This window comes from Aeromonas sp. AE23HZ002T15, assembly GCF_054165525.2.
Map to the genome: position 1 here is coordinate 2,680,001 of NZ_CM201342.1, position 55,978 is coordinate 2,735,978.

The following is a 55,978-nucleotide window of genomic DNA, read 5'->3' on the forward strand; positions in this document are numbered from 1 at the left end:
ATAGGGTGTGACACCTGCCCGGTGCCGGAAGGTTAATTGATGGGGTTAGCGCAAGCGAAGCTCTTGATCGAAGCCCCGGTAAACGGCGGCCGTAACTATAACGGTCCTAAGGTAGCGAAATTCCTTGTCGGGTAAGTTCCGACCTGCACGAATGGTGTAACCATGGCCATGCTGTCTCCACCCGAGACTCAGTGAAATCGAATTCGCCGTGAAGATGCGGTGTACCCGCGGCTAGACGGAAAGACCCCGTGAACCTTTACTACAGCTTGGCACTGAACATTGAACCTACATGTGTAGGATAGGTGGGAGGCTTTGAAGCGATGACGCCAGTTGTCGTGGAGCCGTCCTTGAAATACCACCCTTGTATGTTTGATGTTCTAACGCAGGGCCCTGAATCGGGCTCGCGGACAGTGCCTGGTGGGTAGTTTGACTGGGGCGGTCTCCTCCCAAAGAGTAACGGAGGAGCACGAAGGTTGGCTAATCCTGGTCGGACATCAGGAGGTTAGTGCAATGGCATAAGCCAGCTTAACTGCGAGACGGACAGGTCGAGCAGGTACGAAAGTAGGTCATAGTGATCCGGTGGTTCTGAATGGAAGGGCCATCGCTCAACGGATAAAAGGTACTCCGGGGATAACAGGCTGATACCGCCCAAGAGTTCATATCGACGGCGGTGTTTGGCACCTCGATGTCGGCTCATCACATCCTGGGGCTGAAGTCGGTCCCAAGGGTATGGCTGTTCGCCATTTAAAGTGGTACGCGAGCTGGGTTCAGAACGTCGTGAGACAGTTCGGTCCCTATCTGCCGTGGGCGTTGGATGATTGAAGGGAGTTGCTCCTAGTACGAGAGGACCGGAGTGAACGAACCTCTGGTGTTCGGGTTGTCACGCCAGTGGCACTGCCCGGTAGCTAAGTTCGGAATCGATAACCGCTGAAAGCATCTAAGCGGGAAGCGAGCCCTGAGATGAGTCATCCCTGACCCCTTGAGGGTCCTAAAGGGCCGTTGGAGACCACAACGTTGATAGGTGGGGTGTGTAAGCGCGGCGACGTGTTGAGCTAACCCATACTAATTACCCGTGAGGCTTAACCATACAACACCCAAGAAGTGTTCTGAGACTTGTAACAAACCCCAAGAACTACTCAAAAATTCAGTGATAACGACAAGCCACGAGCAACATCGTTATTCACGTCAGCTTTCTGGATTAAGAATTTGCCTGGCGGCCATAGCGCCGTGGAACCACCTGATCCCATGCCGAACTCAGAAGTGAAACGCGGTAGCGCCGATGGTAGTGTGGCATTCGCCATGCGAGAGTAGGACACTGCCAGGCACCCAACACGAAGAACCCCGCTCACTCGAGCGGGGTTTTTTATTGGCTGATTTTCATCATTTTTACGCTATAAACCCCTGCCTTCTCGCCATTTCACCGATCATGCCGACTCTGCTCCCCGCAGGGCAGCAGCATATTCACTACCCCGTCTTCCAGCTGGATATCGATCTGGAAGCCCAGCCGCTTGGCCAGGTTGATCATGCCGCGATTGCTCGGCATGGTCATGCCGGAGAGCTGGCCTATGCCGCGCTCGCGGGCGTAACGGGCGATCTTCTCCATCATCAACTTGCCGAGTCCCATTCCCTTCAGGTCGGATCGCACCAGGATGGCAAATTCCGCATCGGCGAGATCCGGCGTGGAGATGGCCCGCACCACCCCCAGGATCTGCTGATTGAAGGCACCATCCTGGCCCACGGCGACGAAGGCCATCTCCCGGTCGTAGTCGATCTGGGTCATGCGGGCCAGCTCTTCATGGCCCAGCTCCCCCACATCGGCGAAGAAGCGCTTGTATCTGTCTTCATCGGAGACCTGGAGCACAAATGCCTTGTGGGCAGGCTCGTCTTCCGGCCGGATCGGGCGCAGCAGGACATGGCTCTGATCCTTGAGCCAGGCGCCCTCTTCCAGTTCGGTGGGATAGGGGCGGATGGCGAGCGGCAGTGCTTGCTGGCCCTTCTCCATCAGCACCAGCCTGGCATCCAGGATCACCATCTCCTCGCCGCTGGCCTGCAGCGGATGCAGATCCAGCTCCTGCATTTCGGGGAAAGCGAGCAACAGCTCAGACAGCTGGCACAACACCTGACCGAGAGCATCCATGTCGAGTCGCACCGGACTGGCTTGCTCGCGGATCTTGCCGCTCTTGAGGGCGCCGATGATCTGGTAGCGAGCCAGCGCCTGGTTCAGCGGCGGTAGGGCCGCGACCATCTGGTGCGGCTCGGCGCCGGACTCTCCGAGCAGGATGACGGGGCCGAACACAGGATCCTGCTGCAGACGAATGCGCAGCTCCAGGCCGCCGCTGCGGCGCGCCATGCGCTGCACCAGCAGGCCTTCGATGCGCGCGCCCGGATCGTGCTGACGCACTCTGTCCAGGATGGCATCCGCCGCCTGAGCCACCTCGGCGGAGGTGCGTAAGTTCAACATGACGCCGTGCACCTCCGACTTGTGGGCAATATCGGGCGAGCGCAGTTTCACCGCCACCGGGTAGCCTATCTGATCTGCGGTCAGGGCTGCCTCGATGGCATCCGAGACGATCCAGGTCGGCAGGGTGGCGAGGCCGGCGGCCTGCATGATGGGCTGGGCCAGGTGGGTATCGAGTACCCGCTGCTTGCGCTCCTGTGCCTGGCGGATCAGCTGCTGGCAACGTTCGACTTCGAGCCTTCCCCCCTGCAGGGAGGCCGGCGTCTCCATCAGCTGTTTCTGGTTGCGGCGATATTCCACCATGTGCATGAAGGCGGCGACGGCACTCTCCGGGGTGCGATAAGTCGGGATCCCCGCCTCGTTGAACAGGCGGCGTCCCTCCTGGGCCGAGTACTCCCCCGCCCAGTTGGTGAGGATGTTGAAGCGCCTGGCCCTGGGATGCTGCTTGATGAAGGCGATCAGGTTGTCGGCCAGGGTAGCGCCGCGGGCGGTGAGCGAGGGGGCGTGGATCAGCAATATGGCATCGGCCTTGTCCCCTTGCAGCAGCTCGTCCAGGGCGCCGCGATATGCCTCTATGTCGGCGTCACTGCCGATGTCGAGCGGTGCCATGGCCAGCTTGCCACCGCGCTCCAGCAGCACGTCGGCGGCCATGTTGGCGAGGCCGCGACCGTTGGAGAGGATGGCGAGCCGCTCCCCCTTGAGGGTCAGGGAGTGGCTCAGGGTCTCGACGGTGGCGAACAGTTCGTGGGTGTCCCGCACCCGCAGCATGCCGGCCCGGCGGATGGCCGCGTCGTAGACGTTGTCGAGGCCGTTGGCCGGATCGTGGCGACCGCTCTTGAGCACCAGGATCGGCTTGTTGCGGGAGGCGGCGCGCGCCGCCGAGAGGAAGTGGCGGGCATCGTGCAGCTTGTCCATGTAGATCAGGATGGCGCGGGTGGTGCCGTCGCGAGAGAGCTGATCCAGCAGCTGGCCAAAGTCGATGTCGCAGTGATCACCGAGGGACACGAAGGCCGAGAAGCCGAGATCACGCTGCTTGGCCCAGTCGAGAATGGTGGTGCTGACCGCCGCGGATTGGGACAAAAAGGCCACCTGCCCAGGGGTGGCGGCGATGGGAGAGAAGCTGGCGTTGATGCCCTGGCCGGGCAGCAACATGCCCATGCTGTTGGGGCCGAGCAGCCGGATGCCGTATTGCCGACAGAGGGCCTTGAGCCGCAGGCGATCTTCGGCCGAGAACTGGGCTGCCAAGATGATGGCGGCGCCGGTGCCCTTCTTGCCGAGCGCCTCTATGATGGGCAACACCCGCTCGCGTTTGGTGCAGACGATGGCGAGATCCGGGGCCAGCGGCAGGCTCGGGATGTCGGGATAGGCGAGCACACCGGCAACGGCCCGGCTGTGGGGGCTGACCGGCAGTATGGGGCCCTTGAACTGGCCCGCGAGCAGGTGTCTTATCACCACCTGACCCGCCTTCTGCGGGTCGCTCGAGGCACCGATGACAGCAATTGATTGGGGTTTGAAGAGCCGATCAAGGCCGCTTGGTTTCATGGGCACTCCTCATGGCGACCCCCGGAGGTGAGGGTGACGGATGGTGCCAGTCTAATACGCTTTGTGGGTTTGTTCTGTGACCCATTGCGGATCAGCGGCCGGCCAGGGCATTGGCGCGCAGGTAGAATCTGAGCTCGCCCTGAATACGGCGCACCGCCGCCAGATGATGTTCCTGCAGATAGATCTCCTGCTCCTGATCCAGCCTGCAGCGGCGTACCCCCAGGCTGTGGAGGTACTCTTCAAACAGGTGGGAACCCTTGATCTCGACTAGATGTTGCATGGCGCGCTCCTTCTTCGCAGGCTGGTCTCGCAGTCTCTCCCCTTCTCTCCTGCTTTCCTACTGACACATTTGACACTGGCGCTGGCCGTCGATGAGGTCTTCCTGAATGGAGTTTGACGCGTGGTCAGCGCACTCCCTGGCCACGGGCCGTGTCCCAGAAGGCGCGGATCAGCGGCTCCTCCAGCCGCTTCTTGAGCACGGCGATGCCCACGTCGAACGGCTTGAGCGCCGGTTTGGGCTCGACGATGCGTACCTTGTCCCCCATGGGGCTGTGATCGATCACCGCCGCCGGCACCAGGCCCACCCCGAAGCCGAGCGCCACCATGGCGACGATACCCTCGTTGCCGGCGACCTCGGCGTAGATGTTGGGGGCGATTCCCTTGTTGCGCAGCCACTGATCGCAGCGCTTTCGCGCCAGTCCCTGCTCGGAGAGGATGAGGGGCATCCGCTCCCAGTCCGGCGCGCCATTGTGGTACCAGTGGGCGGGAGGCGTGCTCCTGGGGGCGATAAACACCAGGGGCACCTGCTGCAGGCTGGCGAATTCCAGCTTGGCGGAGAGCGCATCGGGGCGCGCGGCGATGGCTAGATCCGCCTCGTCCGCCAGGATCTTGTCCACCGCCAGGGCAGGATCGCCGGTCTCGAGTTTTATTTCGAGCTGGGGATAGCGGCGACGAAAGCGCTCCAGCACTTCCGGCAGCAGAAAGTAGCTGGCGGTGACCGAGCAGAACACCCGCAGCCGCCCCTGCAGCGGCTCGTCGCTGCGTCTGAGCTCCTGCTTGAGTCGTCGCCACTCCTGCAACAGGCTGCCGCCGAACTCCCGCAGCTTCTCGCCGGCGGGGGTGAGCCGCACGCTGCGGTTGTCCCGCTCGAACAGCACGCAGCCGGTCTCCTGCTCCAGCCGCTGGATGGCGCGGCTCAGGGTGGAGGGGCTGACCGCCATGGCATCGGCGCTCTTGCCGAAGTGGAGGGAGTCGGCGAGGTGGAGAAACAGCTCGAGATTGCGAAGATCCATCTTTCAATTCCTGCGGTAGTGGCTGCCGACGTGGAGGGAAAAATCGGTGGGATTGCACAGAATAATCTTTCAATTCTTGCAACATACTGTTTCGAATATATCAGTTCAGGCAATAAGTGTCCCGCGCTATAGTGGTTTCGACAACGCCGTCATCCGGCATGGAATCAATCGAACGGAGCAATCACCATGGCTAATTATTTCAACACCCTGAACCTGCGTCAGCAGTTGGCCCAGCTGGGCAAGTGTCGTTTCATGCAGCGCGAAGAGTTCGCTGACGGTTGTGCGGCGCTCAAGGGCAAGAAGGTGGTGATTGTGGGTTGTGGCGCCCAGGGTCTGAACCAGGGTCTGAACATGCGCGACTCCGGGCTGGATATCTCCTACGCCCTGCGCAAGGCCGCCATCACCGAGAAGCGCGCCTCCTGGCAGAAGGCCACCGACAACGGCTTCGTGGTCGGCACCTATGAGGAGCTGATCCCCGCCGCCGATCTGGTGCTGAACCTGACCCCGGACAAGCAGCACTCCGACGTCGTCAAGACCGTCATGCCGCTGATGAAGCAGGGCGCGGCCCTGGGCTACTCCCACGGCTTCAACGTGGTCGAGGAAGGTCAGCAGATCCGCTCCGACATCACAGTCGTCATGGTGGCGCCCAAGTGCCCGGGTACCGAGGTGCGTGAAGAGTACAAGCGTGGCTTTGGCGTACCGACCCTGATCGCGGTGCACCCGGAGAACGATCCCCAGGGCGAGGGCATGGCCATAGCCAAGGCCTGGGCCTCCGCCACCGGTGGCGACCGTGCCGGGGTGCTGGAGTCCTCCTTCGTGGCGGAAGTGAAATCCGACCTGATGGGCGAGCAAACCATCCTGTGCGGCATGCTGCAGGCCGGTTCCCTGCTGTGCTACGACAAGCTGGTCGCCGAGGGTACAGACCCGGCCTACGCCGGCAAGCTGATCCAGTTCGGCTGGGAGACCATTACCGAAGCCCTGAAACAGGGTGGCATCAGCCTGATGATGGACCGCCTCTCCAACCCGGCTAAGCTGCGCGCCTTCGAGCTGTCCGAGCAACTGCGTACCCTGATGCGCCCGCTGTTCGAGAAGCACATGGACGACATCATCGCCGGCGAGTTCTCCCGCGGCATGATGGCCGACTGGGCCGAAGACGACGCCAAGCTGTTCGGCTGGCGCGAAGAGACCGGCAAGTCTGCCTTCGAGAATGCCCCGGTCTACGCTGGCAAGATTGCCGAGCAGGAGTATTTCGACAATGGCGTGGTCATGGTGGCCATGGTCAAGGCGGGTGTGGAGCTGGCGTTCGAGACCATGGTGGCCTCCGGCATCTATGAGGAGTCCGCCTACTACGAATCCCTGCACGAGCTGCCGCTCATCGCCAATACCGTCGCCCGCAAGCGCCTGTACGAGATGAACGTGGTGATCTCCGACACTGCCGAATACGGTAACTACCTGTTCGCCAACGCCGCCGTACCGCTCTTGCGCGAGCACTTTATGCCGACCCTGCAGGCTGGCGATCTGGGCAGTGCCCGTGCCGAGCCGAAGGCGGTGGACAACCTGGCCCTGCTGGCCGCCAACGAGGCGACCCGTAGCCACCCGATCGAAGCGATCGGCCATACCCTGCGCGGCTACATGAAGGACATGAAACGTATCGCCGTCGGTGGTTAAGCCTTGATGGACAGCATGAGGAGGGGCGGGGATGACGATCCCCGTTGCCGGCTGGCTTAGACACCTGGCCGGATGTCCGAATCGTGCAAGCCGTCAGATTGACCGAAGGCATCGTGACCGGCAATAAAAAGCCCCGCTCAATGAGCGGGGCTTTTGCATTCAGGAAGGTTGGAAAACTCAGGCTTTCCAGGCCTTCCAGGTGTTGATGAGGCCATTGGTGGAGCCGTCGTGGCTGGTGACGGCCGCGTCTGTGGTCAGCTCCGGCAGTATCTTGTTGGCCAGCTGTTTGCCCAGCTCCACGCCCCACTGATCGAAGCTGAAGATGTTCAGGATGGCGCCCTGCACGAAGATCTTGTGCTCGTACATGGCGATCAGGGCACCCAGCGTCTTGGGGGTCAGGCTCTTGAACAAGATGCTGTTTGTCGGGCGGTTGCCTTCGAACACCTTGAACGGCACCAGATCTTTAACCTGCTCCAGCGTCTTGCCGGCGGCCAGGAACTCGGCCTCGACCTGCTCCTTGCTCTTGCCGAAGGCCAGGGCCTCGGTCTGGGCGAAGAAGTTCGCCAGCAGTTTCGGATGATGGTCGCCGATGGGGTTGTGGCTGATGGCCGGCGCCAGGAAGTCGCAGGGGATCAGCTTGGTGCCCTGGTGGATCAGCTGGTAGAAGGCGTGCTGGCCGTTGGTGCCCGGCTCACCCCAGATGATGGGGCCGGTCTGGTAGTCGACCTTGTTGCCGTTGCGATCGGTGAACTTGCCGTTGGACTCCATGTTGCCCTGCTGGAAGTAGGCAGGGAAGCGGTGCATGTACTGGTCGTACGGCAGGATGGCTTCGGACTCGGCACCGTGGAAGTTGTTGTACCAGAGGCCAATGAGTGCCAGCAGCACAGGCACGTTCTGCTCGAAGGCGGCAGTGGCGAAGTGCATGTCCATCTCGAAGGCGCCTTGCAGCAGGGCCTCGAAGTGCTCGAAGCCGAGGGACAGCGCGATGGGCATGCCGATGGCGGACCAGGAGGAGTAGCGACCACCGACCCAGTCCCAGAACTCGAACATGTTCGCGGTGTCGATGCCGAACTCGGCCACGGCCTTGCCGTTGGTGGAGAGCGCCGCGAAGTGCTTGGCGACGTGGGCCTTGTCACCGGCGATCTGGATGAACCAGTCGCGGGCGGTCAGGGCGTTGGTCATGGTCTCCTGGGTGGTGAAGGTCTTGGAGGCCACCAGGAACAATGTGGTTTCCGGATCAATCTTCTTGAGCGTCTCGGCGATGTGGGTGCCGTCGACGTTGGAGACGAAGTGCATCTCCAAGTGATTCTTGTAGGGGCGCAGTGCCTCGGTGATCATCACGGGGCCGAGATCCGAGCCGCCGATGCCGATGTTGACAATGTGCTGGATCGGTTTGCCGGTGTAGCCCTTCCACTCGCCACCGATCACCTTCTCGCAGAAGCCCTTCATCTTGGTCAGCACGGCGTTCACGTCCGGCATCACGTCCTTGCCATCCACCAGGACAGGGCGATCGGAGCGGTTGCGCAGGGCGGTGTGCAGTACGGCACGCCCTTCGGTCATGTTGATCTTGTCGCCGTTGAACATGGCGTCGATGGCGCCGCGCAGATCGGTCTCCTTGGCCAGATCGATCAGCAGACCGAGTGTCTCTTCGGTGATCAGGTTCTTGGAGTAGTCGACCAGGATGTCGCCACCGAAGGTGAGGGAGAACTTGTCGAAGCGCTGGGGATCCTGTGCGAACAGATCCTTGAGACGCGTCTCTTTGTGCGCCGCGAAGTGGGTTTCCAGCGCCTGCCAGGCCTGGGTCTGGGTTGGATTGATGTTTTTCATAGGATTATCGATCTTCCACGTTGTGTTTTAACCCTGCAGGCAAGGCTCCCGCCAAACCTTATTATTCGAGCACTATACCGGGTCCATTATACCGAGCCCGTTGTGCGGCTCGTGTAACAGAGCATTACCAATTGTCTGTCATCGAGGGAGTTTACAACCAAAACGCGGTGATTATGAGTCAGCAAAGCCGCCGGGATCTTGCGTTTGCGCATGCTTCACCCGTCTTGGAGGTGGCGAAAAGGCTTTCAGTTCTGGGCTGGGGAAGGTTGGCTCCCGTCACCCTAAAGCACTCCCGGCAAGACATCTTTTCGCCTGTTTTATGCGCAAACGCAAACTTGCTCCGTCCGGAGCCGGTTACTATTCGCCCGGATGGACGATTCTCCCAGGGATGGCCACTGTTGTTGGAACGAGGAGATCGACATGAAACGCGTATTGTCCCTGTTTGCCCTGAGCCTGATCGCCACCGGCCTCATCGGCCTGCTGACCCTGGCATTGACTACGGCTGCCCCGACCCTGGAGATGCGGGTGCTGGCGGTGATGGGGGCCGTGTTGGGGGGTTATGTGCTGGTGCAGCCGCTGCTCAACCGGGTGGCGCGCCGGCTGGCCTGAATGCGGCCCGGCCGCTGGCTGATCCGAGCTGAATCCGATGCCGGCCGAGTGGCCGGTTTTGTGGCCGAACGCCAGAAACGACAATGCCAGCCCGAAGGCTGGCATTGTCGTCATCAGATCTGCTATCAAGCCTGGGGCTTTTGCATGTGCATGACCATCTGGGGGAAGGGGATCTCGACGCCTTCGGCATCGAACGCCAACTTCACCTTCTCGTGGAAGTCGAACCAGACGCCCCAGTAATCGGCGGTCTTGACCCAGGGACGCACGACTATATTGACCGAGGAGTCCGCCAGGGCGGCGACGGCGATGGTGACGGCCGGATCCTTCAGGATGCGGGCCTCTTCATTCACCAAGCGTTCCAGGATCTGTTTGGCCTTGCGCAGATCCGAGCCATAGCCGATGCCGAAGGTCATGTCGACGCGACGGGTGTCCATGCGGGAATAGTTGACTATGGTGCCGTTGAGGATGGCGGAGTTCGGTACCACCACCATCTTGTTGTCGGCGGAGGTGAGGGTGGTGGTGAACAGCTGCACGGCCTGCACCACACCGTTGGTCCCGGCCACCTCGATGAATTCACCGGCCTTGATGGGACGGAAGATGATCAGCAGGAAACCGGCGGCGAAGTTGGAGAGGGACCCCTGCAGCGCCAGACCGATGGCCAGACCGGCGGCACCTATGATGGCGACGAAGGAGGCGGTCTGCACCCCGACCCGGCCCAGGGCCGCGATCACCACGAACACCAGGATGGTGTACTTGAGGATGCTGCCGACGAAGTGGGTGACAGTGGTGTCCAGCTTACGGGTGTGCATCACCTTGGTGACACCACCGCTGATGATATTGGCGGCGATGTAACCGACCAGCAGGGTGAGCAGGGCGGCGGCGATGTTGACCGCGTACTCAATGATCAGTCCCTGGTTGTTGACCAGCCAGGTCTGCGCTTCTGTGATGATCTCGGGTTCCATAGGATTTCCTGTTGGTGTAAAGGTTTATGGCGCGTGAATCTAACACTGGAACGCGACAGCTTGGGTCGCATCTGGTGCTCACCCGTTCTTTTTTGCCACAAAAAACAAGGGAGGCCAAGGCCTCCCGCTTCGCACCCACCAGTATGGCTCAGCCTGGCAGCAAGTAGCTGCCATCGACGGCCACCGATCCTCAAACCTCGTGATGGGACTGAACGGTTGCCGTGGTCGCTCCGCCCCTCTGACTCAGCTTTGCAGCAGCTGGCTGCGCATAAACTGCCACTGATCCTCGAAGCCGGCGGTGGGCTTGAGCTTGAACTCGGAGCGGACGAACTGGCTGATGCGGCCTTCGGCGTAGGCCAGCAACAGGTTGGCCAGCATGGTTTCGTCGAGCTGGAAGCCCTGACCCTCCCGCAACCGCTTCTCCCGCAGCGCCTGCTTGAGCTGGGTCTCCAGCTTGTCGAACAGGGCGCTGATGCGATCCCGCAGCCGGTCGTGTTCACCCAGCAGAGCGTCGCCGTTGAGGATGCGAGTGATGCCGGGATTGCGCTCGGCAAACACCAGCAGCAGCTGCAGGATGTGGTGGCAGCGGGCCATGGTGTCCTTCTCTTCGGCCATGATCAGGTTGACCCGTGACAGCAGGGAATCCTCGATAAAGTCGATCAGCCCCTCAAACATCCGCGCCTTGCTGGGAAAGTGCCGATAGAGCGCCGCCTCGGAGACGCCCACCTCGGCCGCGAGGCGGGCGGTGGTGATGCGCTGGCCCGGGCTGGTTTCCAGCATGTGGGCGAGTGCCTGCAGGATCTGATCGCGTCGACTCTGTTTCTGGTTACTGCTTGCCATGGATTCCCCTAAAAAAAACAATGGCTTGATTCCGTTATTAGGCACCGGCCACTAGGGCAGGTGTGGTCTTGTTATTGGCGACCAGAAGAACCAAACCCGCCTTCACCCCGTTCACTCTGATTGAACTCGTCGACCAGCTGGAAGCTGGCCTGTACCACCGGCAGGATCACCAGCTGGGCGATGCGCTCGCCGGGCTGCATGGTGAAGCTGTCGTTGCCGCGGTTCCATACCGAGACCATCAGCTGCCCCTGGTAGTCGGAGTCGATGAGACCCACCAGATTGCCGAGCACGATGCCGTGCTTATGACCCAGACCGGAGCGGGGCAGTATGGTGGCGCACAGGCCGGGATCCTGGATGTGGATGGCCAGGCCGGTCGGTACCAAGGTGGTGTCACCCGGTGCCAGGGTCAGGGGGGCATCCAGCAGGGCGCGCAGATCCATGCCGGCGGATCCCGGGGTGGCGTAGGCTGGCAGCGGGAAGTCGGTGCCGATGCGGGCATCCAGGATTTTCAGTTCAATTTGTGTATTCATGAATCGCTTTTCAATGAGATCGCACTGTGGCGATCGAATGGAACAGTGAATTTTGCTGCGAGAGCTGGTGCAGGCTGCGCCAGCTCTCGCTTAATCGGTTTGTCGGGATCGCGAAGGGCGATCGGATCGCTTGGCGCCGCTGCTCAGGAGCGATAGTGGCGCGCGATCAAGGCGATGAGATGACGGGCCAGCGTCAGCTTATCGGCAAGGGGCAGCGGGGCTTGACCCTCTTGCCAGAACACTGTCAGGGCGTTGTCATCGGCATTGAAGCCCTGGCCCGCGCGGGACACGTCGTTGGCGGCGATCATGTCCAGCCGTTTGCGTCGAAGTTTGTCGAGGGCGTATTGTTCCACATCCACGGTTTCGGCGGCAAATCCGACGGTGAAGGGCTTGTCTGCCAGCGCCCCGACGGCGGCGATGATGTCCGGGTTCTTGACCAGGGTCAGCGTCATCCGGTCGTTGTCACCCGTCTTCTTGATCTTCTGCTCGGCTACCCGTTCGGGGCGGTAATCCGCCACAGCGGCGCAGCCGATGAAGAGATCGCACTCAGCCACCCGGCTCATGACCGCCTGATGCATCTGCTCGGCGCTCTCCACATCGACTCGCTCCACCCCGCTCGGCGTGGCCAGAGCGACTGGGCCACTCACCAGGGTCACCTCGGCGCCTGCCTCACGGGCGGCGCGGGCGATGGCGTAGCCCATCTTGCCGGAGCTGTGGTTGCTGATGTAGCGCACCGGATCCAGCGCCTCGCGGGTCGGGCCGGCGGTGAGCAGCAGACGGACGCCGGCCAGCAGGGGCTCGGCGGCGAGCTGCTGGCAGCAGCGCTCCACCAGCTCGAGGGGATCCAGCATCCTGCCCGGACCCACGTCGCCGCAGGCCTGGCTGCCGGAATCCGGCCCCCACAGCAGGATGCCGCGGCCGGCCAAGGTTTCCAGATTGACCTGGGTGGCGGCGTTGCGATACATCTGCTGGTTCATGGCGGGGGCCAGCGCCACGGTTGCCGGGGTGGCCAGACAGAGGGTGGTCAGCAGCTCGTCCGCCATGCCGGCGGCCATGCGGGCCATCAGGTTGGCGCTGGCGGGGGCGATCAGCACCAGATCGGCCCATTTGGCCAGCTCGATATGGCCCATGCCCGCCTCGGCGGCCGGATCCAGCAGGCTGTCGGCGACCGGATGACCGGAGACGGCCTGCAGGGTCAGCGGGGTGATGAACTCCTTGGCGGAGCGGGTCATGACCACCCGCACCTCGGCCCCCTGATCCTTCAGGCGGCGTACCAGCTCGGCACTCTTGTAGGCGGCGATGCCACCACTGACACCCAACAGGATGCGTTTATCGGCCAATCTCATCTGCACCATCTCTTGCGGTTCAACTGGTCGGCTAAGATACCACAGGCTGGGGATGACGACAGAGGCTGACATGGGGGAGTTGTGCTCGGGCTTCCGCGTTTTTTTGCTATGTTTTTCCTCAACAGCCTGTCGGGAGAGACAAATGAGCATCAAGGAGTGGCCCGAGGACGAGCGCCCCAGAGAGAAGCTGCTGCGGCGGGGAGCCGGGATGTTGTCCGATGCGGAGTTGCTGGCGATCTTCCTGCGCACCGGGGTCAACGGCCTGAGTGCGGTGGATCTCTCCCGCCAGTTGCTGCAGCAGTTCGGCTCGCTGCGGGCGCTGCTCGGCGCCGAGCAGCGGGTCTTCTGCGAGGCATATGGGCTGGGGCCTGCCAAGTATGCCCAGCTGCAGGCGGTGCTGGAGATGGGCAAACGCCATCTGGCGGAGCAGTTGCAACGGGGGGAGGCCCTCACCTCGCCCCGGCTGACCCGGGACTATCTGCAAGCCCAGCTGCGGGATCGGCCGCGGGAGGTCTTTGCCCTGCTGCTGCTGGATAACCAGCACAGAGTCATTCAATTCGTCGAACTTTTTTACGGTACCCTGGACGCGGCGAGCGTCTGGCCCAGAGAAATCGTGCAGATCGCGCTCAAACATAATGCAGCCGCCGTGATTCTGGCGCATAATCACCCGTCCGGCGTGGCCGAGCCCAGCCGGGCCGACCGCCAGATCACGGATCGTATCCTGGCCGCACTGGCCCTGGTCGATATCAGAGTGCTGGATCACTTGGTGATCGGTGACGGCATCACGGTTTCTTTTGCAGAGCGTGGTTGGCTATAAACTGGGCTCTGGCACTGTATTAGTTGATCTTTGATCACGGATGCTGTATAAAATGCCGCCTTCTGTTTGCCCCGCAATCGAAGGCCAGCGGGGCAGATATTTGCTCGAGCAATGAAGTAAGATTTGGAGAGACTGACATGTCTAGAGTATGCCAAGTAACCGGCAAGCGCCCGGCAGTTGGTAACAACCGTTCGCACGCTAACAACGCTACCAAGCGTCGTTTCCTGCCGAACCTGCACACTCACCGTTTCTGGGTTGAGAGTGAAAAACGCTTCGTGAGCCTGCGCGTATCCGCAAAAGGCATGCGTATCATCGACAAGCGCGGCGTTGAAGTGGTTCTGGCTGAACTGCGTGCCAGCGGCGTTAAGGTATAAGGAATTAGATCATGGCTAAAGGTATTCGCGATAAGATTCGCCTGAACTCCAGCGCCGGTACTGGTCACTTCTATACCACTACCAAGAACAAGCGCACCATGCCCGAAAAAATGGAGATCAAGAAATTTGATCCCGTTATTCGTCAGCATGTGATCTACAAAGAAGGCAAAATCAAGTAATTACTTGAATTTGCTTAAAAACCCGGCCTTGTGCCGGGTTTTTTTATGGCCGCAATTCAGTACACTGCCGCTTCAAAGGGAGAGTTGCCATGTTCAAATTGAGCCGCAAAGGCTGGAATAACGTGATCATAGTGGCGGTGCTGATCGTGATTACCCTGCTGCATCGGCTGGATCAGGCCCAGCAGGAGAACAGCGCCAAGCGGTCACGCCCCCTGCTGCCGGAGGCCGCCGTGGTGTTGACCTGGCAGGGGCCGAGCTGGCAGATAGAGCGCATCGGTCAGGGCTGGCGCAGCGGGCCGGATCTCGGGCTTGGCAGCGATCAGCTGGCCGCCCATATCGAGGCCTGGCAGGGCTGGTTGCTGCCTCCCGGCCAGCCGGTGCGCGGCAACCCCGTCAGCCTCAAGATCTGGGTCGCCGGTCAGAGCGATCCCATCGAGGTGGGGCTCTATCAGGACGACGGCAAGTTTGCCGCCCTGCTGCCCCCCTCGACCTGGCTCGAACTGAGCCCGGAGCAGTACCGCAACCTGCTGCGGCCCACCCCCTGATCCACTGTTAGCGCGAGAGTCACTTATGCCTGAATTACCGGAAGTCGAAGTCAGCCGCCAGGGCATCTCTCCCTGGCTCACCGGCATCAAGGTCACCCGGGTGGTGGTGCGGGACGGTCGCCTGCGCTGGCCGGTGCCCGGGGAGATCCAGGAGCTGGTGGATCTCACCATCCACAGGGTCAGCCGCCGCGCCAAGTACCTGCTGCTGGAGACCGATTTTGGCACCGCCATCCTGCACCTGGGCATGTCCGGCAGCCTGCGGGTGCTGGACATCGGCACCCCGGCCGAGAAGCACGACCACGTGGATATCGAGCTGGCCAACGGCAAGCTGTTGCGGCTCAACGACCCGCGCCGCTTCGGTGCCCTGCTGTGGACCCGCGAGTCGGCGGAGGCGCACGCCCTGCTGGCCAAGCTCGGCCCCGAACCCCTCACCGATGCGTTCAGCGCCGACTATCTGCGGGAACGGGCCAAGGGGCGCAGCACTCCCATCAAGACCTTCCTGATGGACAACCATGTGGTGGTAGGGGTCGGCAACATCTACGCCAACGAGGCGCTCTATGCCGCCGGCATCCACCCCAAGCGGGCGGCGGGCAACATCAGTGCGGAGCGGCTGGGGACCCTGGTGGCCGAGATCAAGCGGGTGCTGGCGGCCGCCATCGTGCAAGGGGGGACCACTCTTAAGGATTTCACCAGCGCCGACGGCAAGCCGGGTTACTTTGTGCAGCAGTTGCAGGTCTATGGCCGTGGTGGCCAGCCTTGCTTCCACTGCCACACCCTGCTGAGCGAAATCCGTCTTGGACAGCGAACGACCGTATTTTGTTCACATTGCCAGCGGTGATGGGCACTATTTTTCGCTAAAACGGCGATGTTGTAAGAGAGTATTGCCAGTCTGTTGAGAATTTGACCGCTCATTTCTAGTATCTCGTCCGTTCAGGCAAGACGAGATAAAAAATGACAACAAAATCAATAGACTGGGATCATTTGTCCCGGCAGGGGCACTTTTGTGCCCAAAAAATGGCCCGCTACCTCTACCCCGAGGAGAGCGCCCGCAAGACCTTCAATCGCGCCAAGTTCGTGCTGCGCAGCCTGCTCTATCGCACCCAGCTGAGCCGGGTGTACGAGCTGTTCCTGACCGAGCCGCTGAGGGCGCTGCCCGCTCACTACCCCGAGCTGCTCGACAAGCCGATGCGCCCCTATCGCTTCGCCTGTTCCACCGTCAATCAGCGCACCGAGATGGTGGAGACCCACTATCGCCTGCTGCTGGCTCGCTACCCGGCGCTCATCGAGCAACTCTATCTGGGGGCGGGGATCGAGCTGGGGCGCTTCCCCCAGCACGACTACCGCATAGTGCTGCGCCATGACGGCACCTTTCGCCGGGAGGCCGAGCTGGCCCTCTCCATCGTCAACGAACGGGGTGAGCGGCTCTATAGCTGCGCCTTTTCCCTGGCCGGCAGCGATGCCGAGCTGGCTGTGGTGATTGGCTCGGTGCAGGGGCCCGAGCCCTGTGTCCATCAGCCCCAGGAGCAGGTGCGGGCGCTGACCAAGGCCGGCCATGGCCTGAGGCCCAAGTCGCTGGTGGTGATCATGGTGCTGGCGCTGGGGCAGGCCATGGGGGCGAGCCGGGTCACGGCGGTGCGGATGAAGGCGCACATCTATCAGGCCAGGCGCTACAGCAAGCGCAAGAAGGCCTGCCTGCAGGCCGACTATGACGAGTTGTGGCAGGAGTTTGGCGCCGTCGATCAGGACGAGAACTTCGTGCGGCTGCAACCGGCGGGGCGCACGCCGCTGGAAGAGGTGGCCACCAAGAAGCGAGCCATGTACCGGCGTCGCTACCAGTGGCTGGATGAGCTGGCGCTGGCTTGCCAGCAGGCCCTTGCCCGCGACTGAGTGGAGAAGATCAAACAGGGAGGCGAGCCTCCCTGTTTCATTTGCCGAGTTTGGCGCCTATGGCCTTGGCCACCAGGGGGGCGACAAACTGGTGGATGTCGCCGCCGTGCAGGGCGACCTCCTTCACCAGGGTGGAGGAGATGAAGGAGTTCTCCGCCGACGGGGTGAGGAAGACGCTCTCCAGCTCCGGCATCAGGTGGCGGTTCATGTTGGCGAGCTGGAATTCGTACTCGAAGTCCGAGACGGCGCGCAGCCCCCGGATCAGCACGTTGGCCTGGTGAGTCCTGGCGAAATCCACCAGCAGGCCGGAGAAGCCCACCACCTTGACATTGGGCAGGTGTGCCGTCACCTGCTGGGCAAGCAGGACGCGCTCCGCCAGATCGAACAGGGGGCGCTTGCTCGGGCTGTTGGCGACCCCGACCACGACCTCGTCAAACAGCCTGGCGGCCCGCTCGATCAGATCGGTGTGGCCGTTGGTTATGGGATCGAAGGTGCCTGGATAAATTACCTTGTTGGTCATGGCGCTGATTCCTGCAGCCGGGAAATTTGGTCGCATTATAGGGGCAGTTGCGGGGTCGCCGCGACTGGGATGGCCGGAGTTTTGTGCGGGATCTGCCGTGTGATGGCCCCTTTGGCCGCCCAAATTGGCCTCAGAGAGCCGCATCGCTTGAGAATAGCCCGCCATCAGGCAAGAATACCGGCACCGCGCAGCAAGCCATCCTGCATTGGTGACAGGAGGCAAAGGGATTTTTTATGAAACGCATTCTGGTAGTACGCAATGACAAGATTGGTGACTTCATGCTGGCCTGGCCGAGTTTCGCCATGCTCAAGGGCTCCATGGATTGTCATGTGACTGCCCTGGTGCCCGCCTACACGGCGCCCCTTGCCCGCCTCTGCCCCTGGATTGACGAGGTGATCCTGGATCCGGGTGCCCGGGCCGACAAGGAGCAACAGCGTGCCCTGTTGGCCCGCATCAAGGCGGCCGCCTTCGATGCCGCCATCTGCCTCTTCTCCAACACCCGCAACGCCAAACTGGTGTGGAAGGCGCACATCCCCTACCGGCTGGCACCCGCCACCAAGCTGGCCCAGGTGCTCTACAACCAGCGCCTGGTCCAGCGCCGCTCCCGCTCCCAGAAGCCGGAGTACGAATACAACCTGGATCTCATCCGCCGCTTCCTCGCCGACCAGCAGCTGAGCGCGGTGGAGCCCAGCGCCCCCTACCTCAGCTTCGATGCCGCCTGCCTGCAGCAGGTGCGCGAGCAGGTCGCCACCCGGTTGAAGCTGGATGCCAGCCGTCCCTGGCTGATGGTGCACGCGGGCAGCGGCGGTTCGGCCAACAACCTCTCCATCCCGCAATACGCCCGCCTCATCATCAAGCTCAACCAGGCCTGTCCCGAGCTGCAGTGCGTGCTGACGGCGGGGCCGGGGGAGGAGGGCAAGGCCGAGCAGCTGGCGGCGGAGCTGCTGGCCCACGGCGGCAACGGCTGGATCTACCGCTCCGACGAGGGGCTGCCGAAGTTCTGCCAGGTGATGGCCAATGCGGCCCTGTTCGTGGCGGGCAGTACCGGGCCGCTGCACATCGCCGCGGCCCTGGATGTGCCGACCATCGGCTTCTTCCCGGGTCACCGCTCCGCCACTCCGCTGCGCTGGCGCCCTCTCAATAGCGAGGGCCGCCACCTGGCGTTCAGCCCGCCGGAGGACAGCGATCACCCGGAGGACATGAGCCAGCTCGATCCCAAGACCATGGCGGCGGCGATCGCCCGCTGGGCTCCCCCCTTCTGGCAGACAAAAAACGGATGAATGCAAACAGGGCCCGTCATGGGCCCTGTTTTTTTTAGGTTTGGCAGCGTGGCGTGCGGTTGCTTGCCCGTCGCGCCGCCTGTGTAGCGGCTTACTTGTCCGCCTGCTTCGGTGCCTGGGGTTGCTGGCGGATCCAGAGGTCTGCGTACTTCACGAAGGTGGAGTGGGCGGAGAGGATGGCCAGCAGCAGCCCCTGCTTGCCGTCGAGGAAGCCCGCTTTGAGCAGGTACATCTTGAGGAAGCAGCCGAGCGCGTGCACCAGCCCCTGGCCGAGAGAGCCCTCCTTGCCGCGGGCGGTGCGCTGATCGGCCCAGGCCCTGGCATAGCCGGCAGACTTCACCAGGTAGTGCTCCAGATCCCGGTAGGTGAAGTGCAGCAGGTCGCCGTGCAGGTTGACGATCTTCATGTTGGCGCGTACCTCCACCTTCTCGTGTACCAGGGCCTCGTTGTAGCTGGTGAGCGCCTTGGGATAGAGCCGCAGCACCCGGTCCGGATACCAGCCGCTGTGGCGGATGAAGCGACCGAACACCCAGGAGAGGCGCGGGATGGAGTAGATGGTCTCCTCGGCCGGGTTGGCCATGACGGCGGTGATGGCGGCCTTGAGCTCGGGGCTGAGGCGCTCGTCCGCATCCAGCCACAGCACCCAGTCGGATTGCACGTGAGACTGGGCGAGGCGGCGCTGGCGACCGAAACCCGGCCAGTTGGCGTTGACGAAGAAGCGGGCGCCGTATTCGGCGGCGATGGTGGGGGTCTCATCCTGGCTGCCGGAGTCGAGGATGACGATCTCATCCACCAGATCCCCGAGGGAGGCGAGGCAGGCGCGCAGGTTGTCGGCTTCATTCTTGACGATCAGGACGGCCGCCAGGGTCGGTTTGTTCACGGGTATGGGCTCTCGTTGGCGCCCGGCTGGCGGGCCACGGTCAAATTGGGGCCCATTCTAGCCTAAAACCGCGGCCGGGGCAGCGGGAGAGGGCTGTGCAATTCGCTCCTGGGGGGCCTTGTTTGCGAGGGGGAGAGGGATCTTCTGTTATTTCTCCGGCCATTCTTGGGGCATAATCTCGACCAGTAACGATTAACCGCCGGGCCTGACCCGAGAGATGTGTGAGATGAAGATATTGGTGATCGGCCCCTCCTGGGTCGGCGACATGGTGATGTCCCAGAGCCTCTACAAGGCCCTCAAGAGCAACCACCCGGACTGCGAGCTGCATGTGATGGCGCCGGCCTGGTGCGTGGCCCTGCTGGAGCGGATGCCCGAGGTGGACAAGGCCATCCCCATGCCCCTTGGCCACGGTGACTTCAAGCTGGGGGCCCGTCGTCGGCTCGGCAAGCAGCTGGCGGCCGAGGGCTACGATCAGGCCATCATCCAGCCCAACTCCATGAAGTCGGCGCTGATCCCCTGGTTCGCCAATATCCCGGTGCGCACCGGCTGGAAGGGGGAGCACCGCTTTGGCCTGCTCAACGATCTGCGCAGCAACAAGAAGGCCTTCCCGCTGATGGTGGAGGGCTACCTGGCCCTGGCCTACCCCAAGGCGCAGATGAAGAGCCGGGCCGACATCCCGAGCATCCCCCATCCCTCACTGCACGTGGATCTCATCAATCAGGACAAGGCGCTGGAGCGGCTCGGGCTGGATCGCGCCCGCCCCGTGCTGGTGCTCTGCCCGGGGGCCGAGTTCGGCCCGGCCAAGCGCTGGCCAGAGGGGCATTACGCCGTGGTGGCCCAGAAGCACCTGGACGAGGGCTGGCAGGTGTGGATCTTCGGCTCCGGCAAGGACGTGGAGGTGGCCAACACCATCCGCGATCGCATCAATCCCCTGTCGCGCCCCAGCTGCCACGTGCTGGCGGGCAAAACCAGCCTGCACGAGGCGATCGACCTGATGGCGCTGGCCGGTCGGGTCATCGCCAATGACTCCGGCCTGATGCACGTCGCCGCCGCCCTCAATCGGCCGCTGATCGGCGTCTACGGCTCCACCTCGCCCCTCTACACCCCGCCCCTGGCGGACAGGGTGGAAATCGTGCACACCGACATAGAGTGCCGCCCCTGCTTCAAGCGCACCTGCAAGTTCGGCCATCTCAAGTGCCTGATCGAGCTGATGCCGGAGCAGGTCATCGCGGCGGGCAAGCGGCTGGAGCAGGGGGGAGCTGCGGATCTGACCATTGCACTGCAGCCGGTGGATGGGCCTGCCACCAAGCCCGGAGCGACCTAACATGGTCTATCGGCTGCTCTACAACCTGCTGATCCACCTGGGCCTGCCCCTGGCGCTGCTGGCCCTCTATCGGCCGAAGAAGGGCAAACCGGGCTTCGGTGCGCGCTGGGCCGAGCACCTTGGCCGCTTCCCGGCCAGCGCCCGCCTGACTGAGCAGCAGGCCGCGCCGCTCTGGATCCATGCGGTGAGCGTGGGGGAAACCCTCGCCATCACCCCCTTCATCCGCGCCCTCAAGGCGGAGCGACCGGATCTCCCCATACTGCTCACCACCACCACCCGCACCGGGGCCGAGCAGGCCGAGAAGCTCGGGGATCTGGTGGTGCATCGCTACGCCCCCCTCGACTACCCCTGGGCGGTGGCGGGCTTTCTCAACACCTTCAAACCCCGCGCCCTCTGGGTGGTGGAAACCGAGCTGTGGCCAAACTGGCTGGCGGCCTGTGAGGCGCGCCACCTGCCGGTGACCATACTCAACGCGCGTCTCTCGGAGCGCTCCTGCCAGCGCTACGCCCGCTTCCAGGGGGCCTTCGACGCCCTGAGCCGGCCCCTGAGCCACCTGCTCTGCCAGCATCAGGACGACGGGGACCGCTTCTATCGTCTCGGCATCGGCCGCGAGCGGCTGGTGGTGACCGGCTCCATCAAGTTCGACATCCAGCTGGGTGACGAGGTGAGTGCCCGGGGTCGCGTCCTGCGTCAGCAGCTCGGGCAGGAGCGGCCGGTCTGGATCGCCGCCAGCACTCATCAGGGGGAGGATGAGCAGGTACTGGCGGCCTTCGCGCGGGTGCAGCGGGATCATCCACAGGCCTTGCTCATCCTGGTACCACGTCACCCGGAGCGGTTCGATCGGGTAGCCGAGCTGTGCGCCCCCTATGGCTGCGTGCGGCGCACCCGCCAGCAGGGAGAGTCGCTCAAGCCGACCGATGGCGTCTACCTCGGCGACACCATGGGGGAGCTGCCGCTGATGCTGGCGGCGGCGGACTTGGCGTTTGTCGGTGGCAGCCTGGTGCCCATCGGCGGCCACAACCTGCTGGAGCCGGCGGCGCTCGGCAAGCCCTGCCTGACCGGCCCTGCCTACTTCAACTTCAGTGACATCACCCGCCAGCTGGTGGATCAGGGGGGCGCCGCCCTGGTGGCGGATGGCGCCGAGCTCGGTGACCGGGTCAGCACCCTGCTGGCGGACGAGGGTGCCAGGCGCGAGATGGGGGAACAGGCCCGCGCCGTGGTGCTGCGCAATCAGGGGGCCCTGGCCCGCACCCTGTCTCACTGCCTCGCCAGCCTGGAAAACGACTGACATGCAGGGTCGGCCGCTTGGCCGGCCCCGAACACCCTCCCGCCATTCCCTCGTTCCTCACCGCATTTCCCGGTCTGCCGGCATCTCGATGTCTATCGTGGCCCCCTGATTCGAGTCGCCCATATGCCGTCGCTCCGTGGATGGCCGTCGCCTATTCGGACCGAAGAGGGGTCTAACCTAGTAGGTGGGATCCTGATATCAAACCTTGGGAGGCGAGCCATGAAAGCCAGGAAACGAGTGTTGGCGGTTGCCCTCTGTCTCATGAGCGGGCTGGCACTGGCGGCGGGGGGCGGCGGTAGCAGCGGTGGTGGAAGTGGAGGAGGCAGCAGTGGTGGCGGATCGAGCAGCGGCGGGGGTGGCAGCGTCTCCATGGCCCAGCAGAAACTGCAGCGGGTCGAGCAGCTGGTGAAGGCGCAGCAGTGGCAGCAGGCCGAGGCACTGCTGCGGGATCTGCGCCAGGATGCAGCGAACTCGGCCGACGTCTGGAACTGGTCCGGCTATGTGGCCCGCAAGTCGGGTCGGCTGGCGCAGGCCTTCCCCTATTACGACAAGGCGCTGGCAATAGACCCGAAACACCGTGGGGCCCACGAATACCTGGGAGAGGCTTATCTGCAAAACGGCGAGCGCGAGAAGGCCCGGCAGCAGCTGCAGATCCTGCAGGGGCTGTGCGGCCAGTGCGAGGAGGCGCAGGATCTGGCTGCGGCGCTGAAGGCCGCACCTCAACCCGCGAAAGAGAAGTCCGGCTTCCTGCTCGGCGGCTGAGCTCATATCGCGGCCGACAAGCCGCCCGTTCAAGACAGACAAAAAAGCCCTTGTTAACAAGGGCTTTTTCAATGGCTCAGCAGCAGATTTCGATCACTCTATGTTCTGGATCTGCTCGCGCATCTGCTCGATGAGGACCTTCAGCTCGACGGCGGACTGGGTCACCTCGGCGTTGATGGACTTGGAGCCGAGCGTGTTCGATTCGCGGTTGAACTCCTGCATCATGAAGTCGAGACGGCGGCCGCAGGCGCCCCCCTTCTTCATGATCTTGATGGTCTCACCGATGTGCATCTCCAGGCGATCCAGCTCTTCGGCCACGTCGATCTTCTGGGCCAGCAGCACGATCTCCTGCTCGATGCGGGCGGGATCCAGCTCCACCTTGGCCTCGGCCAGGCGGTCGGTGAGCTTCTGGCGCTGCCACTCGATGATCTGGGGGAGGTGCACGCGTACCTTCTTCACTTCCACCTGGATACCGTCGAGGCGCTGCTCGATCAGGGCCTTGAGGTTGGCCCCTTCGCTGGCGCGGGAGGCGAGGAAGTCGTCGAGGGTCAGGTCGAAGCCGCTCATCAGCTCGGTGGCGACCAGGTCCATGTCCTGCTCGGCGGCGGCCATGACGCCGGGCCAGCGCAGCACGTCCACCGGGTTGAGTTGACCCTGACCGGCCTCTTTCATCACCCAGCTAGCGCTGTCGATGATGAGCTTGGCCAGCTCTTCATTGATGTGCAGCTGGCTGGCGGCGGCCTGGGCGGCCTCGAAACGCAGGTTGCACTCCACCTTGCCGCGCTGCAGCTTGGCACGGAAACGCTCACGCAGGACCGGCTCCAGGCTGCGCAGCTGCTCCGGCAGCCGGATGTAGGTCTCCAGATAGCGCTGGTTGACCGAACGAATTTCCCAAACGGCTGTGCCCCAATCGCCCTTGAGTTCCTTGCGGGCGTAGGCGGTCATGCTGTGAATCATTGATTGTTCCGGGCTTGATGAAGTGTGGGGCCAGTATACCCAGCCGGGCTCCCCCCGTCAGCCGCAGCCTCGGTTTTAGCGGCTGATATTTGGGCTGGGATCACTTATACTCCTGCGCCAATTCAGCCAGCCCAGAGGTCCATTCCATGCCACGTCCCAGCGATCGCAGTGCCGCGCAAGTGCGCCCGGTTACCATCACCCGCCACTTCACCAAGCATGCCGAAGGCTCAGTACTGGTGGAATTCGGCAACACCCGGGTGCTGTGCACCGCCAGCGTCGACACCAGCGTGCCGCGTTTCCTGAAGGGCAAGGGTCAGGGCTGGGTCACCGCCGAGTACGGCATGCTGCCGCGCTCCACCCATTCGCGCATGAACCGCGAGGCGGCCGCCGGCAAGCAGAGTGGCCGCACCCTGGAGATCTCCCGCCTGATCGCCCGCTCCCTGCGCGCCGCCGTGGACCTGACCGCTCTGGGTGAGCACTCCATCACAGTGGATTGCGACGTGCTGCAGGCCGACGGTGGCACCCGCACCGCCGCCATCACCGGCGCCTGCGTGGCCCTGGTGGATGCGCTGAACTGGATGGTGGAGAAGGGCTTGCTCAAGCAGAGCCCGCTCAAGCAGATGATCGCCGCCGTCTCCGTCGGCATGTTCGAAGGGGAAGCCATCTGCGATCTGGAGTACATCGAAGACTCTGCCGCCGAGACCGACATGAACGTGGTGATGACCGAGGACGGTCGCATCATCGAGGTGCAGGGCACCGCCGAGGCCGAGCCCTTCACCCACGAGGAGCTGCTGGCCATGCTGGCCCTCGCCAAGGATGGTATCGCCGACATCATAGCGCTGCAGAAGCAGTCGCTCTCCTGATTTTGAAAACGCGGCATTGACCGCGTTTTTTTATATCCCCACACAAGTGAAAGACAAGCCAAGCAAGGAGCCAGAATGAAAGCCTACCAGCGTCAATTTATCGAGTTCGCCCTGGAGAAACAGGTCCTCAAATTCGGTGAGTTCACCCTGAAATCCGGCCGCAAGAGCCCCTACTTCTTCAACGCCGGCCTGTTCAACAGCGGTCGCGATCTGGCCCGCCTCGGCCGCTTCTATGCCGCCGCCCTGATGGATGCCGGCATAGCATTCGACGTGCTGTTTGGCCCGGCCTACAAGGGGATCCCCATCGCCTCCGCCACCGCGGTGCAGCTGGTGGAGCAGCACGACGTGGACGTGCCCTGGTGCTTCAACCGCAAGGAGGCCAAGGATCATGGCGAGGGCGGCAACCTGGTTGGCAGCCCTCTCAAGGGACGCATCATGCTGGTGGACGACGTCATCACCGCCGGCACCGCCATCCGCGAGTCCATGGATCTGATCCAGGCCAACGGCGCCTCCCTGGCCGGGGTGCTGATCGCCCTGGATCGCCAGGAGAAGGGCAAGGGGGAGCTCTCCGCCATTCAGGAGGTGGAGCGCGACTACGGTGCCCATATCATCGCCATCATCCAGATGAGCGACCTGATCCAGTATCTGGAAGAGAAGCAGGCCGAGCAGCCGGATCTGGCGGCGCAACTGGCCGCCATGAAAGCCTATCGCGCCCAGTACGGTATCTGATGCCCAGCTTTCTGCCTGGTTCAGCGAAGATCGGCATGGGCAGACAGGAACGAAAATACGGCGCCAACAGGCGCCGTATTTTATTTGCACAAAAAAGTTCGGACAGGCGCTTTAGCTTACCCTTACGGTAAAGGTTAATGTTTGATGGTCAGATTTGAGGAGCATCGTTATGACCATGCACATTCAACTTCCCATCAGCGGCATGAGCTGTGCCAACTGCGCCAGCCGGATCACCACCGCTCTCAATAAACTCGACGGGGTCGACGCCACCGTCAACTTCGCGCTGGAGCAGGCGGCCATCGAGCTGAGCCAGGCTGCCCAGCTGCCGGCGGTGCTGGAGAGCATCAAGTCCCAGGGTTACGACTACGGTGAAGAGACCCTGTTGTTTCAAATTACCGGCATGACCTGCGCCGGTTGTTCGGCTCGGCTCAGCAAGATGCTGAGCGCGCTGCCAGGGGTCATCACGGCGGACGTGAACTTCTCCCTCGAGCAGGCTCGCATCACGCTCGTGCCCGGCGCCCAGACCCCGGCCTCGTTGCGCGAGCAGATTGAGGCGCTGGGCTTCGGCGCCCAGCTGGCACAGGGGAGCGCCAGCGCGCGCCGTCAGCAACTGCTCGCCCGGGAGGAGCAGGAATCCGCCATCGCCCACAAGGCGCTGATCCAGGTCAGCATCTCGGCCCTGCTGACCCTGCCGCTGCTGGTGGGGATGCTGGCCATGGCGGGGCTGCTGCCCTGGCATCTGCCGGCCTGGCTGGAGCTGGTGCTCGCCACCCCGGTGCAGTTCTGGATCGGGGCTCGCTTCTATCGTGGCGCCTGGCTCGCCATCAAGAACCGTTCCGCCAATATGGACGTGCTGGTGGCCACCGGTACCAGCGCCGCCTACTTCTACAGCCTCTATCTGTTGGCTACCCTGGGGATGGCTGCCAGCGGCAAGCTCTACTTCGAGGCGAGCGCCATCATCATCACCCTGATCTCGCTCGGTAAATTGCTGGAGGCTCGCGCGAGACGCAGCACCCAGTCCGCCATTCGCGAGCTGATGGCCCTGCGCCCCGAGAGCGCCACCGTCTGGCGCGGGGGAGAGTGGCAGAGCCTCTCCGTCGACGAGGTGCTGCGCGGCGACAGGCTGCGGGTGCTGGTGGGTGAGCGGGTGCCGGTGGATGGCAAGATAGTGAGCGGGGAGAGCGAACTGGATGAATCCATCCTCACCGGTGAGAGCCTGCCGGTGCTGCGCACCCCGGGTGACAACGTGCTGGGGGGCGCCATCAACCGCTCCGGCGTGCTGGAGATCGAAGCCACGACAGTGGGGGAAGATTCCAGCCTCAGCAAGATCATCGCCCTGGTGGAAAACGCCCAGATGGGCAAGGCCCCGCTGCAACAGCTGGTGGACAAGGTCTCCGCTGTGTTCGTGCCTGTGGTGATGGTCATAGCCCTGTTTACCCTGCTGGTGTGGTACGCCATCACCAACGACTTCGGTCAGGCCCTGCTGGCGGCGGTGGCCGTGCTGGTCATCGCCTGCCCCTGTGCCCTCGGACTGGCCACGCCGGCCGCCATCGTCACCGGTACCGGGGTGGCGGCCCGTCACGGCATCCTGATCAAGGATGTGGATACCCTGCAGAAGGCCCACGGCATCAAGGCGCTGATCTTCGACAAGACAGGCACTCTCACCCAGGGTCGGCCGGTGCTGGCGAGCTGGAGCGGCAACGATGAGCAGTTGCGCCTGGCCGCCGCCCTGCAGCAGGCGAGCGAACACCCGCTGGCGCTGGCCATGCGGGAGGCGGTGACTGGGACAGAGTTGCCCCAACCGGAAGCCGTGGAGGTGCGCGTCGGCGCCGGCATCCTCGGCAAGGTGGCGGGTCACGAGGTGGCCATCGGCAACCCTTCCTTGCTGGCCGGGCTCGGCATCCCCATGCCGACACAGGAAGAACCGGCCGCCGACGGCGCGACCCGGGTCTGGGTGGCCATCGACGGGATGGCGGTCGGTATCGCCGCCCTGGCGGATACCCTGAGGCCGGAGAGCCCGGCGGCCATCGCTACCCTGCGCCAGCGTGGCATCGCCAGCTGGCTGGTGAGCGGCGATGCGCCGGCGCCCGTGGCCCACATCGCCGCCAAACTGGGACTGGACGGTGCCTTCGACTCCGTGCTGCCCGCCGGCAAGGTGGAGAAGGTCGAGGCGCTGCGCAACCAGGTCGACGGCCTGGTGGCCATGGTGGGGGACGGGGTAAACGATGCGCCGGCCCTGGCGGCGGCCGACGTGGGGATCGCCATGGGCTCGGGCTCGGATGTGGCGATGGAGACGGCCTCCATCACGCTCATGCGATCCGACCCGCGGCTGGTGGCGGATGCCATCGACATCTCGGCGGCGACCTGGCGTACCATACAGCAGAACCTGTTCTGGGCCTTCGTGTTCAACATCATCGGCATTCCACTGGCGGCGCTGGGTTACCTCAGCCCGGAGCTGGCCGGTGCGGCCATGGCCCTGAGCAGCATCACTGTACTCAGCAACTCTTTGTTATTGAAACGCTGGCAGCCCAAGGCGGGTTCCCATGTCAGCACTCATTCGCACGTTTAAGGAGGCACGCATGAACATCAGCAAGGTTGCCAAGGCGACGGGACTGACCGCCAAGACCATCCGCTACTACGAGAGCATCGGCCTCATCTCGGCACCGGTGCGCAGCGACAACGGCTACCGCAGCTACAGCGACGGGGCCCTGCGGGAGCTGCGCTTCGTCAAGCGGGCGCGGGAAACCGGCTTCAATCTGGAGGAGTGCCAGGAGCTGCTGGCGCTCTATCGGGATGAGCACAGGACCAGCGCCCAGGTCAAAAAGCTGGCTCAGGAGAAGATCGTCGATCTGCGAGCTCGCATCGCCGGCCTGCAGGCCATGCTGGCCTCCCTCGAGGAAGTGGTGGGCTGCTGTCACGGGGATGCGAGCCCTGAGTGCCCTATCCTGGACGAATTGGAGCGGGGCTGAGAGGAGGGCGCTGGCAGGCGGATCCATATCCGATGTGCCCGGCATGGCTGCCGGGCTGAGTCGCAGCTTAATAGCGGGCGATTGATTGTTGGCATTGAAGGTGCAGTGGTAGACTGGTCGGCTAGTGTACAGGGAGCAAGCCGTTGACCCAGAGCGTCACACGTCAGGTGCAGCAGGCCATCATGGGCCAGCTCTATGCCAATGCCTCATTCAGCCAGCCTTGCCTGGCGCTGCTGGCGGTTGGCTGGAGCCTGCTGTTCCACGACTACCTGCCGGCCGGGGAGGCGCTGGGCTGGCTGGGGTTGGTCAGCCTGCTGTTGCTGGTGCGCTGGTGGCACCTGCGCTGGCGACGCACCCGCCTGATGCAACTACCCCTGCCGATGCTGGAGCGGGAGCTCTTCATCGGGGCCACTATCACCTCTATCGTCTGGGCGCTCGGGGTGCTGCTCTACATGGACAAGCTCCCCGACACCTACCGTGCCGCCATGCTGATGCTCTCCAGCCTGATCCTCACCGGCAGCGCCATCATGCTGTTTGGCAGTCGCCGCACCCTCTATGGGGCCGTGCTGCCACTGGGGTTCGCCATGCTGTTCGAGCTGAGTGGTGGCAACGAGCAGGAGCGCATCGTCTCCTGCATGCTGGCGGGCTACCTGTTTGTCTTCCTGCCGACCCTGTTGCGCCGTCTGCGGCGGGATCAGATCGCTACCCTCTATCACAGGTTCTCCAATGCGGATCTGGTGGCCGAACTCAAGGCGGTCTCCGAACACCTCAGACTCACCTCCCGCCTCGACGGGCTGACCGGCATCGCGAACCGGGCTCACCTGGACGACAGCCTGGCCCGGGCCTGGCGCCGCTGTCATCGGGCGCGGGCGCCCCTCTCCCTGGTGCTGGTGGACGTGGATTACTTCAAGCAGTTCAACGATCACTACGGCCATCAGCTGGGGGATGAGTGCCTGCAGCAGGTGGGCTGCCTGCTGGCGGAGGTGCTGAGGCGGGAGGACGATCTCGCGGCCCGCTACGGCGGTGAGGAGTTTGCCCTGCTGCTGCCCTGTACCAGCCAGCAGGGAGCGGTCCAGATCGCCGAGCAGGTGCGCGCCGCCCTGCGCGCCCTGAACATCCCCCACCACAAGTCGCTGGTCTCCGGTCGGGTCAGTTGCAGCTTCGGGGTGGCGACCCTGGTGCCGGATCAGAGCCTCTCCATGGCCGAGCTTGTCCAAAAAGCGGATGCGGCGCTGTATCAGGCCAAGCATAATGGGCGGGATCGTATCGAAGTAGCCTTGATGGGTAAGGTTGCCTGAGTTTCACAAGACAGATTTAAAGAGGTCGTCTATGCAATGTCATCGTATCGAAGAGCTGCTGGAGCTGCTGCAACCCGCCTGGATCAAGGAGCAGGATCTGAGCCTGGTGCAGTTCATCGCCAAGTTGGCGGCGGAGGCCGGTTATGACGGAGCCCTGTCCGATCTGACCGACGACATGCTGATCTACCACCTAAAGATGCGCGAGTCCGACAAGCAGGCGATGATCCCCGGGCTTGCCAAGGATCATGTGCCCGACTTCAAGGAAGCCCTGCTCAAGGCCCGCGGCATCAAGTAAAGCCTGCTCCAGCTGGAGGCTTTTAGGTTTTCAAAGGAATCTCTAAAAAAGGCCCATAGTCAACTGACGATTGGCCTTTTTTGTTATCTGAAATTGCGACGGGACTCGAACTATAGATACATTTAACCCACACAATTAGCAGGTTGTTTAAGATATAATCGGCTTCATAACAATATGAGTGGAGCGATGTGTTGTAATGGCCGACAAGATCGATATCAAGGATGTCACCGGCGATGTCACCGGGACCTTCAATCCCCACACGTTCAAGGCCGGTGATGACAGGTTCAACCCCGGCAACCGCATCTATGTGAGGTCCCAGACCGGCTACTGGCAGCGCGTGCGCAAGGTCATGGGCTGGTTCTTCGTCGCCCTCTTCGTCGCCCTGCCCTGGCTGCGCTACGATGGCCGTCAGGCGGTGCTGTTCGATCTCGAACACCAGCAGTTCCACATCTTCGGCGCCACCATCTGGCCGCAGGATCTGACCCTGCTGGCCTGGGTCTTCATGATCGCCGCCTTCGCCCTCTTCTTCGTGACCACCTTCCTCGGCCGGGTCTGGTGCGGCTATCTCTGCCCGCAGACGGTGTGGACCTTCATGTTCATCTGGTTCGAGGAGAAGCTGGAAGGGTCGGCCAACAAGCGCCGCAAGCTGGATGCCGCCCCCTGGAGTGGGGAGAAGCTGGCCCGCAAGGGCACCAAGCACCTGGCCTGGATCCTGTTGTCCCTCGGCACCGGCCTCACCTTCGTCGCCTACTTCCAGGATGTGTATCGGCTGGTGCCCGAGTTCTTCACCCTGGCCGCGGGTGGCTGGGTCATCTTCTGGGTGCTCTTCTTCGCCGCCTGCACCTACGGCAACGCCGGCTGGATGCGCGCCATCATGTGTATCCACATGTGCCCCTATGCCCGCTTCCAGTCCGCCATGTTCGACAAGGACACCTATATCGTCGGCTATGACACCCAGCGTGGCGAAACCCGGGGAGCCCGCTCCCGCAAGGCGGATCCCAAGGCGCTGGGGCTGGGGGACTGTATCGACTGCGATCTCTGCGTCCAGGTCTGCCCGACCGGTATCGACATCCGCGACGGCCTGCAGTATGAGTGCATCAACTGCGGCGCCTGTGTCGACGCCTGTGACCAGACCATGGACAGGATGGGTTACCCCAAGGGGCTCATCAGTTACACCACTGAGCACAAGCTGGCCCACCACAACACCAAGGTGGCGCGGCCCAAGCTGCTCGGCTACGGCCTGGTGATGGTGATCATGCTGGGGGTCTTCGTCTACAACGCCATGTCCATCATGCCCATGGGGCTCGATATCCTGCGGGATCGCAACCAGCTGTTCCGGGAGAACAGCGAGGGGCTCATCGAGAACACCTACACCCTCAAGATCCTCAACAAGACCCTGCAGTCCCAGCGTTATCAACTGGATGTGGAAGGCTTGCCTGAGTATCAGTGGTTCGGCCCGCGGGAGGTGACCCTGAAACCGGGTGAGATCTACACCCTGCCGGTGAGCCTGGCGGTGGATCCCTTCAACCTGAAGCGGCCCACTCTGGACATCCAGTTCGTGCTGAAGCGAGAGGGGACCGCAGAGGACGACAGCAAGGGTTCCTTGCGCCAGGCCAGCAAGTTTATCAGCCGGTTATGATGCACAACCCGCTATGGGGGGAGTGGTGATAGTATGGGGCGCAACAGCGCCCCTTTCTCATGGTGGATGACATGCGTTTCAACTATTCCGACCTCAATCCCGACCTCATCATGGATGCCATCGATCTCAGCGGCCTGCGCATCGACTCCGGCCTCATCGAGCTCAACAGCTACGAGAACCGGGTCTACCAATTTCAGGACGAGGATCGTCGCCGCTACGTGGTGAAATTCTATCGCCCAGGCCGCTGGGATCGGGCCCAGATCCTGGAGGAGCACGCGTTCGCCGCCCGCCTCAACGATGAGGAGATACCGGTGGCGGCGCCACTCGCCTTCGCCGGCGAGACCCTGCTGGAGCATCAGGGCTACCCCTTCGCCATCTGGCAGAGCGTCGGCGGTCGCCAGTTCGAGGTGGACAACCTGGATCAGCTGGAGTGGGTGGGGCGTTACCTCGGCCGCATCCACAGGGTCGGGGCCAGCCACCCGTTCCATCATCGCGTCCGGCTGGACGTGGAGACCATGCTGCACGAGCCGCGCCAGCTGCTGGCATCCGGTGAGTGGGTGCCGAGCGGACTGGCCAAGCAGTTTTACGGGGTGCTGGACGAGTTGATCCGCCACGTGTGCGACGCCATGACCCTGGACGTGGCCCAGATCTCCCTGCACGGGGATTGCCACCCGGGCAACATACTGTGGCGCGACGGCCCCATGTTCGTGGATCTGGACGACTGTCGCACCGGTCCCGCCGTTCAGGATCTCTGGATGCTGCTGTCCGGGGATCGCAACGAGCAGCAGATCCAGCTCGACACCCTGCTGGCGGGTTACGAGGAGTTCATGGAGTTTGACCCGAGGGAGTTGGCCTTGATCGAGCCGCTGCGGGCCATGCGCATCGTCCACTACATGGCCTGGCTGGCCCGGCGCTGGGAGGATCCGGCCTTCCCCCGTCACTTCCCCTGGTTCAACAGCGATCACTACTGGCGCCAGCAGATAGCGACCCTGCACGATCAGCTGGAGGCCCTCAAGGCGCCGCCGCTCAGCCTGATGCCGAATTGGTGAGGTTTTTTGCCCTGCCAACGGATGGGGAGGGGCGGCCCGCCGGCGTGCCTTTGCCATTGACGTTGGCGGGGGGACGCAATAGGCTTGGACTGCTTCGGTTCGCCGGGCGTGCCTCACTGTGATCCCTTAACAGGAAACGTCATGAAAAAAGTACTATTTTTCCTCGCTGCCATGCTGATGATCCCCATGGTTCACGCCGCCCCGCAATTCAAGGAAGGCGTCAACTATGACGTGGTTACCCAGACCGGCAGCGCCCAGCCGGAAGTGCTGGAGTTCTTCTCCTACTTCTGCCCGCACTGCGCCAAGTTCGAACCGATCGCCGAAGATCTGAAGAAGAACCTGCCGGAAGGCGTGCCCATGAAGAAGAACCCGGTGGCCTTCCTCGGCCGCGAGATGGGTCCCGAGATGCAGCGCGCCTATGCGGTCGCCAACCTGCTGAATGTGGAAGGCAAGCTGACCCCGGCCATCTTCGACAAGATCCATACCCAGCGCCAGATCCCGCAGAGCCGTGCCGACGTGAAGCAGATCTTCGTGGATAACGGCGTGCCGGCCGAAGAGTTCGACGGCGCCGTCGACAGCTTCGCCGTCTCCGGCATGGTCTCCCAGTTCGATCGCAACACCGAGACCTACAACGTGCGCGGTGTGCCGGCCTTCCTGGTCAACGGTAAGTACATGGTGAAGATTGAATCCATCACTTCCCAGGAGCAGTTCAACCAGCTGGTGAAATTCCTGCTGGCCAAGAAAGACTGATCCAGACTGAGCCCATGAAAAAAGCCCGCCGGTGCAAACCGGCGGGCTTTTTGTTTATCGGGGATCAGACGCCGACGTGGAAGGCCTGCTTGAGGTTGCGGATGAAGTCCGCGTCCCGGCACAGGGTCTTGCCCGGGCTGTCGGAGATCTTGGCGACCGGGCCGCCATTGCACTCCATCAGCTTGAACACGATGTTCATGGGGCTGACTCCCGGCAGATCGCAGGTGAGCTTGGTGCCGATGCCGAAGCTGGTGTTGATGCGACCGCGGAAGTGACGGAACAGCTCCACCGCCTTGTCCAGATTGAGACCATCGGAGAACACCAGCGTCTTCTCGGTGGGGTCGATGCCGAGGCGCTGGTAGTGGCTGATGGCCTTCTCCCCCCATACTACGGGATCGCCGGAGTCGTGGCGCAGCCCCTGATAGCGGCTGGCCAGCTCGAAGTCGAAGTCCCGCAGGAAGGCATCCATGGTGATGCAGTCGGTCAGGGCGATGCCGAGATGGTTGGTGAACTCGTCCAGCCAGCTGATGAGGGCGGCGCGCTGGCTGTGCTCCAGCGGGAAGCCGAGCTGCTGGTGGGCCTGGAACCACTCGTGGGCCTGGGTGCCCACCGCCGGCAGCCCGTACTTCTGGGCCAGCTGGTAGTTGCTGGTGCCGCGAAACGCCGGCAGCCGCTCCTTGAGGCGGCCCACCACGGCATCCTGCACCGCGTGGGAGAAGCGACGACGGGTGCCGAAGTCGATGAGATTGAACTCCTTCATCTCCGCCGGGCTCAGGGTCCGCTCCAGCTTGTCTATCTTCTGATCCAGCCGGGTCAGGGCCTGGCTCACCCCGAACTGGGGATAGCGGAAGCGGTTGCGCATCTCGCTGATGATGGCGAGCACCGGGATCTCCCACAGGATAACGTCCTGCCAGGGGCCTTCGACCCGCACATTGATGCGGCCATCTTGCTCGAATACCCGCAGCAATGAGGCATCCAGCGGCTTTCTACGCAGGTGATCCAGGTAGTCGGCGGTAAAGAAGGGGCGCTCGGCCAGGAAGTTGAGTTCGGGCCGGGTGAGCCGCAATGAGCCGGCGAGGCGCAGCTGCTCCTCGATCTCCCCCATCATGGGCAGCAGATCTTCCTCGTTGCGGCTGTGGAACTCTGCCACTACCTCGGCATCGGGGTAGCGATGGAACACCGCCTGCTGCATGTGCAGCTTGTAGGCATCGGTGTCGAGCAGGCTGTTGAGAATGGGAGGCATATCAGACTCCTCGCAGGCGGGAGCGAACGGCATCGCTCTGCTGCATGGGTAGCTCGCGGGCGCCGGTATCGGATGGGCAGTGGCGAATGGAAGGCATATCAGACGTCCAGCAGCTGTTGTACATGGGTCAGGGTCTGGGCCAGCTCGGCCCCGGCCTCGATCATCTGGGTGCGGGCCTGGGCGACCGTCTCGGGGGCTATGCCACGGCAGGCGTCGAGGTGGACGATGACCCTGAAGCCGGCGCGGCGCAGCTGCAGCACGCTGGTCTTGACGCAGTAGTCGGTGGCCAGGCCGCCAACCAGAACTGTATCGACGCCGCGAGCCTGCAGGAACTCGATGAGTCCTGTGCTGCGTCGCTCCGCCAGATCGTGGAAGCAGGCGCCGTAGGGATGCAGATCCGGCTCGACCCCCTTCCAGACGAAGAAGTCGTAGTCGATGGGGGCGGGCAGGCCGTCCAGCAGCTCGAAGCCCGGGGTGCCCGGTACGCAGTGGGCCGGCCAGGTGAGGTCGGCGTTCGGCAAGTCCAGGGGCAGCAGCATGCCGGCGGGATCGGTCACGACCCAGGCGGCGTTGCGGGGGTGGGCATCCTTGCTGCCGGCTCGCAGGCTGGCGAGGGCCGCCTGGGCGTTGAGCGCAGCCGCTATCTCATCCCCGCCCGCGACGGGCAGTTCGTTCGGGCAGAGGGGGGTGAATCCCTTCTGCGCATCAATATCCAGGCTGGCGACGATTCCCATGGGTGGCTCCTGCACATAATATTCTTGTGATATTATCTACCAAACATTATTAGAAGGCGAGCAGGTCGACCGAGATGCCGAGAATGAGTCTGGATATGGTGGTGCTGCGGCTGAACGAGGAGCGGCTCGAGCTGCTCCTCGAGACCCGCGATCGCCCCCCCTTTGCCCAATGCTGGCAACTGCCGGCCCTGCGCATCGACGAGACCCGCGACCGGGATCTGGACGCAGCCCGCCATCGCCTGCTGACGGAGTGGGGGCTGGGGGACTGCTACAGCGAGCAGGTCTGCACCCTCGGCAATCTGGAGCGGGATCCCCGCGGCTGGTCCACCACTCTGGTCTATCTCTGTCTGGTGGAGCCCGAGGTGGAGGCGGTGCGCGGCTGCTGGCACCCGCTTTCGGCCCTGCCGGGGCTGGGCCTCGCCTTCGACCATGTCCATCTCATCGCCAAGGGGCTGGAGCGGCTGCGCATCAAGAGCCGCTACAGCACGCTGCCGCTGCAACTGCTGGGGAGCGAGTTCACCCTCTCCGAGGTGCAGCGCGCCTTCGAAATCATTCTGCAGACTCCCATGAACACGGCGGCCTTTCGCAAACGCATCCACCGTGCCGACGTCCTGGTGGATACCGGCCGCAAGCGCACCGGCAAGCAGCGCCCCGCCATCCTCTATCGGCTGGAGAACCCAAGCTGCGTGATGTTCGATCAGGTGATGAACGGGGCTGAGGCATGAAGGTGTACCGACTACAGTGGTCGAATGTCTATCCGCCAGACCCGGCTGCATGGCGTTATGGTGATCGGGTAAGTGGCTATCCCATCTGCTAACAGGGAGTTGAGGCATGAGTGAGGCAGGTGTACAGAGGGTATTGGTGAGCGCCTGTTTGCTGGGGCAGCCGGTGCGTTACGATGGCCAGAGCAAGGGCATCGTCAGCGACTGGCTGGCGGCTCTGGGGGCCGAGGGGCGAGTGCTCTCATTCTGCCCCGAGGTGGCGGGCGGCCTGCCAACCCCGCGCCCCCCTGCCGAGCGCCAGGGTGAGCGGGTGCTGACAGAGAGCGGGCTGGATGTGACGGCCGAGTTCGATCGCGGCGCCGAACTGGCGCTGCAACTCTGTCAGGCTCAGGGCATTCGCTTCGCCCTGCTCAAAGAAGGGAGCCCCTCCTGTGGCAGCGGCCGCATCTACAACGGCCGCTTCGAGGGGATCTCGGTGGCGGGGGCGGGCAAGACCACGGCCCTGCTGCGCCGCCACGGGATCCGCGTCTTCTCGGAGGATCAGCTGCCCGAGTTGGCCTCGGCGCTCTCGTCCGCCACCGCCTTGGGAGCGGGGGCAGGCTCGGCCTGAGTGGCCTCTGCTCCCTGCCACTGGCTCAGCACCCGATCTTTTTCCTGCCAGCGCTGGTTCAGCCACTGCTGGAAACCGCGCTTGAACTGCTTGTCGTTGAAGTAATCCCCCACCAGCTGCTCGTCCACCGGCAGCTCCTCGATGCGTACCCGAATGCGCTTCATCCGCCCCATCAGAAAGTCCTTGAACGGCGTCGCCATGTTGTCCGGATAGCTGATGGTGACGTTGATCAGGCTGTCGAACTGATCCCCCATGGCCGCCAGTGTGAAGGCGAGCCCCGCCGCCTTGGGGGGCATCAGGTGACGATAGGGGGAGCGCACCGTATCCCGCTTGGGCTCGGTAAACCGGGTGCCTTCCACGAAGTTGATGACAGTGGTCGGGATGTGGCGGAATTTCTCACAGGCGCTGCGAGTCGTTTCGATGTCTTTACCTCTCAGGTGAGGGTTTTTCAGCAGGAACGATCGTGAATAGCGGCGCATGAAGGGCATGTCCAGCCCCCAGCAGGCGAGCCCTAGCAGGGGGATGTAGATGAGCTCGTGCTTCATGAAGAACTTGGGCACCGGCAGCCTGTCCCGGAACAGGTGACCCAGCACCACTATGTCGGTCCAGCTCATGTGGTTGCTGACGATCAGGTACCAGCCATCCTTGCGCAGCCGGGTGTCGTCCTCCACCTGCCACTGGATGCGGGTAGTGAGGCGGATCACCAGGGCGTTGCAGGCCAACCACAGGCGCATGAAGCGGTTGTTGAGGCGGCTGAAGGCGCGGCCGAAGGCCGGGATCGGCAGCAGCAGTTTCGCCAGGGAGACCAGCAGGATCAGGCTGGCGCACAGGGCGGTGAACAAAATGGTCAGGCCGGCGCTGATGAGCAGCACCAGGGGGCCGGGGAGCAGGCTTAGCATGGCGTCCTTTAGGGCGTCTCGTTCGCCAGCAGCTGGTTCAGGGTCAGGTCCTTCTCGTGCCAGATCCCGTTCAACCACTGCTGAAACTCTTGTTGGAATTCGGGGTCATTGAAGTAATCCCCCACCAGATTGCGTTCGATCGGCAAGAAGCGGACCCGAACCTTGATCTCCCTGACTCGACCGCACATGAAGTCCCAGTAACTGGGGATGCCGCCCGGATAGGCGATGGTGACATCCACCAGCTTGTGCAGTTGATCCCCCATGGCAGCCAGGGTGAAGGCGACCCCGCCGGCCCTCGGATGCAGCAGGTGACGGTAGGGGGCGGCCTGTTTGTCATGCTTGCGGGCGGTGAAGCGGGTGCCCTCCACGAAGTTCATCACACTCACCGGAATATGGCGGAACTTGGCACAGGCCTTGCGGGTAGTTTCTATGTCTTTTCCCTTCAGATGGGGGTGTTTTTCCAGAAATTTACGGGAATAACGCCGCATGAAGGGGAAATCCAGCGCCCACCAGGCCAGGCCGAGAAAAGGTACCCAAATCAGTTCTTTCTTGAGGAAAAACTTCAGGAAGGGGATTTTCTGATTAAAAATCCGCTGCAATACCAGTATGTCGACCCAGGATTGATGGTTGGCGATGACCATATACCACTCATTCCGGCTCCCTTTGTCCACTCCGACCACCTCAAAAGGGGTTCTGATGATGACTTTCTGGATCAGATTGTTGAAACCTATCCAGCAGCCGGCGCTGCCGTCCAGCAGCGCGTTGCACAGGGTGCGCCACCCCCTGAGGGGCAGCAGCAGCTTGAGCAGGCCCAGCAGCAGTATGGGGACAAACCAGAACAGGGTGTTGAGGAAATAGAGCAGGGTCGAGAGGCTGCCGCGCAGTCCCTCTATCAGCTTGTTGGCCATGAGTCGGGTCCGTTTCTTGTCTATGGATGACCAGCAAGTGGTCAGATCTGTGCCCATATTATCAGCCGCTGGCCCGTTAAACCATGCAGAGCCCATCTCGAACGAGGCCCTTGCCGTCATGACATCCTCTCGCTCAGCCGCTGCGCAGCCGGGAGAGCAGCCTGTCCATGGCGCGGTAACCGAGTGCCTCGATCAGGTGTTCCTTGCCAATATCGGGCCGCCCCGCCAGATCGGCTATGGTGCGGGATACTCGCAGGATGCGGTGCCAGGCCCGTATGCTGAGGCCGAGCCGCTGGATGGCGTTCTCCAGAAATTCGGCGTCCTGTGGCGATAATCGGCAAACGACCTCGATTTCGCGGCTATCCAGCAGATTGTTGAGCTTTCCACTGCGGGCCAGCATGCGGGCCCTCGCCCCCAGCACTCGCTCGCGGATCTGCCGGCTCGATTCGCCGCGCTCCACCTTGCCGGTGAGGCTGCCCTTGGGCAGCAGCGGCACCTCCACCGTCAGATCGAACCGGTCGAGGAAGGGGCCGGAGAGCTTGCCGAGGTAGCGCAGGATCTGATCCGGGCTGGAGCGGGTCTGGCCGTCCCCGTAATGGCCGCAGGGGCTGGGATTCATGGCGCCGATGAGCTGGAAACGGGCGGGAAAATCCACCTGACGAGCAGCCCGGCTGATGGTGATATGGCCGGTCTCCAGGGGTTCGCGCAGGGCGTCGAGCACCTTGCGCTCGAACTCCGGCAACTCGTCCAGAAACAACACGCCATTGTGGGCGAGGGAGATCTCCCCCGGCCTCGGGTGGCTGCCACCGCCGACCAGGGCTACGGCGGAGGCGCTGTGATGGGGCGTGCGATAGGGCCTGTGGTGCCAGTGACCGGCCCGCGGGGTCAGGCCGCCGATGGAGTGGATGGCGGCGGTCTGCTGCGCCTCCTGCTCGCTCAGCGGCGGCAAGATGCCGGGCAAGCGGCTCGCCAGCATGCTCTTGCCTGTGCCGGGCGGGCCGATGAACAGCAGGTTGTGGCTGCCGGCGGCGGCGATCTCCAGCGCGCGCTTGGCCTGAGACTGGCCGATCACGTCCTGCAGATCCGGGATATCGGGCAAGATCTCCGTGCTCTGGAGCTCGGGCAGGGGCAGCTCATACTGGCCCGCCAGCCAGGCGGTGACCGCCAGCAGCTGATGGGCGGTGCGCACCTCGGCATCCTGGATGAGGGAGGCCTCCTGGCCATTCTCCCTCGGCACCAGCAGGGTGCGCCCCGCATCCCGGCAGGCGAGCACGGCGGGCAGCACCCCCAGCACGGGGCGGATCTCGCCGGTCAGGGCGAGTTCCCCTAAAAATTCGTGATCGAGCAGGTATTTTGCAGGTATCTGCTTGGAAGCAGCGAGAATACCGATGGCGATGGCCAGATCGAAACGGCCCCCCTCCTTGGGCAGATCGGCGGGGGCCAGGTTGACCGTGATGTGCTTGGAGGGAAACTCGAAGTTGCCGTTGAGCAGGGCGCTGCGCACCCTGTCCCGGGACTCCTTCACCGAGGTCTCCGGCAGCCCCACCATGTTGAAGGCGGGCAGGCCGTTGGAGAGGTGGACCTCCACCGTCACCTGAGGGGCAGAGATGCCCAGGCTGGCACGGCTATAAACCACAGCTAATGACATAAATCCCGTCCTTGGTTTGATGTATATGCTGGTTAACCGTTTTTTATTAGTTTTTTGTTCCAGTAATGGGCACTGGGCTTGCGTTTATACAGAGTCTTGTCAGGTAAAAAGTGCTTGCCCAATGAAAATCACCGTGCTAGTTCTAATAGCCATTCGCGGCAAGAACCGCCCAATTTCACAGGATTTCCGGTTGTAACTATGAACATGGCCTCCCGTTTCGTCAGCATTATTGTGGTCCTAGTGGTGATTATTATCTCACCGCTCGGGGCTCGTTTAGCTGCACGGAACAAGGGATAGACCCACCACCGGACAGAACGAAAACAAGCGACCCCCGAGCCTAACGGCCCGGGGGTTTTTTTTCGACCAAAGGACAGGATTTTCCACATGAACGGCGCGCAGTTTTTGGTACAGGCTCTCAAGAAACAGGGTGTGACCCAGGTGTTTGGCTACCCGGGCGGGGCCATCATGCCGGTCTACGACGCTCTGTATGACGGTGGCCTGGCCCATCAGCTCTGCCGCCACGAGCAGGGGGCTGCCATGGCCGCCGTGGGTTATGCCCGTGCCTCCGGCCAGGTGGGGGTCTGCATCGCCACCTCGGGTCCGGGCGCCACCAACCTGGTGACCGGGCTGGCGGAGGCGCTGCTGGACTCCGTCCCCCTGGTGGCCATTAGTGGTCAGGTGCCCTGCGCCGCCGTGGGCACCGATGCCTTCCAGGAGGTCGACGTGCTCGGCTTGTCCCTCTCCTGCACCAAGCACTCCTTCATGGTCACGGATCCCGCCGAACTGGGGCAGGTGCTGGCAGAAGCCTTCGCCATCGCCACCTCGGGTCGCCCCGGCCCCGTGCTCATCGATCTGCCCAAGGATGTGCAACTGGCCGCCGTGCCGAAGCAGAGCCCGCTGTTCGCGGTGGAGGAGCTGCAGGCGCTCAACCCGTCGGAATTGACGGCTGCCCGCACCCTGCTGGCCGCCGCCGAGCGCCCCGTGCTCTACGTCGGTGGCGGGGTGGGCATGGCGAATGCGGAAGAACAGCTGCGTGACTTTGCCGCCGCCACCGGCATGCCGGCGGTCACCACCCTCAAGGGCATAGGGGCGCTGGATCCCGACAGCGCCGTCTACCTCGGCATGCTCGGCATGCACGGCACTAAGGCCGCCAACCTGGCGGTGCAGCAGTGCGATCTGCTGCTGGTGGTGGGGGCCCGTTTCGATGATCGGGTGACCGGCAAGCTGGACGAGTTCGCCCCCCACGCCAAGGTGATCCATCTGGACGTGGACGCCGCCGAGTTCGGCAAGCGCCGCGCCGCCGAGGTGGGGATCACCACGGATCTGACCCTGGTGCTGCCCGCGCTCGCCATGGCCCTCGACATAACCCCCTGGCGTGAGCACTGCGCCGCCATGGCCAGGGAATACGCGTTTCGCTACGACCACCCGGGCCAGGCCATCTATGCCCCGGCCCTGCTCAAAGAGCTTTCTTCTCGTCTGCCCGAGAGCAGCGTGGTGGCCTGCGACGTGGGCCAGCACCAGATGTGGGTGGCCCAGCACATGCGCTTCACCAGCCCGCGCAACCACCTCTCCAGCGCCGGTCTCGGCACCATGGGCTTCGGCCTGCCCGCCGCCATCGGTGCCAAGATGTCGCGCCCGGAGGATGAAGCTGTGCTGGTGAGCGGGGATGGCTCCTTCATGATGAACGTGCAGGAGCTCGGCACCATTCGCCGCGCCCAACTCCAGGTGAAGATGGTGTTGCTGGACAACCAGCGCCTCGGCATGGTGCGCCAGTGGCAGGAGCTGTTCTTCGATGGCCGTTACAGCGAGACCATCCTCTCCGACAACCCCGACTTCGTCGCCCTGGCCGCCGCCTTCGGCATCCCGGGCGAGACCATCACATGCAAGGAGCAGATAGCCGGTGCCCTTGATCGCCTGCTGGCGAGCGAGAGCGCCTACCTGCTGCATGTGGCGATTTCAGAGGAAGAAAACGTCTGGCCCCTGGTTCCCCCGGGAGTCGCGAACCACAAGATGATGGAGCAACGCCCATGAACCAGTACAGTCAGCACCAGCACACCCTGCATATCCACGCCCAGCCCAGACCCGAAGTGATGGAACGGGTGCTGCGGGTGGTCCGCCACCGCGGCTTCGCCCTCAATGCCCTGCATATGGAGCAGGATTGCCAACAGCTGCGGATCACGGTTACTGTCGAGTCGGAGCGTCCCATCCAGCAGTTGTGGAGCCAGCTGAATAAGCTGGTGGACGTCTCCCGGGTCGATGCACTGGAACAGCCATCCCGGATCAGCGCTTAAGGAGCAAAGCCAATGTCACAGCCTTCCCAATCCGCCAATCAGCCCCAATACATCTGGTTCAACGGCAAGATGGTGTCCTGGCAGGATGCCCAGGTTCACGTCATGAGCCATGCCCTGCACTACGGCTCCTCCGTGTTCGAGGGGGTGCGTGCCTACGATACCCCCAAGGGCACCTGCATCTTCCGCCTGCAGGAGCACACCCGCCGTCTGTTCGACTCCGCCAGGATCTACTGGATGGACCTGCCCTATGGCGAGGCCGAGGTGAACGAGGCCTGCCGCGCCGTGGTGCGTGAGAACGGTCTGAAGAGCGGCTATCTGCGCCCCCTGGCCTTCATCGGCAACGTGGGGTTGGGGCTGCATCCGCCGCTCGATGCCAAGGCCGATCTCATGATCGCCGCCGTTCCCTGGGGCGCCTATCTGGGGGAAGAGGGGCTGAAGAACGGGGTGGATGTGTGCGTCACCTCCTGGAACCGGCTCGCGCCGAACACCATCCCCACCGGTGCCAAGGCGGGCGGCAACTATCTGTCGTCCCAGCTCATCAGCCGGGAGGCCAAGCGCAACGGCTTCGCCGAAGGGCTGGCGCTGGACGTGAACGGCTACCTGAGCGAGGGGGCGGGGGAGAACCTCTTCCTGGTGAAGAATGGCGTGCTGTTCACGCCCCCCGCCACCGCCGCCATCCTGCCCGGCATCACCCGCGACACCATCATGACCCTAGCCCGTGACCTGGGTTACGAGGTGCGCGAGCAGGCGCTGCCACGCGAGGCGCTGTATGTGGCGGACGAGATCTTCATGACCGGTACCGCCGCTGAGGTGACCCCGGTGCGCTCCGTGGATCGGATGAAGGTCAGGGCCGGCAGCCGTGGCCCCGTGACCGAGCAGTTGCAGAACGCCTTCTTCGGCCTGTTCAACGGCCAGACCGAAGACAAATGGGGCTGGTTGACCCCAGTCAGAGATTGATGAGCACGGGGAGGCTAGGCCTCCCCGAGTCGCCTCTGCTCAGTGGCGCCGGCGTGCATTGAGCAGAGTCGATTGCCGACTCGCGAGTCACATTCATGTTTCAAAGATAATGAGCCCCATGGGCATTCAGGGAGTAGAGACAATGCCGAAGTTGAGATCCGCCACCACCACCCACGGACGTAACATGGCCGGGGCCCGCGCGCTCTGGCGTGCCACCGGCATGACCGATCAGGATTTTGGCAAGCCCATCATCGCCGTGGTCAACTCCTTCACCCAGTTCGTACCGGGCCACGTGCACCTCAAGGATCTCGGCCAGCTGGTGGCCCGCGAGATCGAGGCCGCCGGCGGGGTCGCCAAGGAGTTCAACACCATAGCCGTGGATGACGGCATCGCCATGGGCCACGGCGGCATGCTCTATTCCCTGCCTTCACGCGAACTGATTGCCGATTCCGTGGAGTATATGGTCAACGCCCACTGCGCCGATGCCATGGTCTGCATCTCCAACTGCGACAAGATCACCCCTGGGATGCTGATGGCCGCCCTGCGCATCAACATCCCGGTGATCTTCGTCTCCGGCGGCCCCATGGAGGCGGGCAAGACCAAGCTGTCGGATCAGATCATCAAGCTGGATCTGGTGGACGCCATGATCCAGGGGGCCGATCCCAAGGTCTCCGACGCCCAGAGCGAACAGGTCGAGCGCAGCGCCTGCCCCACCTGCGGCTCCTGCTCCGGCATGTTCACCGCCAACTCCATGAATTGCCTGACCGAGGCCCTCGGCCTCTCCCAGCCGGGCAACGGCTCCATGCTGGCGACCCACGCGGATCGGGAGCAGCTGTTCAAGCTGGCGGGCCAGCGCATCGTCTCCCTGGCCAAGCGTTGGTATGAGCAGGAAGACCCGACCGCCCTGCCGCGCAACATCGCCACCAAGGCGGCGTTCGAGAACGCCATGGCGCTGGACATCGCCATGGGCGGCTCCACCAATACGGTGCTGCACCTGCTGGCGGCGGCCCAGGAGGCCGGGGTGGACTTCACCATGGCCGACATCGATCGCATGTCCCGCAAGGTGCCCCAGCTGTGCAAGGTGGCCCCTTCCACCCAGAAATACCACATGGAGGACGTGCACCGCGCCGGTGGCGTGGTTGCGATCCTGGGTCAGCTGGAGAAGGCCGGTCTGGTGCATGGGGATGCCCGCAACGTGCTCGGCACCTCCCTCGTCGAGCTGCTGGCGCAATACGACGTCAGCCGCTGCGACGACCAGGCGGTGCACGACTTCTACCGTGCGGGCCCGGCGGGCATCCGCACCACCAAGGCGTTCAGCCAGGATTGCCGCTGGCCGGAGCTGGATCTGGACCGCGCCGAGGGCTGCATCCGTTCCCTGGACAACGCCTACAGCCTGGAGGGGGGCCTGGCCGTGCTGTCCGGCAACCTCGCCATCAACGGTGCCATCGTCAAGACCGCCGGGGTGGATGAGGAGAACCTCCGCTTCCGTGGCCCGGCCCGGGTGTTCGAGAGCCAGGACACCGCAGTGGCGGGTATCCTGGACGGCACCGTGCAGGCCGGCGAGGTCGTGGTGATCCGTTACGAGGGGCCGAAAGGGGGCCCGGGCATGCAGGAGATGCTCTACCCCACCACCTATCTCAAGTCCATGGGGCTCGGCAAGGCCTGCGCCCTGATCACGGACGGGCGCTTCTCCGGCGGCACCTCGGGCCTCTCCATCGGCCACGTCTCCCCGGAGGCGGCCTCCGGCGGCACCATAGGCCTGGTGGAGGATGGCGACATCATCAACATCGACATCCCGGCCCGCAGCATGGTGCTGGAAGTGGCCGACAGCGTGCTGGCCGCGCGTCGCGCCGCCGTCGATGCCCGTGGCTGGAAGCCGCTCAACCGTCAGCGTCAGGTCTCCTATGCCCTGCGTGCCTACGCCATGCTGGCCACCAGTGCCGACAAGGGCGCGGTGCGCGATCTCAGCAAGCTGGAGGAGTGAGCCATGGTCTCTGCGGCGGATTATCTACGCAAGGTGTTGCTCTCCCCCGTCTATGAGGCGGCGCGAGTGACACCGCTGCAAACCCTCAAGAAATTGTCCGAACGGCTCGGCAATCACGTAGCCCTCAAGCGGGAGGACCTGCAACCGGTGCACTCCTTCAAGCTGCGAGGTGCCTATCACAAGATCGCGACCCTGACCCAGGAGCAGAAGGAGCGCGGCGTTATCGCCGCCTCCGCCGGCAACCACGCCCAGGGGGTCGCCCTGTCGGCGGCCAAGCTCGGCATCAAGGCCATCATAGTGATGCCCACCACCACCCCGGACATCAAGATCGACGCGGTGCGCCGCCAGGGCGGCAACGTGCTGCTGTTTGGCAACAGCTTCGACGAGGCCTACGGCGAGAGCCGCCGCCTCGCCGAGAGCGAGGGTTATACCCTGATCCCGCCGTTCGACGACGTCGAGGTGATCGCGGGCCAGGGCACCATAGGCAAGGAGCTGCTGGAGCAGGATACCCATCTCACCCATGTGTTCGTGCCGGTGGGGGGTGGCGGCCTGGCCGCCGGGGTGGCGGTCTACATCAAGCAGCTGCTGCCGGATGTGAAGGTGATCGGGGTGGAGGCGGAGGGCTCCGCCTGCCTCAAGGCGGCGCTGGCGGCCGGTGAGCCGGTCAATCTGGATCGGGTCTCCCTGTTTGCGGACGGAGTGGCGGTCAAGCGCATCGGTGAGGAGACCTTCCGCCTGTGCAACCAGTATCTGGACGAGGTAGTGACCGTCTCCAACGACCAGATCTGCGCGGCCCTCAAGGACATCTTTGACGACTGCCGCGCTATCGCCGAGCCGTCGGGTGCCCTGTCCCTGGCGGGGCTCAAGGCCTACAGCGAGCGGGAGCAGGTCAAGGGCGGGCGCATGGCGGCCATCCTGTCCGGCGCCAACGTCAACTTCCACAGCCTGCGCTACGTGTCGGAGCGCTGCGAGATCGGCGAGAAGCGCGAGGGCATGCTGGCGGTGACCATCCCCGAGCGCAAGGGGGCCTTCCTCGACTTCTGCCGCCAGCTCGGGCCTCGCATGGTGACCGAGTTCAACTATCGTTACGCGGACGCCGAACAGGCCTCGCTGTTCGTCTCGGTGCGCCTCACCGGCGGTGACGAGGAGCTGGGCCAGATCATCGATCAGCTCGGCGGCAACGGCTACCCCGTGGTCAACATGACCGAGAGCGAGCTGGCCAAGAATCACGTGCGCTACATGATTGGCGGCCGCCCGGCGCGGCCGCTGGGCGAGAGGCTCTACAGCTTCAAGTTCCCGGAGCAACCGGGGGCCCTGATGCGCTTCCTGGAGACCCTCGGCTGTCGCTGGAACATCAGCCTGTTCCACTACCGCAACCACGGCGCCGACTATGGCCGGGTGCTCTGCGCCTTCGAACTGCCGGACGAGGACGTGGCCGCCTTCCACGACTACCTGCACGAGCTGGGGTACGGCTGGAAGGAGGTGAGCGAGGATCCCGCCTACAGGTTATTCCTGGCAAGCGAGAGTCGGAGGGACTGAACGCCTAGCCCTGATCCACGACCGGAGAGCCTCGCTCTCCGGTTTTTTATGGTGCGTTGCACGAGGTCGGCGATGGTTGGCAGGAGATGAACGAGGATCCCATCTGCACGGTTGTTCCTGGCGAGCTAGACTTGGTTGCTGGCAACCGTCTGAAAACGAAGGGCTTTGCCCTTCGTTTTTTATGGGCGGTACGGGGAAAGGGGCTTGTGTGGGTCGATAATGTCGCCAATATCACACTCCTGAGTCCCTGGTCATTTGAGGCTGGTCACAGATGGGATAATCTGGGCGCGGGGCTTGCGTTCGGGGCCCCGTCAGGGAAGAGAGGCGCATCCAGCGTCATAACAATTCATTGCAGGGGCTCATCATGAACAAGTCTATGCTCGCCGCCCTCATCGGCGGTCTGATGGCATCGGGGGCGGCGTCGGCCGCCGCCCAGGACAACACCTGGTATGTCGGCGGCAAGGCTGGCTGGCCCAACTACTACGGGGTGGATTACGACTCCCAGATCGAGAATATGCTGGATGCCGCCAGGGTGAACGAAAACAGCGACGATCTGGGGCTGGGGGCCTTCGCGGGCTATCAGATCAATCGCAACCTGGCCGTCGAGCTGGGCTATGACTGGCTCGGCAAGTACGAGGTGGACAGACACTATACGGGCAATGGCATAGATTCCGGACTGGAGGGTGAGGCCAAGGCCCAGATGGTGCAGGCCACCATGAGGATCATCCTGCCCGCGACCTCGGCCCTGGACATCTATGGCCGCCTGGGGGGCGCCTACGCCTGGACCGACAGTTCCATCAACGCCTGGTACCGGGACGGCGTCAATTCCCTGTCGGAGTCGAACAGCGGCAACTACCACGGGGCCGCCTTCGTGGGCGCGCTCGGGGTTGAATACGCCATCGACAAGGATTGGGCCGCCCGCTTCGAGTATCAGTACACCACCCCTCTTGGCAAGACCTCCCCCGGGGAGTCCGGCATAGAAATGGACAACGGCCTGCTGTCGGTCGGCATGCTCTACCGCTTCGGCCAGATAGGTGACGAGCCGGTGGCGCCGACTCCGGCCCCTGAACCCGCGCCGGCCCCCGTGCTGGTGGAGAAGCAGTTCAGCCTGGACTCCGACGTGTTGTTCGAGTTCAACAGGGCCACCCTGAAGCAGGAGGCGAGCCAGGCGCTGGACAACCTGTTCGCCCAGATCCTGGCCGCCAATCCGAAGGACGGGATCGCCACCGTCATCGGTCACACCGATCGCCTGGGCTCCGATGCCTACAACCAGTCCCTGTCCGAGCAGCGTGCCCGCACGGTGGCGGATTATCTCATCGCCAAGGGGCTGTTTGCCGACAAGGTGCGGGCAGAGGGACGGGGTGAGTCCTCCCCGGTGACCGGAGGCAGCTGCCCGAATGCGGCCAAGGCCCAGATGATCGCCTGCCTGGCCCCGGATCGCCGGGTCGAGGTAAGGCTGACCGGGGTCTCCCAGGCTGCCGAATAGGCAGGAGCCGTAATGAGGTAAACATAACGAGGGGGCCAAGGCCCCCTCGTTGTTTTCGGGCAATCACCCTCATCCCCAACACTTCTCCCGCGAGGGGGAGAAGTGAGCAAACACGACATGGCGAGTGTTCACTATTATCGCTAGTTCAACTCGGTGGGGTCGATATCCAGGCTCCAGCGCACCTTCTTGGTCTCCGGCCAGCCGTCCAGCTCCTTGACCGCCCAGTCCAGCAGATGGGACAGGGGGGCCCGGTTCGGCCCCTGTACCAGCAACTGCATGCGGAACTTGCCCGCCTTGCGCTCCATGAAGCCGCTGATGGGTCCCAGCACCTGCACCTGGGGGTAGCGGGCGCTGTGCAGGGTGTCGGCGAGGCGGCCGAGGAACAGCTGCACCTCGTCGCGGCCGTTGGCCTCGGCCCGGAACAGCCCCTGATAGCTGAAGGGCGGCAACCCCAGCAGGCGGCGCTCCTTCAGCGCCGTGTCGGCGAAGTGGCCATAGCCGTTCTGGGTCAGATCCTGCAGCAGGGCGTGCTCCGGATGGTGGCTCTGCAGCACCACCAGGCCCGGTTTGCTGGCGCGCCCGGCCCGGCCTGCGACCTGGGTGTAGAGCTGGGCCAGCTTCTCGGCGGCGCGAAAATCGGCGCTGAACAGGGCGCCATCTACGTCCAGCAGGCCCACCAGGGTCACATCCGGGAAGTGGTGGCCCTTGGCCAGCATCTGGGTGCCGATGAGGATCTTGTACTTGCCGGCCTTGATGTCGCCGAGATGGGTCTCCAGTTCCCCCTTGCGGCGGGTGTTGTCTCTATCGATGCGCACCACGGGATATTGCGGGAACAGGGTGCTGAGCAGCTGCTCCAGCTGTTCGGTGCCCACCCCGGAGCCGATCAGCTCGCTGCTGCCGCATTCCGGGCAGTGGTGGGGCAGGGGCCGGACGCTGTCGCAGTGGTGGCAGTGCAGTCGCCGCCCGGCCTGATGCCAGGTGTACCAGGCGTCGCAGCGCTCGCAGGCGGCGCTCCAACCGCACTGGTGGCAGATGAGGGCCGGGGCATAGCCGCGGCGGTTCAGGAACAGCATCACCTGATTGCCCGCCCCAAGGTGCTCCGCCATCAGCTGCTCCAGCTGGGGGGAGAGGCCGGCCTGCAGCCGTACGTTCTTGATGTCCAGGATCACCTGGCGGGCGGTCTGGGCGTTGCCGGCGCGCCTCGTCAGGTGCAGGTGGTGATACTTGCCGCTGCGGGCGTTGTGCAGTGTCTCCAGGGAGGGGGTGGCGGAGCCGAGCAAGATGGGAATGCCGGCGCGGTGGGCCCGCATCACGGCGAGATCCCGGGCGTGGTAGCGGAAGCCGTCCTGCTGCTTGAAGGAGCCGTCGTGCTCCTCGTCGATGATGATGATGCCGAGGTTCTTGAACGGGGTGAACACGGCGGAGCGGGTGCCGATGAGGATGGCTGCGCCCCCGTCCCGGCAGGCGAGCCAGGCATCGAGCCGCTCCCTGTCGTTCATGGCGGAGTTCATGGCCACCACCGGCACCTGGAAGCGGCGGCGGAAGCGGTTGATGGTCTGGGGGGTGAGGCCTATCTCCGGCACCATCACCAGGGCCTGCTTGCCCGCCTTGAGCAGGGGCTCGAGGATGCTGAGGTAGACCTCTGTCTTGCCCGATCCCGTGATGCCGTCCAGCAGGAAGGCGCCAAACCTGTCGCTCTGGCTGGTGACGGCGGCCACCGCCAGCGCCTGCTCGCCGTTCAGGCGCAGCCCCTCCCCTGCATCGAAACGGGTGGCCCAGTCCCCTTCATGGCTCGGCTCCAGCGAGCGCTTCTCCAGCAAGCCCTTCTTCTCTAGGGCGGTGAGGGCGGCACCCTGGATCTCCTCCTGCTTGAGGGCGGACGGGGTCTGGGGCCCCTTGCGCAGGAAGGCGAGGGCCTGTTGCTGCTTGGCGGCGCGCTTGAGTTCGTTGAGATCGATCGCCATCCCTGCCTCGGTGGCGAACCAGAACTCCAGCTCCCGATAGGCGGCGGGTTCCCCCTTGCGCACCAGCACCGGCAGGGCGTGGGGCAAGACCTCCCCCAGCGGATGCTGGTAGTAGTTCGCGCTCCAGGCCATCAGCGCCAGTATGTCCGTGCCGAGTACGGGTTCTGCGTCCAGCACCCGTTTGATGGGCTTGAGTTTGCTGCGCGGCACCTGGCTCTCGGCGGGGTGTGCCACCACCAGACCGACCAGGGTCTGGGGGCCGAAGGGGATCTCGACCCGGCAACCGGGGGCAGGCAAGGGCAGGGGGGAGAGATAGTCGAAATGACGGCGCAGGGGCACCGGTACAGCGACACGAACCAGATCCAGGATTTGGGAAGAATTCACCAGAGGTTGCCTATTTTTTCTGCGAAGCCACTTGCCTGAACTCAGGCATTTCCTATATTATTCGCAGCCTTTGAAACTGTGTTCAACAATCGTGTGGTGTCCGACAAGAGATCGGATGGCGACACGGCCTATTATCGAGGTTGTCCATGAAAGCTGGTATCCATCCTGACTACGTAGCCATCACCGCCAAGTGCTCTTGCGGTAACGTCATCAACACCTTCTCTACCATTGGTAAAGATCTGAACCTGGACGTGTGCTCCGAGTGCCACCCGTTCTATACCGGCAAGCAGAAAGAAGTTTCTAGCGGCGGCCGCGTAGACAAGTTCAACAAGCGTTTCGGTGCGATGACCACCAAGAAGTAATCATACTTCTAAAGCATTCTGAAAAAGGCGCCCAATGGGCGCCTTTTTTGTTGCTCGGCGTTCTGTATTGCCCCGCTTTGTCCTATGGTGGGACTCTCCCTCCTCCCCTTGCGGGAGAAGGAAGAATGAGGGGTGGTCAATGGGAAATACGGGGAGTGTGCAAATGCGTGATTGTCTGGTGATGGGAGCGGCGGGCTACATAGGATCTTATCTGGTACCCCACCTGCAGGGGCTGGGTTACCGGGTGATCGCCGGGGCCAGGCACTCCTGCCGTCTGCCGGAGGGGGTGGAGTTTCGCCTCGCCGATAGCCTCAAGCCCATTACCCTGCTGCCCGCCCTGGCCGGGGTCGATACCGTCTTCTATCTGGTGCACGCCATGGGGGCCGGCGCCGGCTTTCACCGGCTGGAGCAGCAGGGGGTGAAGAACTTCGCCGCCGCCGCCCGCGCCGCCGGGGTGAGACGCATCATCTATCTCGGTGCCATCCAGCCTCACCCCTGCAACAGCCGCCACCTCAACTCCCGCCGCCACTGCGGGGAGCTGTTTCGAGAAGCCGGAGTACCCACGGTGGAGCTAAGAGCCGGCATCATCATAGGCCCGGGCTCGGCCGCTTTCGAGGTGATGCGGGATCTGGTGTTCAACCTGCCCATGATGGTCACCCCCAAGTGGGTGCGCTCCCGTACCCCGCCCATCGCCCTCTCCAACCTGCTGCACTACCTGGTGGGGCTGGTGGAGGCAGAGGGGGTGGACGGCCAGGTGTTCAACGCCGCCGGCCCCGAGCTCCTCAGCTACCAGCAGCAGTTGCAGAAGTTCGCCGCCCATATCGGCAAGCGTTGCCCCATCATTCCGCTCCCCTTCCTGAGCCCGCGTCTGTCCGCCTGGTGGCTGCAGTTCGCCACCTCTGTGCCCCAACCGGTGGCCAAGGCGCTGGTGGGGGGGCTCAAGCACGACATCCCGGCGGACGACGGCCCGCTGCGGGCCCTGTTGCCCCAGCCCCTGCTCAGCTTCGATGAGGCGCTGACCGAGAGCCTGGCGCTGGAGCAGAAGCTGGGTGCCGAGCAGCAGGGGGAGGAGACGCCGCTCGGCCTGCGTTGGCGCCACCCGGAATACGGCTTCTACGATCGCACCGCGAGCGGGGAGGCGGTGTGTCTCGCCTCCCCCGAGGTGGTGTGGCAGGTGTTGCAGCAGCTCGGGGGCGAGCAGCGCTACTTCTACATGAACGAGCTCTGGGTGGTGCGGGAATGGATGGATCACCTGATCGGCGGCCCGGCCCTGACCCGGGGGCGCACCAATCCCGATCGCTTCGTGAAGGGGGACATGCTGGACTCCTGGCAGATCCTGGGAGTGGACGAGGGGCGCAGGCTGGATCTGCTGTTCAACATGAAGGCTCCCGGTGTGGGGCGGCTCGAGTTCAACATCCAGCCGCTGGAGTCCGGTCTGACCCAGCTGAGGGTGACGGCCCACTGGCACCCGCAGGGAGCCTGGGGACTGGCCTACTGGCTCGCCATGCTGCCGTTCCACCTCTTCATCTTCCAGGGCATGACGGAGGCGATCGCCCGCCAGGCGGAGCAGAGGGCCGGTATACCCGTGATGGATTGAAACCATATCTATAACTAAATAGGTATTATTGGGTGGTGTGACATGCTGAAAACCGGCTTGTCAGTAGAGAGGGGCGATAGTTTATGCTGTGAAAGGGCGTCGCTTTTCTTTATGATCCCGGGCCCTCGCCCCTGGCGAGTCATGCACCACCACATTCACTTCCGTATCGGGGTTCCCCATGTCCGATCTGCGTCAAGAAGCGCTCGATTACCACGCTCAACCCATTCCCGGCAAGATTGCCATCGCCCTCACCAAGCCCGCCGAGACCGCCCGCGATCTGGCGCTGGCCTACAGTCCGGGGGTGGCCGAGCCGGTGCGCGAGATCGCCGCCAATCCGGATGACGCCTATCGTTATACCGGCAAGGGCAACCTGGTGGCCGTGATATCCAACGGCACCGCCATCCTGGGGCTGGGCAACCTGGGGCCGCTGGCCTCCAAGCCGGTGATGGAGGGCAAGGCCCTGCTGTTCAAGCGTTTCGCCGGCATCGACGCCATCGACATCGAGGTGAAGCACGAGACCAGCGCCCAGTTCATCGACACGGTCGCGGCCATCGCCGATACCTTCGGTGGCATCAACCTGGAAGACATCAAGGCGCCTGAGTGCTTCGAGATAGAGCAGGCGCTGATCGAGCGCTGCGACATCCCGGTCTTCCACGATGATCAGCATGGCACCGCCATCGTCACCGCCGCCGGCCTGCTCAACGCCCTGGAGGTGCAGGGCAAGCGCATCGAGCAGAGCAGCATCGTCTGCATGGGGGCCGGCGCCGCCGCCACCGCCTGTATGGATCTGCTGATCACCTGTGGCGCCCAGCCACAGCAGATCTTCATGCTGGACCGTCAGGGGGTGATCCACCGCGGCCGCACCGACCTGAACCAGTACAAGCAGCGTTTCGCCAACGACACCCCGTTGCGCACCCTGATGGATGTCATCGAGGGGGCGGACGTGTTCGTCGGCGTCTCGGGCCCGGACGTGCTGCCCCCCGAGGCGGTGGCCCTGATGGCTCCCAATCCGGTGATCTTCGCCTGCTCCAACCCGGACCCCGAGATCAAGCCCGCCCTGGCCCACGCCGTGCGCGACGATCTCATCATGGGCACGGGCCGTTCCGACTATCCGAACCAGATCAACAACGTCATCTGCTTCCCCTTCATCTTCCGCGGCGCCCTGGACGCCCGCGCCAGCCGCATCAACGATGCCATGAAGGTGGCGGCGGTGGAGGCCATCCGTGCCCTGGTGAAAGAACCCGTGCCCGCCGAGGTGCTGACCGCCGCCGGGGTGAGCGAGCTGCACTTTGGCAAGGATTACGTTATTCCCAAGCCGATGGATGCCCGCCTGCTGCCGCGGGTGGCCCGCGCCGTGGCGTTGGCCGCCGTGGAGTCCGGGGTGGCGCGCATCGCTCTGCCGGCGGACTATATGCAGGGCTGAGCCCAGGCTTGGCGCTGAGCCGATGAAAACAGAAGGGGCCCCGCGATGGGGCCCCTTTTCATTGGCGGTTGCTGATGGGATCAGGCGCTCTTGGGAGTGGCCTTCTTGGCGCTGGGGGCGGCCTTGGCGTGGGTCGCCTTGTGGTGTTTCTTCACCACCTTGGTCTGGGTGGCGTGGGGGGCGGCAGCCTGGGTCGGGGTGGCGGCCATGGTGAAGCCGGAGGTCAGGGCGAAGACGGCGGCAAGGCTCAGGGGGATCAGCTTGTTCATATTCACTACCTCGTTGGATGTTATGGAGCGTCTCTCCATGACTTCATCCTAAGGCAAGGCAGGAAGCGCTTCCGTGAGCGGCTGGTGACGGTTTGTATCCGGATGTACGACACCAGCGGGCGGAGAAACCAAAAGAAGAAGGGGTCCTGACGGACCCCTTCCTGGGAGCTTGTGCGACCGTCATTTGGTCTTGGGGGCCACCTTGACGGCAGGCGCCTTGGTGTTCTTGTGATGCTTCTTCACGACCTTGGTCTGGGTGGCCTTGGGGGCGGCGGCCTTGGTCGGGGTGGCAGCCATGGTGAAGCCGGAGGTCAGGGCGAAGACAGCGGCCAGGCTCAGGGGGATCAGCTTGTTCATATTCCAGTTCCTCATTCGGGTTGATGACATGGAGCGTTTCTCCATGGCTTCATCCTAGGGGGACTCGGCCCCGGCTTCAGTGAGTGGCTGGTGACGGCTTGTATCCAAATGTACGGGCAGGGCCAGGCAGAAGCGGACCCCCGTTTCGCTGGGCAGGAGCTGCACCTCGCCGCCGTGGTGGCGGGCGATACTGCGCACTATGGCGAGCCCGAGCCCGGCCCCGCCGGTGCGTCTGTCCCGGCTCTGGTCGAGGCGCACGAAGGGCTCGAAGATCTGGGGGGCCAGCGCCGGATCTATGCCGGGGCCGTCGTCGCTCACCGTCAGCAGATACTGTTCCTGCTGTTGCTCCATGCTCAGGGTCACCCGACTGGCGGCGTGACGCAGGGCGTTGCCGATAAGGTTCTCCAGCGCCCGGGCCAGCAGACGGGCATCCCCGCGCCAGGGCAGGGGGCTGGCGGGGGGAACGAACTCGAGCTGCTTCTCCGGCCGCAGGGCCTGCCAGTCGGCCAGGTGCTCCGCCGCCCAGCCACCCAGCTCCAGATCGCTGCACTGCAGGGGCAGTTCGGGGCGATCGAGGCGCGCATAGGTGAGCATCTCCTCGATGAGGGCATCCAGCACGCCGAGATCCCGTTCCAGCCCCTGCCTGTCCGCCTCGCCCGGCTGGGGCTCCAGCATGGCGAGCCGGTATCTCAGCCTCACCAAAGGGGTACGCAGCTCGTGGGCGATGGCGTCCGTCAGCTGTTTGCGGCTCGCCAGCATGGCCTGCAACTGCTCCGCCATCTGATCGAAGGTGCGACCGACCCTGGCCAGGCTGCTGCTGGCGGGTAGACCGGTGCGGCTGGAGAGATCCCCGTCGCCGACCCTTCTGGCGGTCTGCTCCAGCTGTTGCAGGCCGCGCCAGTGGGGTCTCAGCCAGAGCAGGATAGGCAGACCGAGGGAGAGGCCGATGAGCAGCAGCAGCCCCACGTCCACCCAGTGCAGCTCGTGCAGGTAGGAGAGATAGGGGACGGGGCCGACGATCAGCACCTGATCCGTGCCCGGGATGCGCTGCAGGAAGGTGTCGTCCTCCTCGACGATGACGATGTTGCCCGCCTCGAGGAAGGCCTGATCTTCGCGGGCCAG

General features: G+C 63.6%; 52 protein-coding genes and 2 rRNA genes (2 of these 54 cut by a window edge). 34 read left to right on the forward strand and 20 right to left on the reverse strand.

What is annotated here, in order from left to right:
* Both ACT5M9_RS12485 and rrf read left to right on the forward strand, forming a co-directional pair.
* Positions 1-1,087: ribosomal RNA gene (locus ACT5M9_RS12485) — 23S ribosomal RNA — on the forward strand (it extends 1,802 nt beyond the left edge of the window).
* A 122-nt stretch (positions 1,088-1,209) separates the two neighbouring features.
* A 5S ribosomal RNA gene (rrf, locus tag ACT5M9_RS12490) occupies positions 1,210-1,324 on the forward strand.
* Between the two features lie 93 nt (positions 1,325-1,417).
* Here rrf and ACT5M9_RS12495 read toward each other — a convergent pair.
* From ACT5M9_RS12495 to ilvY, 3 genes are all read right to left on the reverse strand, one after another.
* Positions 1,418-4,000 (reverse strand): bifunctional acetate--CoA ligase family protein/GNAT family N-acetyltransferase, encoded by a 2,583-nt coding sequence (locus tag ACT5M9_RS12495; protein ID WP_457982649.1) that lies wholly within the window; start codon positions 3,998-4,000, stop codon positions 1,418-1,420.
* A gap of 91 nt (positions 4,001-4,091) precedes the next feature.
* Complete coding sequence (locus tag ACT5M9_RS12500) at positions 4,092-4,280, reverse strand: hypothetical protein (protein WP_457982647.1); 189 nt, start codon at positions 4,278-4,280, stop codon at positions 4,092-4,094.
* A 124-nt stretch (positions 4,281-4,404) separates the two neighbouring features.
* A complete protein-coding gene (gene ilvY / locus ACT5M9_RS12505) occupies positions 4,405-5,292 on the reverse strand; it encodes an HTH-type transcriptional activator IlvY (protein ID WP_100861439.1) in 888 nt (295 codons plus the stop codon).
* Between the two features lie 186 nt (positions 5,293-5,478).
* Between ilvY and ilvC the strand changes: the two genes are divergently transcribed.
* Positions 5,479-6,960 (forward strand): ketol-acid reductoisomerase, encoded by a 1,482-nt coding sequence (ilvC, locus tag ACT5M9_RS12510; RefSeq protein WP_457982645.1) that lies wholly within the window; start codon positions 5,479-5,481, stop codon positions 6,958-6,960.
* A gap of 177 nt (positions 6,961-7,137) precedes the next feature.
* Here ilvC and pgi read toward each other — a convergent pair whose 3' ends face one another.
* A complete protein-coding gene (gene pgi / locus ACT5M9_RS12515) occupies positions 7,138-8,787 on the reverse strand; it encodes a glucose-6-phosphate isomerase (protein ID WP_457982643.1) in 1,650 nt (549 codons plus the stop codon).
* 420 nt (positions 8,788-9,207) lie between these two features.
* On the opposite strand from pgi, the gene ACT5M9_RS12520 reads away from it, so the two are divergent.
* Positions 9,208-9,396, forward strand: coding sequence for a holin (locus ACT5M9_RS12520; RefSeq protein ID WP_457982642.1), 189 nt, complete (start codon positions 9,208-9,210; stop codon positions 9,394-9,396).
* A 125-nt stretch (positions 9,397-9,521) separates the two neighbouring features.
* Here the strand turns inward: ACT5M9_RS12520 and ACT5M9_RS12525 are convergent, their stop codons facing one another.
* From ACT5M9_RS12525 to coaBC, 4 genes are all read right to left on the reverse strand, one after another.
* Positions 9,522-10,358 carry a mechanosensitive ion channel domain-containing protein gene (locus tag ACT5M9_RS12525; protein WP_438551389.1) on the reverse strand — a complete coding sequence of 279 codons (837 nt, stop codon included), beginning with the start codon at positions 10,356-10,358 and terminating at the stop codon, positions 9,522-9,524.
* 243 nt (positions 10,359-10,601) lie between these two features.
* Positions 10,602-11,198, reverse strand: a complete 597-nt coding sequence (gene slmA, locus ACT5M9_RS12530; protein WP_005323760.1) for a nucleoid occlusion factor SlmA — start codon at positions 11,196-11,198, stop codon at positions 10,602-10,604.
* Positions 11,199-11,269: 71 nt separating this feature from the next.
* Positions 11,270-11,728 (reverse strand): dUTP diphosphatase, encoded by a 459-nt coding sequence (gene dut, locus ACT5M9_RS12535; protein ID WP_349920331.1) that lies wholly within the window; start codon positions 11,726-11,728, stop codon positions 11,270-11,272.
* Between the two features lie 143 nt (positions 11,729-11,871).
* On the reverse strand, positions 11,872-13,074 hold the full coding sequence (gene coaBC, locus ACT5M9_RS12540) for a bifunctional phosphopantothenoylcysteine decarboxylase/phosphopantothenate--cysteine ligase CoaBC (protein ID WP_457982640.1): 1,203 nt from the start codon (positions 13,072-13,074) through the stop codon (positions 11,872-11,874).
* 142 nt (positions 13,075-13,216) lie between these two features.
* Between coaBC and radC the strand changes: the two genes are divergently transcribed.
* The 6 genes from radC (at position 13,217) to ACT5M9_RS12570 (ending at position 16,876) form a co-directional block, all read left to right on the forward strand.
* Positions 13,217-13,891, forward strand: coding sequence for a RadC family protein (gene radC, locus ACT5M9_RS12545; protein WP_457982638.1), 675 nt, complete (start codon positions 13,217-13,219; stop codon positions 13,889-13,891).
* A 137-nt stretch (positions 13,892-14,028) separates the two neighbouring features.
* Entirely contained in the window at positions 14,029-14,265 is a 237-nt protein-coding gene (gene rpmB / locus ACT5M9_RS12550; protein ID WP_005307492.1) for a 50S ribosomal protein L28, read from the forward strand.
* Between the two features lie 11 nt (positions 14,266-14,276).
* On the forward strand, positions 14,277-14,444 hold the full coding sequence (gene rpmG / locus ACT5M9_RS12555; RefSeq protein ID WP_005323752.1) for a 50S ribosomal protein L33: 168 nt from the start codon (positions 14,277-14,279) through the stop codon (positions 14,442-14,444).
* 89 nt (positions 14,445-14,533) lie between these two features.
* On the forward strand, positions 14,534-14,989 hold the full coding sequence (locus ACT5M9_RS12560; RefSeq protein ID WP_457982636.1) for a hypothetical protein: 456 nt from the start codon (positions 14,534-14,536) through the stop codon (positions 14,987-14,989).
* A 25-nt stretch (positions 14,990-15,014) separates the two neighbouring features.
* On the forward strand, positions 15,015-15,827 hold the full coding sequence (gene mutM / locus ACT5M9_RS12565) for a bifunctional DNA-formamidopyrimidine glycosylase/DNA-(apurinic or apyrimidinic site) lyase (RefSeq protein WP_457982634.1): 813 nt from the start codon (positions 15,015-15,017) through the stop codon (positions 15,825-15,827).
* A 113-nt stretch (positions 15,828-15,940) separates the two neighbouring features.
* The gene (locus ACT5M9_RS12570; protein WP_457982632.1) at positions 15,941-16,876 is read left to right on the forward strand and encodes a VirK/YbjX family protein; all 936 of its coding nucleotides are present in this window, start codon (positions 15,941-15,943) and stop codon (positions 16,874-16,876) included.
* Between the two features lie 37 nt (positions 16,877-16,913).
* Here ACT5M9_RS12570 and coaD read toward each other — a convergent pair whose 3' ends face one another.
* Complete coding sequence (gene coaD, locus ACT5M9_RS12575) at positions 16,914-17,396, reverse strand: pantetheine-phosphate adenylyltransferase (protein WP_457982630.1); 483 nt, start codon at positions 17,394-17,396, stop codon at positions 16,914-16,916.
* Between the two features lie 233 nt (positions 17,397-17,629).
* Here coaD and ACT5M9_RS12580 point away from each other — a divergent pair, with 233 nt between their 5' ends.
* The gene (locus tag ACT5M9_RS12580; RefSeq protein ID WP_457982628.1) at positions 17,630-18,676 is read left to right on the forward strand and encodes a glycosyltransferase family 9 protein; all 1,047 of its coding nucleotides are present in this window, start codon (positions 17,630-17,632) and stop codon (positions 18,674-18,676) included.
* Positions 18,677-18,767: 91 nt separating this feature from the next.
* Here ACT5M9_RS12580 and ACT5M9_RS12585 read toward each other — a convergent pair whose 3' ends face one another.
* Positions 18,768-19,556 (reverse strand): glycosyltransferase family 2 protein, encoded by a 789-nt coding sequence (locus ACT5M9_RS12585; RefSeq protein ID WP_457982627.1) that lies wholly within the window; start codon positions 19,554-19,556, stop codon positions 18,768-18,770.
* Positions 19,557-19,782: 226 nt separating this feature from the next.
* Between ACT5M9_RS12585 and waaF the strand changes: the two genes are divergently transcribed.
* The 3 genes from waaF (at position 19,783) to ACT5M9_RS12600 (ending at position 22,930) form a co-directional block, all read left to right on the forward strand.
* Entirely contained in the window at positions 19,783-20,880 is a 1,098-nt protein-coding gene (gene waaF, locus ACT5M9_RS12590; RefSeq protein ID WP_457982625.1) for a lipopolysaccharide heptosyltransferase II, read from the forward strand.
* Position 20,881: 1 nt separating this feature from the next.
* Complete coding sequence (waaA, locus tag ACT5M9_RS12595) at positions 20,882-22,168, forward strand: lipid IV(A) 3-deoxy-D-manno-octulosonic acid transferase (RefSeq protein WP_457982624.1); 1,287 nt, start codon at positions 20,882-20,884, stop codon at positions 22,166-22,168.
* 219 nt (positions 22,169-22,387) lie between these two features.
* Positions 22,388-22,930 carry a tetratricopeptide repeat protein gene (locus ACT5M9_RS12600; protein ID WP_457982622.1) on the forward strand — a complete coding sequence of 181 codons (543 nt, stop codon included), beginning with the start codon at positions 22,388-22,390 and terminating at the stop codon, positions 22,928-22,930.
* Positions 22,931-23,023: 93 nt separating this feature from the next.
* On the opposite strand, the gene ACT5M9_RS12605 is transcribed toward ACT5M9_RS12600, so the two are convergent.
* Positions 23,024-23,887, reverse strand: coding sequence for a YicC/YloC family endoribonuclease (locus tag ACT5M9_RS12605; RefSeq protein ID WP_438551401.1), 864 nt, complete (start codon positions 23,885-23,887; stop codon positions 23,024-23,026).
* Positions 23,888-24,033: 146 nt separating this feature from the next.
* On the opposite strand from ACT5M9_RS12605, the gene rph reads away from it, so the two are divergent.
* The 9 genes from rph (at position 24,034) to ACT5M9_RS12650 (ending at position 33,479) form a co-directional block, all read left to right on the forward strand.
* A complete protein-coding gene (rph, locus tag ACT5M9_RS12610) occupies positions 24,034-24,750 on the forward strand; it encodes a ribonuclease PH (protein WP_457982621.1) in 717 nt (238 codons plus the stop codon).
* A 75-nt stretch (positions 24,751-24,825) separates the two neighbouring features.
* Entirely contained in the window at positions 24,826-25,479 is a 654-nt protein-coding gene (gene pyrE / locus ACT5M9_RS12615) for an orotate phosphoribosyltransferase (RefSeq protein WP_457982620.1), read from the forward strand.
* Positions 25,480-25,648: 169 nt separating this feature from the next.
* Positions 25,649-28,048 (forward strand): heavy metal translocating P-type ATPase, encoded by a 2,400-nt coding sequence (locus ACT5M9_RS12620; protein ID WP_457982618.1) that lies wholly within the window; start codon positions 25,649-25,651, stop codon positions 28,046-28,048.
* Positions 28,049-28,058: 10 nt separating this feature from the next.
* A complete protein-coding gene (cueR, locus tag ACT5M9_RS12625) occupies positions 28,059-28,448 on the forward strand; it encodes a Cu(I)-responsive transcriptional regulator (protein WP_438551405.1) in 390 nt (129 codons plus the stop codon).
* Positions 28,449-28,591: 143 nt separating this feature from the next.
* A complete protein-coding gene (locus ACT5M9_RS12630; protein WP_457982617.1) occupies positions 28,592-29,746 on the forward strand; it encodes a GGDEF domain-containing protein in 1,155 nt (384 codons plus the stop codon).
* A gap of 31 nt (positions 29,747-29,777) precedes the next feature.
* On the forward strand, positions 29,778-30,041 hold the full coding sequence (locus tag ACT5M9_RS12635; RefSeq protein WP_024945520.1) for a YihD family protein: 264 nt from the start codon (positions 29,778-29,780) through the stop codon (positions 30,039-30,041).
* 196 nt (positions 30,042-30,237) lie between these two features.
* The gene (ccoG, locus tag ACT5M9_RS12640) at positions 30,238-31,680 is read left to right on the forward strand and encodes a cytochrome c oxidase accessory protein CcoG (protein WP_457982615.1); all 1,443 of its coding nucleotides are present in this window, start codon (positions 30,238-30,240) and stop codon (positions 31,678-31,680) included.
* Between the two features lie 59 nt (positions 31,681-31,739).
* The gene (locus ACT5M9_RS12645; protein ID WP_438551408.1) at positions 31,740-32,729 is read left to right on the forward strand and encodes a serine/threonine protein kinase; all 990 of its coding nucleotides are present in this window, start codon (positions 31,740-31,742) and stop codon (positions 32,727-32,729) included.
* A gap of 141 nt (positions 32,730-32,870) precedes the next feature.
* Positions 32,871-33,479 (forward strand): thiol:disulfide interchange protein DsbA/DsbL, encoded by a 609-nt coding sequence (locus ACT5M9_RS12650; RefSeq protein WP_438551409.1) that lies wholly within the window; start codon positions 32,871-32,873, stop codon positions 33,477-33,479.
* Between the two features lie 64 nt (positions 33,480-33,543).
* On the opposite strand, the gene pncB is transcribed toward ACT5M9_RS12650, so the two are convergent.
* The gene (pncB, locus tag ACT5M9_RS12655) at positions 33,544-34,722 is read right to left on the reverse strand and encodes a nicotinate phosphoribosyltransferase (protein ID WP_457982613.1); all 1,179 of its coding nucleotides are present in this window, start codon (positions 34,720-34,722) and stop codon (positions 33,544-33,546) included.
* 98 nt (positions 34,723-34,820) lie between these two features.
* Positions 34,821-35,456 (reverse strand): nicotinamidase, encoded by a 636-nt coding sequence (locus tag ACT5M9_RS12660; RefSeq protein WP_457982612.1) that lies wholly within the window; start codon positions 35,454-35,456, stop codon positions 34,821-34,823.
* Between the two features lie 74 nt (positions 35,457-35,530).
* Here ACT5M9_RS12660 and ACT5M9_RS12665 point away from each other — a divergent pair, with 74 nt between their 5' ends.
* Both ACT5M9_RS12665 and ACT5M9_RS12670 read left to right on the forward strand, forming a co-directional pair.
* Complete coding sequence (locus ACT5M9_RS12665) at positions 35,531-36,181, forward strand: NUDIX hydrolase (RefSeq protein WP_457982611.1); 651 nt, start codon at positions 35,531-35,533, stop codon at positions 36,179-36,181.
* A 106-nt stretch (positions 36,182-36,287) separates the two neighbouring features.
* Entirely contained in the window at positions 36,288-36,788 is a 501-nt protein-coding gene (locus ACT5M9_RS12670) for a 2-thiouracil desulfurase family protein (RefSeq protein WP_457982609.1), read from the forward strand.
* On the opposite strand, the gene yihG (ACT5M9_RS12675) is transcribed toward ACT5M9_RS12670, so the two are convergent.
* From yihG (ACT5M9_RS12675) to ACT5M9_RS12685, 3 genes are all read right to left on the reverse strand, one after another.
* Positions 36,719-37,687, reverse strand: a complete 969-nt coding sequence (gene yihG, locus ACT5M9_RS12675; protein ID WP_457982608.1) for a 1-acylglycerol-3-phosphate O-acyltransferase, YihG family — start codon at positions 37,685-37,687, stop codon at positions 36,719-36,721. The two genes, ACT5M9_RS12670 and yihG (ACT5M9_RS12675), sit on opposite strands and share 70 nt — an antisense overlap.
* Before the next feature lie 8 nt (positions 37,688-37,695).
* Complete coding sequence (yihG, locus tag ACT5M9_RS12680; RefSeq protein WP_457982606.1) at positions 37,696-38,595, reverse strand: 1-acylglycerol-3-phosphate O-acyltransferase, YihG family; 900 nt, start codon at positions 38,593-38,595, stop codon at positions 37,696-37,698.
* Between the two features lie 133 nt (positions 38,596-38,728).
* The gene (locus tag ACT5M9_RS12685) at positions 38,729-40,243 is read right to left on the reverse strand and encodes a YifB family Mg chelatase-like AAA ATPase (protein WP_457982605.1); all 1,515 of its coding nucleotides are present in this window, start codon (positions 40,241-40,243) and stop codon (positions 38,729-38,731) included.
* 384 nt (positions 40,244-40,627) lie between these two features.
* Here ACT5M9_RS12685 and ilvG point away from each other — a divergent pair, with 384 nt between their 5' ends.
* The 6 genes from ilvG to ompA all read left to right on the forward strand — a co-directional run bounded on the left by ilvG (position 40,628) and on the right by ompA (position 48,500).
* On the forward strand, positions 40,628-42,274 hold the full coding sequence (gene ilvG / locus ACT5M9_RS12690) for an acetolactate synthase 2 catalytic subunit (RefSeq protein WP_457982603.1): 1,647 nt from the start codon (positions 40,628-40,630) through the stop codon (positions 42,272-42,274).
* Complete coding sequence (ilvM, locus tag ACT5M9_RS12695) at positions 42,271-42,534, forward strand: acetolactate synthase 2 small subunit (RefSeq protein WP_457982601.1); 264 nt, start codon at positions 42,271-42,273, stop codon at positions 42,532-42,534. Before ilvG ends, ilvM begins: the two co-directional genes overlap by 4 nt.
* A gap of 12 nt (positions 42,535-42,546) precedes the next feature.
* Positions 42,547-43,491 (forward strand): branched-chain amino acid transaminase, encoded by a 945-nt coding sequence (locus ACT5M9_RS12700; protein WP_457982600.1) that lies wholly within the window; start codon positions 42,547-42,549, stop codon positions 43,489-43,491.
* Between the two features lie 142 nt (positions 43,492-43,633).
* Entirely contained in the window at positions 43,634-45,475 is a 1,842-nt protein-coding gene (ilvD, locus tag ACT5M9_RS12705; RefSeq protein ID WP_457982598.1) for a dihydroxy-acid dehydratase, read from the forward strand.
* A 3-nt stretch (positions 45,476-45,478) separates the two neighbouring features.
* Positions 45,479-47,014: a threonine ammonia-lyase, biosynthetic gene (ilvA, locus tag ACT5M9_RS12710; protein WP_457982596.1), complete on the forward strand. Its 1,536-nt coding sequence runs from the start codon at positions 45,479-45,481 to the stop codon at positions 47,012-47,014.
* Positions 47,015-47,378: 364 nt separating this feature from the next.
* A complete protein-coding gene (gene ompA, locus ACT5M9_RS12715; protein WP_457982594.1) occupies positions 47,379-48,500 on the forward strand; it encodes a porin OmpA in 1,122 nt (373 codons plus the stop codon).
* 140 nt (positions 48,501-48,640) lie between these two features.
* On the opposite strand, the gene priA is transcribed toward ompA, so the two are convergent.
* Positions 48,641-50,848, reverse strand: coding sequence for a primosomal protein N' (priA, locus tag ACT5M9_RS12720; RefSeq protein ID WP_457982592.1), 2,208 nt, complete (start codon positions 50,846-50,848; stop codon positions 48,641-48,643).
* Between the two features lie 146 nt (positions 50,849-50,994).
* Here priA and rpmE point away from each other — a divergent pair, with 146 nt between their 5' ends.
* From rpmE to ACT5M9_RS12735, 3 genes are all read left to right on the forward strand, one after another.
* A complete protein-coding gene (gene rpmE, locus ACT5M9_RS12725) occupies positions 50,995-51,210 on the forward strand; it encodes a 50S ribosomal protein L31 (protein WP_005340673.1) in 216 nt (71 codons plus the stop codon).
* Between the two features lie 163 nt (positions 51,211-51,373).
* On the forward strand, positions 51,374-52,807 hold the full coding sequence (locus ACT5M9_RS12730) for a DUF2867 domain-containing protein (RefSeq protein ID WP_457982591.1): 1,434 nt from the start codon (positions 51,374-51,376) through the stop codon (positions 52,805-52,807).
* Between the two features lie 178 nt (positions 52,808-52,985).
* Positions 52,986-54,230, forward strand: coding sequence for a malic enzyme-like NAD(P)-binding protein (locus ACT5M9_RS12735; protein WP_457982590.1), 1,245 nt, complete (start codon positions 52,986-52,988; stop codon positions 54,228-54,230).
* Positions 54,231-54,310: 80 nt separating this feature from the next.
* On the opposite strand, the gene ACT5M9_RS12740 is transcribed toward ACT5M9_RS12735, so the two are convergent.
* From ACT5M9_RS12740 to rstB, 3 genes are all read right to left on the reverse strand, one after another.
* On the reverse strand, positions 54,311-54,499 hold the full coding sequence (locus ACT5M9_RS12740) for a hypothetical protein (protein ID WP_457982589.1): 189 nt from the start codon (positions 54,497-54,499) through the stop codon (positions 54,311-54,313).
* 180 nt (positions 54,500-54,679) lie between these two features.
* Complete coding sequence (locus ACT5M9_RS12745) at positions 54,680-54,856, reverse strand: hypothetical protein (RefSeq protein ID WP_457982587.1); 177 nt, start codon at positions 54,854-54,856, stop codon at positions 54,680-54,682.
* Between the two features lie 54 nt (positions 54,857-54,910).
* Positions 54,911-55,978, reverse strand: partial view of a two-component system sensor histidine kinase RstB gene (rstB, locus tag ACT5M9_RS12750; RefSeq protein ID WP_457982585.1) — the 3' portion only. The gene runs 258 nt beyond the window's last position; only the last 1,068 of its 1,326 coding nucleotides appear in the window; its start codon lies off the right edge, out of view — the gene reads right to left on this strand; its stop codon occupies positions 54,911-54,913.

Coding starts and splice junctions, on each gene's coding strand:
- ACT5M9_RS12495 (WP_457982649.1), bottom strand. CDS start 4,000: ATGAAACCAAGCGGCCTTGATCGGCTCTTCAAACCCCAATCAATTGCT.
- ACT5M9_RS12500 (WP_457982647.1), bottom strand. CDS start 4,280: ATGCAACATCTAGTCGAGATCAAGGGTTCCCACCTGTTTGAAGAGTAC.
- ilvY (WP_100861439.1), bottom strand. CDS start 5,292: ATGGATCTTCGCAATCTCGAGCTGTTTCTCCACCTCGCCGACTCCCTC.
- ilvC (WP_457982645.1), top strand. CDS start 5,479: ATGGCTAATTATTTCAACACCCTGAACCTGCGTCAGCAGTTGGCCCAG.
- pgi (WP_457982643.1), bottom strand. CDS start 8,787: ATGAAAAACATCAATCCAACCCAGACCCAGGCCTGGCAGGCGCTGGAA.
- ACT5M9_RS12520 (WP_457982642.1), top strand. CDS start 9,208: ATGAAACGCGTATTGTCCCTGTTTGCCCTGAGCCTGATCGCCACCGGC.
- ACT5M9_RS12525 (WP_438551389.1), bottom strand. CDS start 10,358: ATGGAACCCGAGATCATCACAGAAGCGCAGACCTGGCTGGTCAACAAC.
- slmA (WP_005323760.1), bottom strand. CDS start 11,198: ATGGCAAGCAGTAACCAGAAACAGAGTCGACGCGATCAGATCCTGCAG.
- dut (WP_349920331.1), bottom strand. CDS start 11,728: ATGAATACACAAATTGAACTGAAAATCCTGGATGCCCGCATCGGCACC.
- coaBC (WP_457982640.1), bottom strand. CDS start 13,074: ATGAGATTGGCCGATAAACGCATCCTGTTGGGTGTCAGTGGTGGCATC.
- radC (WP_457982638.1), top strand. CDS start 13,217: ATGAGCATCAAGGAGTGGCCCGAGGACGAGCGCCCCAGAGAGAAGCTG.
- rpmB (WP_005307492.1), top strand. CDS start 14,029: ATGTCTAGAGTATGCCAAGTAACCGGCAAGCGCCCGGCAGTTGGTAAC.
- rpmG (WP_005323752.1), top strand. CDS start 14,277: ATGGCTAAAGGTATTCGCGATAAGATTCGCCTGAACTCCAGCGCCGGT.
- ACT5M9_RS12560 (WP_457982636.1), top strand. CDS start 14,534: ATGTTCAAATTGAGCCGCAAAGGCTGGAATAACGTGATCATAGTGGCG.
- mutM (WP_457982634.1), top strand. CDS start 15,015: ATGCCTGAATTACCGGAAGTCGAAGTCAGCCGCCAGGGCATCTCTCCC.
- ACT5M9_RS12570 (WP_457982632.1), top strand. CDS start 15,941: ATGACAACAAAATCAATAGACTGGGATCATTTGTCCCGGCAGGGGCAC.
- coaD (WP_457982630.1), bottom strand. CDS start 17,396: ATGACCAACAAGGTAATTTATCCAGGCACCTTCGATCCCATAACCAAC.
- ACT5M9_RS12580 (WP_457982628.1), top strand. CDS start 17,630: ATGAAACGCATTCTGGTAGTACGCAATGACAAGATTGGTGACTTCATG.
- waaF (WP_457982625.1), top strand. CDS start 19,783: ATGAAGATATTGGTGATCGGCCCCTCCTGGGTCGGCGACATGGTGATG.
- waaA (WP_457982624.1), top strand. CDS start 20,882: ATGGTCTATCGGCTGCTCTACAACCTGCTGATCCACCTGGGCCTGCCC.
- ACT5M9_RS12600 (WP_457982622.1), top strand. CDS start 22,388: ATGAAAGCCAGGAAACGAGTGTTGGCGGTTGCCCTCTGTCTCATGAGC.
- ACT5M9_RS12605 (WP_438551401.1), bottom strand. CDS start 23,887: ATGATTCACAGCATGACCGCCTACGCCCGCAAGGAACTCAAGGGCGAT.
- rph (WP_457982621.1), top strand. CDS start 24,034: ATGCCACGTCCCAGCGATCGCAGTGCCGCGCAAGTGCGCCCGGTTACC.
- pyrE (WP_457982620.1), top strand. CDS start 24,826: ATGAAAGCCTACCAGCGTCAATTTATCGAGTTCGCCCTGGAGAAACAG.
- ACT5M9_RS12620 (WP_457982618.1), top strand. CDS start 25,649: ATGACCATGCACATTCAACTTCCCATCAGCGGCATGAGCTGTGCCAAC.
- cueR (WP_438551405.1), top strand. CDS start 28,059: ATGAACATCAGCAAGGTTGCCAAGGCGACGGGACTGACCGCCAAGACC.
- ACT5M9_RS12635 (WP_024945520.1), top strand. CDS start 29,778: ATGCAATGTCATCGTATCGAAGAGCTGCTGGAGCTGCTGCAACCCGCC.
- ccoG (WP_457982615.1), top strand. CDS start 30,238: ATGGCCGACAAGATCGATATCAAGGATGTCACCGGCGATGTCACCGGG.
- ACT5M9_RS12645 (WP_438551408.1), top strand. CDS start 31,740: ATGGTGGATGACATGCGTTTCAACTATTCCGACCTCAATCCCGACCTC.
- ACT5M9_RS12650 (WP_438551409.1), top strand. CDS start 32,871: ATGAAAAAAGTACTATTTTTCCTCGCTGCCATGCTGATGATCCCCATG.
- pncB (WP_457982613.1), bottom strand. CDS start 34,722: ATGCCTCCCATTCTCAACAGCCTGCTCGACACCGATGCCTACAAGCTG.
- ACT5M9_RS12660 (WP_457982612.1), bottom strand. CDS start 35,456: ATGGGAATCGTCGCCAGCCTGGATATTGATGCGCAGAAGGGATTCACC.
- ACT5M9_RS12665 (WP_457982611.1), top strand. CDS start 35,531: ATGCCGAGAATGAGTCTGGATATGGTGGTGCTGCGGCTGAACGAGGAG.
- ACT5M9_RS12670 (WP_457982609.1), top strand. CDS start 36,288: ATGAGTGAGGCAGGTGTACAGAGGGTATTGGTGAGCGCCTGTTTGCTG.
- yihG (WP_457982608.1), bottom strand. CDS start 37,687: ATGCTAAGCCTGCTCCCCGGCCCCCTGGTGCTGCTCATCAGCGCCGGC.
- yihG (WP_457982606.1), bottom strand. CDS start 38,595: ATGGCCAACAAGCTGATAGAGGGACTGCGCGGCAGCCTCTCGACCCTG.
- ACT5M9_RS12685 (WP_457982605.1), bottom strand. CDS start 40,243: ATGTCATTAGCTGTGGTTTATAGCCGTGCCAGCCTGGGCATCTCTGCC.
- ilvG (WP_457982603.1), top strand. CDS start 40,628: ATGAACGGCGCGCAGTTTTTGGTACAGGCTCTCAAGAAACAGGGTGTG.
- ilvM (WP_457982601.1), top strand. CDS start 42,271: ATGAACCAGTACAGTCAGCACCAGCACACCCTGCATATCCACGCCCAG.
- ACT5M9_RS12700 (WP_457982600.1), top strand. CDS start 42,547: ATGTCACAGCCTTCCCAATCCGCCAATCAGCCCCAATACATCTGGTTC.
- ilvD (WP_457982598.1), top strand. CDS start 43,634: ATGCCGAAGTTGAGATCCGCCACCACCACCCACGGACGTAACATGGCC.
- ilvA (WP_457982596.1), top strand. CDS start 45,479: ATGGTCTCTGCGGCGGATTATCTACGCAAGGTGTTGCTCTCCCCCGTC.
- ompA (WP_457982594.1), top strand. CDS start 47,379: ATGAACAAGTCTATGCTCGCCGCCCTCATCGGCGGTCTGATGGCATCG.
- rpmE (WP_005340673.1), top strand. CDS start 50,995: ATGAAAGCTGGTATCCATCCTGACTACGTAGCCATCACCGCCAAGTGC.
- ACT5M9_RS12730 (WP_457982591.1), top strand. CDS start 51,374: ATGCGTGATTGTCTGGTGATGGGAGCGGCGGGCTACATAGGATCTTAT.
- ACT5M9_RS12735 (WP_457982590.1), top strand. CDS start 52,986: ATGTCCGATCTGCGTCAAGAAGCGCTCGATTACCACGCTCAACCCATT.
- ACT5M9_RS12740 (WP_457982589.1), bottom strand. CDS start 54,499: ATGAACAAGCTGATCCCCCTGAGCCTTGCCGCCGTCTTCGCCCTGACC.
- ACT5M9_RS12745 (WP_457982587.1), bottom strand. CDS start 54,856: ATGAACAAGCTGATCCCCCTGAGCCTGGCCGCTGTCTTCGCCCTGACC.